Annotated in this window: 53 protein-coding genes (2 of these 53 running past the window's edge); 25 read left to right on the top strand and 28 right to left on the bottom strand. The window is 72.7% G+C overall.

What is annotated here, in order from left to right; all coding sequences use genetic code 11:
* From IE258_RS35120 to IE258_RS35100, 5 genes are all read right to left on the bottom strand, one after another.
* Window positions 1-52, bottom strand: partial view of a carbohydrate ABC transporter permease gene (locus tag IE258_RS35120; protein ID WP_109031984.1) — the 5' portion only. The gene continues 827 nt to the left of window position 1, outside the view; only the first 52 of its 879 coding nucleotides appear in the window; it begins with the start codon at window positions 50-52; its stop codon lies beyond the left edge, outside the window.
* Entirely contained in the window at window positions 49-993 is a 945-nt protein-coding gene (locus IE258_RS35115; RefSeq protein ID WP_189749893.1) for a carbohydrate ABC transporter permease, read from the bottom strand. The genes IE258_RS35120 and IE258_RS35115 overlap by 4 nt, the downstream gene beginning before the upstream one ends.
* On the bottom strand, window positions 990-2,360 hold the full coding sequence (locus IE258_RS35110; protein ID WP_189749891.1) for an ABC transporter substrate-binding protein: 1,371 nt from the start codon (window positions 2,358-2,360) through the stop codon (window positions 990-992). Before IE258_RS35110 ends, IE258_RS35115 begins: the two co-directional genes overlap by 4 nt.
* Window positions 2,361-2,455: 95 nt before the next feature.
* The gene (locus IE258_RS35105; protein ID WP_189749890.1) at window positions 2,456-3,232 is read right to left on the bottom strand and encodes a DeoR/GlpR family DNA-binding transcription regulator; all 777 of its coding nucleotides are present in this window, start codon (window positions 3,230-3,232) and stop codon (window positions 2,456-2,458) included.
* Window positions 3,233-3,515: 283 nt separating this feature from the next.
* Window positions 3,516-4,325 (bottom strand): NAD-dependent epimerase/dehydratase family protein, encoded by an 810-nt coding sequence (locus IE258_RS35100; protein WP_189749888.1) that lies wholly within the window; start codon window positions 4,323-4,325, stop codon window positions 3,516-3,518.
* Between the two features lie 256 nt (window positions 4,326-4,581).
* Between IE258_RS35100 and IE258_RS35095 the strand changes: the two genes are divergently transcribed.
* The 3 genes from IE258_RS35095 to IE258_RS35085 all read left to right on the top strand — a co-directional run bounded on the left by IE258_RS35095 (window position 4,582) and on the right by IE258_RS35085 (window position 7,173).
* Window positions 4,582-5,532 carry a 5-dehydro-4-deoxyglucarate dehydratase gene (locus tag IE258_RS35095; protein ID WP_189749887.1) on the top strand — a complete coding sequence of 317 codons (951 nt, stop codon included), beginning with the start codon at window positions 4,582-4,584 and terminating at the stop codon, window positions 5,530-5,532.
* Window positions 5,529-6,701 carry a hypothetical protein gene (locus tag IE258_RS35090; RefSeq protein ID WP_189749885.1) on the top strand — a complete coding sequence of 391 codons (1,173 nt, stop codon included), beginning with the start codon at window positions 5,529-5,531 and terminating at the stop codon, window positions 6,699-6,701. The genes IE258_RS35095 and IE258_RS35090 overlap by 4 nt, the downstream gene beginning before the upstream one ends.
* 79 nt (window positions 6,702-6,780) lie before the next feature.
* Window positions 6,781-7,173, top strand: coding sequence for a VOC family protein (locus tag IE258_RS35085; protein ID WP_189749884.1), 393 nt, complete (start codon window positions 6,781-6,783; stop codon window positions 7,171-7,173).
* Here the strand turns inward: IE258_RS35085 and IE258_RS35080 are convergent.
* Window positions 7,162-8,409: an MFS transporter gene (locus tag IE258_RS35080; protein ID WP_189749882.1), complete on the bottom strand. Its 1,248-nt coding sequence runs from the start codon at window positions 8,407-8,409 to the stop codon at window positions 7,162-7,164. The genes IE258_RS35085 and IE258_RS35080 overlap by 12 nt on opposite strands.
* Before the next feature lie 139 nt (window positions 8,410-8,548).
* On the opposite strand from IE258_RS35080, the gene IE258_RS35075 reads away from it, so the two are divergent.
* The 14 genes from IE258_RS35075 (at window position 8,549) to IE258_RS35010 (ending at window position 24,072) form a co-directional block, all read left to right on the top strand.
* Window positions 8,549-9,154 (top strand): TIGR03086 family metal-binding protein, encoded by a 606-nt coding sequence (locus IE258_RS35075; protein ID WP_189749881.1) that lies wholly within the window; start codon window positions 8,549-8,551, stop codon window positions 9,152-9,154.
* 211 nt (window positions 9,155-9,365) lie between these two features.
* On the top strand, window positions 9,366-10,034 hold the full coding sequence (locus IE258_RS35070; RefSeq protein ID WP_159326512.1) for a GntR family transcriptional regulator: 669 nt from the start codon (window positions 9,366-9,368) through the stop codon (window positions 10,032-10,034).
* Entirely contained in the window at window positions 10,031-10,939 is a 909-nt protein-coding gene (locus tag IE258_RS35065; protein ID WP_189749879.1) for a dihydrodipicolinate synthase family protein, read from the top strand. Before IE258_RS35070 ends, IE258_RS35065 begins: the two co-directional genes overlap by 4 nt.
* Window positions 10,936-12,666, top strand: coding sequence for an L-arabinonate dehydratase (gene araD, locus IE258_RS35060; RefSeq protein WP_189749877.1), 1,731 nt, complete (start codon window positions 10,936-10,938; stop codon window positions 12,664-12,666). The genes IE258_RS35065 and araD overlap by 4 nt, the downstream gene beginning before the upstream one ends.
* A gap of 102 nt (window positions 12,667-12,768) precedes the next feature.
* Window positions 12,769-13,704, top strand: coding sequence for a carbohydrate ABC transporter permease (locus IE258_RS35055; protein ID WP_159326509.1), 936 nt, complete (start codon window positions 12,769-12,771; stop codon window positions 13,702-13,704).
* Entirely contained in the window at window positions 13,701-14,597 is an 897-nt protein-coding gene (locus IE258_RS35050) for a carbohydrate ABC transporter permease (protein WP_159326508.1), read from the top strand. The genes IE258_RS35055 and IE258_RS35050 overlap by 4 nt, the downstream gene beginning before the upstream one ends.
* Entirely contained in the window at window positions 14,594-15,751 is a 1,158-nt protein-coding gene (locus tag IE258_RS35045; RefSeq protein ID WP_189749875.1) for a Gfo/Idh/MocA family protein, read from the top strand. The genes IE258_RS35050 and IE258_RS35045 overlap by 4 nt, the downstream gene beginning before the upstream one ends.
* Window positions 15,748-16,593: a DUF6807 domain-containing protein gene (locus IE258_RS35040; protein ID WP_189749874.1), complete on the top strand. Its 846-nt coding sequence runs from the start codon at window positions 15,748-15,750 to the stop codon at window positions 16,591-16,593. The genes IE258_RS35045 and IE258_RS35040 overlap by 4 nt, the downstream gene beginning before the upstream one ends.
* A complete protein-coding gene (locus tag IE258_RS35035) occupies window positions 16,590-18,152 on the top strand; it encodes a glycoside hydrolase family 43 protein (RefSeq protein ID WP_189749872.1) in 1,563 nt (520 codons plus the stop codon). Before IE258_RS35040 ends, IE258_RS35035 begins: the two co-directional genes overlap by 4 nt.
* Before the next feature lie 82 nt (window positions 18,153-18,234).
* On the top strand, window positions 18,235-19,605 hold the full coding sequence (locus IE258_RS35030; RefSeq protein WP_189749870.1) for an ABC transporter substrate-binding protein: 1,371 nt from the start codon (window positions 18,235-18,237) through the stop codon (window positions 19,603-19,605).
* A gap of 127 nt (window positions 19,606-19,732) precedes the next feature.
* A complete protein-coding gene (locus IE258_RS35025) occupies window positions 19,733-20,536 on the top strand; it encodes a rhamnogalacturonan acetylesterase (RefSeq protein WP_189749869.1) in 804 nt (267 codons plus the stop codon).
* Between the two features lie 46 nt (window positions 20,537-20,582).
* Window positions 20,583-21,917 (top strand): pectate lyase family protein, encoded by a 1,335-nt coding sequence (locus IE258_RS35020; RefSeq protein WP_189749868.1) that lies wholly within the window; start codon window positions 20,583-20,585, stop codon window positions 21,915-21,917.
* Between the two features lie 94 nt (window positions 21,918-22,011).
* Window positions 22,012-23,157 carry a pectinesterase family protein gene (locus IE258_RS35015; protein WP_189749867.1) on the top strand — a complete coding sequence of 382 codons (1,146 nt, stop codon included), beginning with the start codon at window positions 22,012-22,014 and terminating at the stop codon, window positions 23,155-23,157.
* A gap of 117 nt (window positions 23,158-23,274) precedes the next feature.
* Window positions 23,275-24,072 (top strand): HAD family acid phosphatase, encoded by a 798-nt coding sequence (locus tag IE258_RS35010; protein ID WP_189749866.1) that lies wholly within the window; start codon window positions 23,275-23,277, stop codon window positions 24,070-24,072.
* 12 nt (window positions 24,073-24,084) lie between these two features.
* On the opposite strand, the gene IE258_RS35005 is transcribed toward IE258_RS35010, so the two are convergent.
* The 5 genes from IE258_RS35005 to IE258_RS34985 form a co-directional block, all read right to left on the bottom strand.
* Window positions 24,085-24,777, bottom strand: a complete 693-nt coding sequence (locus tag IE258_RS35005) for a hypothetical protein (RefSeq protein ID WP_189749865.1) — start codon at window positions 24,775-24,777, stop codon at window positions 24,085-24,087.
* Window positions 24,774-25,349 (bottom strand): SigE family RNA polymerase sigma factor, encoded by a 576-nt coding sequence (locus IE258_RS35000; protein WP_189749863.1) that lies wholly within the window; start codon window positions 25,347-25,349, stop codon window positions 24,774-24,776. The genes IE258_RS35005 and IE258_RS35000 overlap by 4 nt, the downstream gene beginning before the upstream one ends.
* 83 nt (window positions 25,350-25,432) lie before the next feature.
* The gene (locus IE258_RS34995) at window positions 25,433-26,887 is read right to left on the bottom strand and encodes a peptidoglycan D,D-transpeptidase FtsI family protein (protein WP_189749862.1); all 1,455 of its coding nucleotides are present in this window, start codon (window positions 26,885-26,887) and stop codon (window positions 25,433-25,435) included.
* Between the two features lie 98 nt (window positions 26,888-26,985).
* Window positions 26,986-27,456 carry a GNAT family N-acetyltransferase gene (locus IE258_RS34990; protein WP_189749860.1) on the bottom strand — a complete coding sequence of 157 codons (471 nt, stop codon included), beginning with the start codon at window positions 27,454-27,456 and terminating at the stop codon, window positions 26,986-26,988.
* Window positions 27,457-27,459: 3 nt separating this feature from the next.
* On the bottom strand, window positions 27,460-28,233 hold the full coding sequence (locus IE258_RS34985) for an IclR family transcriptional regulator (RefSeq protein ID WP_087810039.1): 774 nt from the start codon (window positions 28,231-28,233) through the stop codon (window positions 27,460-27,462).
* Window positions 28,234-28,354: 121 nt separating this feature from the next.
* Between IE258_RS34985 and IE258_RS34980 the strand changes: the two genes are divergently transcribed.
* From IE258_RS34980 to IE258_RS34965, 4 genes are all read left to right on the top strand, one after another.
* Window positions 28,355-29,884, top strand: a complete 1,530-nt coding sequence (locus IE258_RS34980) for an aldehyde dehydrogenase (NADP(+)) (protein WP_189749859.1) — start codon at window positions 28,355-28,357, stop codon at window positions 29,882-29,884.
* Between the two features lie 130 nt (window positions 29,885-30,014).
* On the top strand, window positions 30,015-30,623 hold the full coding sequence (locus IE258_RS34975) for a DUF1349 domain-containing protein (protein ID WP_189749857.1): 609 nt from the start codon (window positions 30,015-30,017) through the stop codon (window positions 30,621-30,623).
* Between the two features lie 92 nt (window positions 30,624-30,715).
* Complete coding sequence (locus IE258_RS34970; RefSeq protein ID WP_189749856.1) at window positions 30,716-31,429, top strand: DsbA family oxidoreductase; 714 nt, start codon at window positions 30,716-30,718, stop codon at window positions 31,427-31,429.
* A gap of 59 nt (window positions 31,430-31,488) precedes the next feature.
* Window positions 31,489-32,583 (top strand): aminotransferase class V-fold PLP-dependent enzyme, encoded by a 1,095-nt coding sequence (locus tag IE258_RS34965; protein WP_189749854.1) that lies wholly within the window; start codon window positions 31,489-31,491, stop codon window positions 32,581-32,583.
* An 83-nt stretch (window positions 32,584-32,666) separates the two neighbouring features.
* On the opposite strand, the gene thpD is transcribed toward IE258_RS34965, so the two are convergent.
* The 5 genes from thpD to IE258_RS34940 all read right to left on the bottom strand — a co-directional run bounded on the left by thpD (window position 32,667) and on the right by IE258_RS34940 (window position 37,437).
* Entirely contained in the window at window positions 32,667-33,566 is a 900-nt protein-coding gene (thpD, locus tag IE258_RS34960; RefSeq protein WP_189749852.1) for an ectoine hydroxylase, read from the bottom strand.
* A gap of 6 nt (window positions 33,567-33,572) precedes the next feature.
* Complete coding sequence (locus IE258_RS34955) at window positions 33,573-33,971, bottom strand: ectoine synthase (RefSeq protein ID WP_003976954.1); 399 nt, start codon at window positions 33,969-33,971, stop codon at window positions 33,573-33,575.
* A 98-nt stretch (window positions 33,972-34,069) separates the two neighbouring features.
* A complete protein-coding gene (gene ectB, locus IE258_RS34950) occupies window positions 34,070-35,341 on the bottom strand; it encodes a diaminobutyrate--2-oxoglutarate transaminase (RefSeq protein WP_189749851.1) in 1,272 nt (423 codons plus the stop codon).
* 126 nt (window positions 35,342-35,467) lie between these two features.
* Window positions 35,468-35,980, bottom strand: coding sequence for a diaminobutyrate acetyltransferase (gene ectA, locus IE258_RS34945; protein WP_189749849.1), 513 nt, complete (start codon window positions 35,978-35,980; stop codon window positions 35,468-35,470).
* 329 nt (window positions 35,981-36,309) lie between these two features.
* Window positions 36,310-37,437 (bottom strand): pyridoxal-phosphate-dependent aminotransferase family protein, encoded by a 1,128-nt coding sequence (locus tag IE258_RS34940; protein ID WP_189749848.1) that lies wholly within the window; start codon window positions 37,435-37,437, stop codon window positions 36,310-36,312.
* 200 nt (window positions 37,438-37,637) lie between these two features.
* Here IE258_RS34940 and IE258_RS34935 point away from each other — a divergent pair, with 200 nt between their 5' ends.
* The 3 genes from IE258_RS34935 to IE258_RS34925 all read left to right on the top strand — a co-directional run bounded on the left by IE258_RS34935 (window position 37,638) and on the right by IE258_RS34925 (window position 40,409).
* Window positions 37,638-38,120 (top strand): hypothetical protein, encoded by a 483-nt coding sequence (locus tag IE258_RS34935; RefSeq protein WP_189749846.1) that lies wholly within the window; start codon window positions 37,638-37,640, stop codon window positions 38,118-38,120.
* Between the two features lie 43 nt (window positions 38,121-38,163).
* A complete protein-coding gene (locus tag IE258_RS34930) occupies window positions 38,164-39,255 on the top strand; it encodes an amidohydrolase family protein (protein WP_189749845.1) in 1,092 nt (363 codons plus the stop codon).
* A 197-nt stretch (window positions 39,256-39,452) separates the two neighbouring features.
* Window positions 39,453-40,409 (top strand): SCO1860 family LAETG-anchored protein, encoded by a 957-nt coding sequence (locus IE258_RS34925; protein WP_189749843.1) that lies wholly within the window; start codon window positions 39,453-39,455, stop codon window positions 40,407-40,409.
* 62 nt (window positions 40,410-40,471) lie between these two features.
* Here the strand turns inward: IE258_RS34925 and cobC are convergent, their stop codons facing one another.
* Genes cobC through cobM form a run of 5 tightly spaced genes read right to left on the bottom strand, consistent with a single transcriptional unit; the run spans window position 40,472 to window position 46,307 of the window.
* A complete protein-coding gene (cobC, locus tag IE258_RS34920) occupies window positions 40,472-41,611 on the bottom strand; it encodes an Rv2231c family histidinol phosphate aminotransferase CobC (protein ID WP_189749841.1) in 1,140 nt (379 codons plus the stop codon).
* Window positions 41,583-42,500, bottom strand: a complete 918-nt coding sequence (locus tag IE258_RS34915) for a sirohydrochlorin chelatase (RefSeq protein WP_189749840.1) — start codon at window positions 42,498-42,500, stop codon at window positions 41,583-41,585. The genes cobC and IE258_RS34915 overlap by 29 nt, the downstream gene beginning before the upstream one ends.
* The gene (cobJ, locus tag IE258_RS34910) at window positions 42,497-44,266 is read right to left on the bottom strand and encodes a precorrin-3B C(17)-methyltransferase (protein ID WP_229892619.1); all 1,770 of its coding nucleotides are present in this window, start codon (window positions 44,264-44,266) and stop codon (window positions 42,497-42,499) included. The genes IE258_RS34915 and cobJ overlap by 4 nt, the downstream gene beginning before the upstream one ends.
* On the bottom strand, window positions 44,263-45,498 hold the full coding sequence (gene cbiE, locus IE258_RS34905; protein WP_189749838.1) for a precorrin-6y C5,15-methyltransferase (decarboxylating) subunit CbiE: 1,236 nt from the start codon (window positions 45,496-45,498) through the stop codon (window positions 44,263-44,265). Before cbiE ends, cobJ begins: the two co-directional genes overlap by 4 nt.
* Window positions 45,495-46,307: a precorrin-4 C(11)-methyltransferase gene (cobM, locus tag IE258_RS34900; protein ID WP_189749837.1), complete on the bottom strand. Its 813-nt coding sequence runs from the start codon at window positions 46,305-46,307 to the stop codon at window positions 45,495-45,497. Before cobM ends, cbiE begins: the two co-directional genes overlap by 4 nt.
* Before the next feature lie 110 nt (window positions 46,308-46,417).
* On the opposite strand from cobM, the gene IE258_RS34895 reads away from it, so the two are divergent.
* Window positions 46,418-47,146, top strand: a complete 729-nt coding sequence (locus tag IE258_RS34895; RefSeq protein ID WP_189749835.1) for a ZIP family metal transporter — start codon at window positions 46,418-46,420, stop codon at window positions 47,144-47,146.
* A gap of 20 nt (window positions 47,147-47,166) precedes the next feature.
* On the opposite strand, the gene cobI is transcribed toward IE258_RS34895, so the two are convergent.
* The 7 genes in view from cobI to IE258_RS34860 are tightly spaced (each overlapping or abutting the next) and all read right to left on the bottom strand, a layout consistent with a single transcriptional unit that may run on beyond the window.
* A complete protein-coding gene (cobI, locus tag IE258_RS34890; RefSeq protein WP_189749834.1) occupies window positions 47,167-47,916 on the bottom strand; it encodes a precorrin-2 C(20)-methyltransferase in 750 nt (249 codons plus the stop codon).
* Entirely contained in the window at window positions 47,913-49,337 is a 1,425-nt protein-coding gene (locus IE258_RS34885; protein ID WP_189749833.1) for a cobyrinic acid a,c-diamide synthase CobB, read from the bottom strand. Before IE258_RS34885 ends, cobI begins: the two co-directional genes overlap by 4 nt.
* A complete protein-coding gene (cobO, locus tag IE258_RS34880) occupies window positions 49,334-49,933 on the bottom strand; it encodes a cob(I)yrinic acid a,c-diamide adenosyltransferase (protein WP_189749831.1) in 600 nt (199 codons plus the stop codon). Before cobO ends, IE258_RS34885 begins: the two co-directional genes overlap by 4 nt.
* Window positions 49,933-51,945, bottom strand: a complete 2,013-nt coding sequence (locus IE258_RS34875) for a putative cobaltochelatase (protein ID WP_189749830.1) — start codon at window positions 51,943-51,945, stop codon at window positions 49,933-49,935. The genes cobO and IE258_RS34875 overlap by 1 nt, the downstream gene beginning before the upstream one ends.
* On the bottom strand, window positions 51,942-55,595 hold the full coding sequence (cobN, locus tag IE258_RS34870) for a cobaltochelatase subunit CobN (RefSeq protein WP_189749829.1): 3,654 nt from the start codon (window positions 55,593-55,595) through the stop codon (window positions 51,942-51,944). The genes IE258_RS34875 and cobN overlap by 4 nt, the downstream gene beginning before the upstream one ends.
* A complete protein-coding gene (locus IE258_RS34865; protein WP_189749827.1) occupies window positions 55,592-57,100 on the bottom strand; it encodes a cobyric acid synthase in 1,509 nt (502 codons plus the stop codon). The genes cobN and IE258_RS34865 overlap by 4 nt, the downstream gene beginning before the upstream one ends.
* Window positions 57,097-57,116: the end of a cobalamin biosynthesis protein gene (locus tag IE258_RS34860; protein ID WP_189749825.1), read on the bottom strand. The gene runs 970 nt beyond the window's last position; 20 of the gene's 990 nt are visible here — the last part of the coding sequence; its start codon lies beyond the right edge, outside the window — the gene reads right to left on this strand; it ends in the stop codon at window positions 57,097-57,099. Before IE258_RS34860 ends, IE258_RS34865 begins: the two co-directional genes overlap by 4 nt.

Below are 57,116 nucleotides of genomic sequence, written 5' to 3'. Positions count from 1 at the left end.
GTACGGGCGGCTTGGCGTCGGTGACGACGGGGCGTACGGCGGTGGCGCTCATGCGCGGCCGACCTCCTCGCGGAACAGGGACGACACCACGCGCAGCGCGAAGGTGGCGATGATGATCGAGCCGATGACGACCAGGACGCCCGCGGCCGAGGCGAGGCCGTTCTCGTGGGCCTGGTAGAAGCTCTGGTAGACGGTGTAGGGCAGGTTGGCCGTGCCCAGGCCGCCGGACGTGATCGTGAAGACGGCGTCGAAGTTCTGGACGATGTAGATCGAGCCGAGCAGGGCGCCGAGTTCGAGGTAGCGGCGCAGGTGGGGCAGAGTGAGGTGGACGAAGATCTGCCAGTCGCCCGCGCCGTCCACCCGGGCGGCCTCGATCTGCTGCTGGTCCCGGCTCTGCAGTCCGGCCAGCAGGATGAGCATCATGAACGGCGTCCACTGCCACACCAGCGATGCCTCGACCGCGAGCAGCGGGGTGTTCGAGATCCAGTCCGGCTGGGGTCCGCCGACGTAGTGCAGCAGGCCGTTGAGCAGGCCGTACTCGGGGTTGTAGAGGACGTGCTTCCACAGCAGGGCGGCCGCCACCGGGACCACCAGGAACGGGGCGATCAGGAGGGTGCGGACCACGCCGCGGCCCTTGAACCTCCGGTCGAGGAGCAGGGCGAGGGCCAGGCCGAGGACCAGGCTGACCAGGACGACCGCCACGGTGAGCAGGATCGTCGTCCACACCGACTTGCGCAGGGCCGGGTCGCTGAGGACGTCGCCGTAGTTGGCGAAGCCGGCGAAGCTGCGGGCGTCCGGGTAGAGGGCGTTCCAGTCGAAGAAGGAGATCACCAGGGTCGCCACGAAGGGCAGCTGGGTGACCACGATCATGAAGATCAGGGCGGGCAGGAGCGGGGCGCGGGTGGCCCAGGCGCGCAGCCGGTTGGACGGCGGGCGGACGGTGGGGCGGGTGTTCTCGGGTGCGGCCGAGGGGGCCGTGGTCGTGGCGGTCATCGTCCCTCGTACTCCTCGGAGATCTGCTCGGCGAGCTGCTGGGACTTCTTCAGGGCCTCCTCGACGGACTGGCGTCCGGCGATGGCCGCGCTGATCTCCTGCGAGACCTTGGTACCGAGGTCGGTGAACTCGGGGATGCCGACGAACTGGATGCCGGGCGCGGGCCGCGGCTGCACGCCGGGGTCCTTGGGCTTGGCGCCCTCGATGGCCTTCCTGGTCATCTCCTGGAAGGCGGCGGCCTCCTTGACGTAGGCCGGGTTCTCGTACGTCGAGGCGCGCTTGCCGGCCGGGACGTTGGACCAGCCGATCTCGTCGCCGACCAGCTGCTCGTACTCCTTGCTGGACGCCCAGGAGACGAACTTCCAGGCCTTGTCGGCGTTGCGCGAGGCCTTCTGGATGCCCCAAGCCCAGGTGTAGAGCCAGCCGGAGGAGTCCGTCTTCTCCACCGGGGCGGGCGCGTAGCCGACCTTGCCCTTGACGGGGGACTTGGCGGCGTCCAGGGAGCCGGCCGCGGAGGTGGCGTCGTACCACATGGCGACCTTGCCCTGCGTCATGTTGTTCAGGCACTCGGCGAAGCCGGACTGGGCGGCGCCGGACTCGCCGTGCTCGCGGACCAGGTCGACATAGAACTTCGTCGCCTTCTCCCACTCGGGGGAGTCGAGCCGGGCCTGCCAGTCCTGGTCGAACCAGGTGCCGCCGAAGGTGTTCACGACCGTCGTCAGCGGTGCCATCAGCTCGCCCCAGCCGGGCAGTCCGCGCAGGCAGATGCCCTTCATGCCCGGCTCGGACCCGTCGAGCTTCTCGGCGAACTCGGCCACCTGGGTCCAGGTGGGGTGCTCGGGCATGGTCAGGCCCGCCTTGGCGAACAGGTCCTTGCGGTACATCAGGAAGGAGGACTCGCCGTAGAAGGGCTGGCCGTAGAGCTTGCCGTCCTCGGCGGTGAGGGACTCGCGCATCGGGCCGAGGATGTCCTGCTCGTCGTAGGCGGGGTCCTTGGCGACGTAGGAGTCCATCTCGTGCAGCCAGTCGTTGCGGGCGTAGATCGGTATCTCGTAGTTGGAGAGGGTGGCGGCGTCGTACTGGCCGGCCTGGTTGGCGAAGTCCTGGCTGATCTTGTCGCGGACGTCGTTCTCCGGCAGGACGGTGAAGTTCACCTTGATGCCGGTCTCTTTGGTGAAGTGGTCGGCGGTGAGCTTCTGCAGCTCGACCATCTGCGGGTTGTTGACCATGAGGACGTTGATGGCGTTGCCGCCGGATCCGGCGCCGCCCGCCCCGACCCAGCAGCCGGTGAGCAGCGGGGCGAGCAGCGTCCCTGCGGCGGCCATGGCGAGTGTGGCTCGCGGCCTCCGTCGGCTCTGGGTTCGCATGGATCGCTCCTGAACGTATGGGGAGGTATAGGGAGGTAAGGGACAGTGGAAGGTGTGGGTGTGCTGTGCGGGGACCGGGGTGAGGTGAGGGGTTTTCAGACGCGGATGACCTGGGGACCGAGCAGTGCGTAGCGGTGGGCCTCGGCCGAGGGCAGCAGCGTGCTGGTGACGATGGCCTCCAGGGCGCCGACCTCGGCGAACCGGCAGAAGCTCACCGCCCCGAACTTGGTGTGCGCGCCGGCGAACACCGTGCGGCGGGCGGCCCGGATGGCCTGCGCCTTGACCTCGCTGACCGCGGGGTCGGGGGTGGTGAGACCGTGCTCGCGGGAGATGCCGTTGGCGCCGATGTACGCCAGGTCGATGACGAAGCCGGCCAGCATCTTCGTGGTCCAGTGGTCGACGGTGGCCAGGGTGCCCGAGCGGACCCGGCCGCCGAGCAGCAGGACGGAGGTGTCGCCGGCCTCGGCCAGCGCGCCCGCCACCGGCAGGGAGGCGGTGACCACGGTCAGCGGCCGGTCCCGGGGGAGTGCCTCGGCGATGAGCTGCGGGGTGAAGCCCTCGTCGACGAAGACCGTCTCGGCGTCACCGAGCAGTTCGACGGCGGCGGAGGCGATCCGGCGCTTCTCGGGCACGTGGCTGGTGGCGCGGAAGGCGAGCGTGGTCTCGAACCCGGCGCTCTCCACCGGGTAGGCGCCGCCGTGGGTGCGGCGGACCAGGCCGTGGTCCTCCAGGGCGCGCAGGTCCCGTCGTACGGTCTCCTTGGCGACGCCCAGTTCGGCGGCGAGCGCGGTGACGTCGACCGAGCCGGTGGCGCGGGCGACCCGCACGATCTCGTGCCGGCGTTCTTCCGTCGTCCTTGTACCCGTGCTCATGCCGAACACCTGCCCTCACCGCCTCGTCGCCGTGTGGTTGCCCGTTCGGGCCCGTGTGGCCCTTGGGGGAAGTTCTACAGCGGTCGTGCGGCACTGACCAGGTCTGTTGCGGACCCGATACTGCCCGGGTGTGCCCGTTTGCGGTGTCGGGTGCCCGTCTCGGACCTGGGGCGCAGCGCGGGGCGGGGTGGGAACGGGCAGCGCGGATGCCCGCATGAGGAAGCGGACGGGCCCGTTCGGTGCCCGTCCGCTTCTCCGCGGGTGCTGTGGGGTCGTCTTCCGGTCAGTACGGCCAGATCGGGGGGTCGGTCACGAAGTGGCCCCCGAGACGCGCGTGTGCCGGGTCGCCCGGGTCGAGTTCACCCTGCTCGGCGACGAGCTTGGCGGCGTACGGCTCGGAGTCGTCCTGCGGTTCGTAACCCAGCGCCCGCGCGGAGGTGAGGTCCCACCACAGGCGGGTGTTGGCGGAGGAGCCGTGGACGACGGTGTGCCCGACGTCCTCGGCGGTGAGCGCGGCGTGGAAGAGGCGGGCGCCGTCCGCGGGGCTCATCCAGACCGAGAGCATGCGCACGCTGGTCGGCTCGGGGAAGCAGGAGCCGATACGGACGGAGACGGTCTCGATGCCGTGCCTGTCCCAGTAGAGCTGTGCGAGGTCCTCGCCGAAGCACTTGGACAGGCCGTAGAAGGTGTCCGGGCGGCGCGGCGTCTCGACGGGGATGAGGGGGTCGTCTCCCTGGGGGCGCGGGGTGTAGCCGACGGCGTGGTTGGAGGAGGCGAAGACGATGCGGCGGACGCCCTCCTCGCGGGCGGCCTCGTACAGGTTGTACGTGCCCTCGATGTTCGCCGCGAGGATCTTGTCGAAAGAGGCTTCCAGGGAGATGCCCGCGAGGTGGATGATCGCGTCGACGCCCCGGACCGCCTCGCGCAGGGCGTCCCGGTCGGCGAGGTCGGCGACGATCGCGTCCGGCTCGCCCTCGATCGGACGCAGGTCGAGCAGGCGCAGCCGGTAGCCGTGGCCGGGGAGCAGTTCCCGCATCAGGGTGCCGAGGCCGCCGGCGGCGCCGGTGAGCAGGACGGTGCGGGGAGCGGGCATCCTCGGGACTCCTAGGTCTCCTGAAGCGGCGGCACCCGTACGCCGGGCGGTGGACCGTGGCCGGTTGTACGAGTGCGTGCCTCGTGTTCATATGCGTGGACACGCTAAGGAACCGGTGGTCACGCGTCAAGAGGGTGCCTGCTTGACGGTGTTCGCCGGGCGGCTTAGCGTGGTGGCGTTCAGAAATATAGACGCAGATCATAAGTGTGACGACGACGGTCGTGATGCGACCACGCACACGGAATGGGGAGCGCCCGTGACCTCAGCCCCTCTCGCCGCCCGGCTCACCGTGCCCAGCGGACCGCTGTTCTTCCCCGTCACGGCGTACGGTCCCGACGGCGGACTCGACCTCGACGTCTACCGCGCCCATGTGCGCCGCGGGGTCGAGGCCGGTGCCGCCGCCGTGTTCGCCTGCTGCGGCACCGGCGAGTTCCACGCCCTCACCCCCGAGGAGTTCGCGGCCTGCGTCCGCGCGGCCGTCGAGGAGAGCGCGGGCCGGGTGCCCGTCCTCGCGGGCGCGGGCTACGGCACCGCCCTGGCCGTGCGCTACGCCCGCCTCGCCGAGGAGGCCGGGGCCGACGGGTTGCTCGCCATGCCGCCCTACCTGGTGGTCGCCGGTCAGGAGGGACTGGTGCGGCACTACCGGGAGGTGGCCGCCGCGACCGCGCTGCCCGTGATCGTCTACCAGCGCGACAACGCCGTGTTCACCCCGTCGAGCGTCGTCGAACTGGCTCGCACGGACGGCATCGTCGGCCTCAAGGACGGGCTCGGCGACCTCGACCTCATGCAGCGGACCGTCAGCGCGGTGCGCACGGAGCTGCCCGGCGAGGAGTTCCTGTACTTCAACGGGCTCCCGACCGCCGAACAGACCCAGCTCGCCTACGGCGCGCTCGGCGTCACCCTCTACTCGTCCGCCGTGTTCTGCTTCGCCCCCGAGATCGCCCTCGCCTTCCACCGGGCGCTGCGCGAGGGCGACGACACCACCGTTCACCGCCTGCTGGACGGCTTCTACCGGCCGTTCGTCGAACTGCGCGCCCAGGGCCGTGGATACGCCGTCGCCCTGGTCAAGGCGGGCGTACGGCTGCGCGGCCTGGACGTGGGGGAGGTACGCACGCCGTTGCAGGAGCCGGCCGAGGACCACGTGAAGCAGCTCGCGCAGATCATCGAGCGGGGCCAGGCGCTGCTCGCGGAAGGAGTCGGCCGGTGAAGGCGTCCGCGTTCGTCTATCCCTGGGACGTCAACGGCGACCCGCAAGCCCCGGCGCGCATCGCGGACCTCGGCGTGGCGCAGGTGACCCTCGCCGCCGCCTACCACTCCACCCGCGCCCTCACCCCCCGCCATCCGCGCCACCGCGTCGTCACCGCCGAGCACGCCGCCGTCCTCTACCCGCCGGACAGCGCCCGCTGGCAGGGCCGCACACTCCGCCCGTACGAGTCCGGCGACTGGGCCCCCGGCGACGCGTACGGCGAGGCCGCCGCCGCCCTCGCGGACGCGGGCCTCGACGTGCACACCTGGGTCGTCCTCGCCCACAACTCCCGCCTGGGCGCGGAGCACCCGCACACCTCCGTCCTCAACGCCTACGGCGACCGCTACCCCTGGGCGCCGTGCATCGCGCAGCCCGCCACGCGCGCGTACCTCACCGACCTGGCCGCCGAGGCGGCGGTGCGGCCCGGCGCGCGCGGCACGGAACTGGAGTCCCTCGGCTGGTACGGCCTCGCCCACCTGCACGCCCACGACAAGACCGGCGGGGTGCCCCTCGGCGACGCCGGGCAGTACCTCATGTCGCTGTGCTTCTGCCCCGACTGCCGCGCGGGCTACGGCACCCGGGGCCTCGACGCCGACGAACTGGCCGCCGGCGTACGCACCGCGCTGGAGCCGGTGTGGCGGGGGACGGAGCCGGCGGACGGGGGCTGGGCGGGCGTCGAGAAGCTCCTCGGCGAGGCGACGGCGAACGCCACGCGCGCGTGGCGGGACGACCGGGCCCGCACCCTCCAGGAGGCGGCGGTCGCGGCGGTCCGCGCCGCCGCACCCGACGGCTTCCGGATCCTGTTGCACGCCGACCCGGCCTCCTTCCACTGCGGCGCCAACGCGGGCGTCGACCCCGCGCACGTCCTGTCCGTCGCGGACGGCGTGATCGTGCCCTGCACGGGCGGGGCCGGCCTGCTGACGCCGTTCGCCGAACAGGCCGTCGACGGGGCCGTCCTCGCCGCCAACCTCACGGTGGTCACCGGCATGGGCGGCAGCCCCCGCACCCTCGCCGCGGACGCCGTCCGAGCGCGGGACCTGGGCGCGACGGAACTGCGGCTGTACCACGCGGGGTTGGCGTCGGACGGGGATCTGGAGGCGGTGCGGGCGGGGCTCGGGGCGGCCGCGTAAGGTGTGGACGAGGGCGTCCTGGCCGGTCCTCACCGACCGACCCCGCGGGCCCTCGTCGCGCTCTGCGAAGGGGATGCCCATGGAACTCGCGCAGGTCCGCCTGCTGGTCACGGACTTCGCCGGCTGCTACCGCTACTACCGGGACGTGCTGGGGCTGAAGCCGCAGTTCGAGGCGGAGGACGGCCCGTACGCGAAGTTCACCCCCGACGGCGGCACCGCGGGCATCGCCTTGCAGGACCGCGCGCAGCTGGCCCAGGTGCTGGGCGAACTCGCCGCCGAGCCGGCCGGCCACCGGTCGCTCGTCGTCCTGCGGGTCGACGACCTGGACCGCTACTGCGAGGAGGTCACCGCGCGGGGAGCCGGGCTCCTGCGTGCTCCGGCCCCCATGACGGACCGCATGCGGGTCGCCCACCTCGTGGATCCGGAGGGAAACATCGTCGAACTCCAGGAGTGGCTGGCCCTACGCGGGTGACGGCGTGCGCCGGTCGGTCGGCCTCCGTACGGGCGCCAGTGCCGCCGCCGTCCCCAGCAGCACCGCGCCCACGGCCGGCAGCAGCAGCCACAGGTCGACCGTCTCCACCAGGGCCGCGCCCGCGGCCAGGCCGAGTACGTTCGGGGCGAAGACCAGGGAGTTGGCCGTCGCCGAGACCCGCCCCAGCAGCGGCCCCGGCGTCTCGCGCTGCACGGCGGTCGACGCGGCGATCAGAACCGTCGGCAGGCCCATGCCGACCGCCGCGCCGGCCGCCCACACGACCGCGTCGGACGGGACCGCCCGCAGCGCCAACGCCACCGCGAACAGCGCGATCCCGGCCGCCCCGAACCGGCGTGGGCCCAGGCGGCGCAGGGCGGGGCCGGACAGGATCCCGACCGCCACCGAACCGGCACCCTGGACGGCGTACAGGACACCGGCGTAGGCGGGGGAGCGGCCCAGGTTGTCGACGACGGCGTACAGCGTGGCGCCGCCGACGCCCGCGCACAGCATCGTCACCCCGCCCGCGAGGACCAGCGGGCGCAGCCCCGGGTGCCCCCAGAGGTACCGGGCGCCCTCCGCCGTCCGGCGCCGCCAGTTCACCGTCGGTGGCTCCGGGGGCGCCTCCCGCACCCGCAGGGCCGCGTACAGCCCCGTGGCCAGCACGAACGTCGCCGCGTCCAGGGCCGCCACGCTCGGGCCGCCGTACGCCGCGTAGAGCCCCGCACCGGCGAGGGGCGCGACCAGCTTCATGCCCTCGCCCGCGGTCATGCGCAGTCCGTTGAAGTCGCCGAGCAGGCCGGGATCGACGGCGGCGGCCACGAGCGCCGACTCGGCCGCGTCCTGGACGACACCGGCCACGCCGTACAGGAACAGCACCGCGAACAGCAGCCACAGGGCGCCCCGCGAGTCGAGGGCCAAGAGGGTGAGCAGGAGGCAGGCCGGCAGCAGGTTCGCGGCGATCAGCAGCGGTTTGCGGCGGACCCGGTCGGCGACCGTGCCGAGCGCGGGTCCGGCCAGGGTCGGCGCCCAGAGCGCGAGCAGACACAGCGCCGCCAGGCCGTCCGAGCCGGTGAGGTCCTTCACCCACACGCCCGCCGCCAGGCCGAGCGCCGAGCTGCCGAAACCGGACACCACCACCCCGGCGAGATACAGGCCGGCGTTGCGGTCGCGCAGGACCCGGGCCAGGGGCCAGGTGCCGCGTCCCGTCTTCCCCGTGTCCGTCGTTCTTGTCGTCATGCCTGGTCATCGTGGGGCTAAGGCGCCGCCCCCGGCATCGGGCAGGTGCCCTAGGAAGCGAGCTCGCAGGCCGATGAGTTTCGCTGTCGTGATCGGTCTACCTCCCGACAGAGCGAGCACACGTTCCCGGGAGCCACCGATGACCCAAGAGCCCACCACCGCCACCCTCGACCTCGGACCGCAGACGCGGATCCTCGCCCGTCTCGCCGACGGTGTGCGCGACGACCGGCTCGCGGACCCGACGCCCTGCCCCGACCTCGCGGTGCGCAACCTGCTCGGGCACCTGACCGGTCTCGCCGTGGCCTTCCGCGACGCCGCGCGCAAGGACCTGGGGCCCACCACCGACACCAGCCCCGAGGCGTCCGTGCCGGACGTCGGACCCGGCTGGCGCGAGGAGCTGGCGAAGGTCCTCGGAGAACTCGCCGACGCCTGGCGCGAGCCTGACGCCTGGACCGGTATGACCCGGGCCGGCGGCATCGACCTGCCCGGCGCCGTCGCCGGTGCCGTCGTCGCCGACGAACTGGTCATCCACGGCTGGGACCTGGCCCGCGCGACCGGCCAGGAGTACGTCCCCGACCCGGCCGCGCTGCAGGCGGCGTACGGGCTGCTCGCCGCCGCCGCGGAGGAGTCCGACCGGGACGCGGGCATGTTCGGCACCGTCGTCCCCGTCCCTGCCGACGCGCCCCTGCTGGAGCGCGCGGTGGGCCTGAGCGGGCGGGACCCGGGCTGGACCCGCACCGCCTGAGCAAGGCGGCACCGAACGACTTCCTCCGAACGACTTCCTCCGAACAACTTCCTTTGTCAGAAGCATTGACGTCGCCGCGCGCCCCTCTTACCTTCAACGCGTCGTACTCCGTACGTCATATATGAGACGCGATACGCGAGATCTGATGCCCGGGATCTGTCCGTGCACGAGATCTGTCCGCGTATCCGACGCGAGATTCCGAGAGGCGCGCATGACCTCTGTGCCCACGCCGATCCCCTCCCGCACGCAGTACGTGCTGGAGGAGATCAAACGCCGCATCCTCACCGGCCGGCTGACGCCCGGCCAGGCCCTGGTCGAGACCGACCTCGCCGCACAGTTCGGGGTGTCCAAGACACCGGTGCGCGAGGCGCTCAAGACGCTGGCCGGGACCGGACTGGTCGTGATGAGCCAGTACAAGGGCGTCACCGTGCGCATGGTGGACGCGGACATGGCGCGCGAGGTCTACGACGTCCGCCTGCTCCTGGAGCCCGAGGCGCTCAAGCGCGCCGTGCGCCGCGGTGCCTCCCTGGACGCCGCCCGGGACGCGCTCACCCAGGCCGACCGGGCCACCGACACCGCCGAACGGTCGCTGGCCAACCGGGAGTTCCACCGCGCCCTGTACGTGCCGTGCGGCAACCCGCTGCTCGGCCGGATGCTCGACGAGGTCCGCGACCAGGCGGCCCTCGTCTCCGCGGTCGCCTGGGCCGCCGACCCCTCCTGGGAACGGGAGGCCGGCGAGCACCAGGAGATCCTGCGCCTCGCCCTCGCCGGTGACGCGGACGGCGCGGCCCGCGCCCTCCACGCGCACATCGCGTCCTTCGTCGAGCGGGCCTTCCCCGAAGCGGGGACCGCGGCCCAGGAAGAGGACGGTCAGGCATGACAGCGACGTTCGAGACCCAGCGGGCGGCCCTGGCCGACGTGGTGGCGATCCCGGTGACCCCGTTCGCCGAGGACGGCACCGTCGACCCCGCCACCTACCGGGCCCTGCTGCGTCGTCTCCTCGACGGTGGCATCACGACCCTCACCCCCAACGGCAACACCGGGGAGTTCTACGCCCTCGACCCGGCCGAGCGCCGCCTCGTCACCGAGCTGACGATCGAGGAGGCCGGCGAGCGCGCGGACATCCTGGTCGGTGTCGGCCACGACCTGCCGACCGCGGTCGCCTCCGCCCGGCACGCCCGCGAGCTGGGCGCCTCCATGGTGATGGTCCACCAGCCCGTCCACCCCTACGTCTCCCAGGGCGGCTGGGTCGACTACCACCGTGCCATCGCGGAGGCCGTGCCCGAGCTGGGTGTCGTGCCCTACATCCGCAACGCCCAGCTCACCGGCGCCCGCCTCGCCGACCTCGCCGACACCTGCCCCAACGTCATCGGTGTGAAGTACGCCGTCCCGGACGCCTCCAAGTTCGCCGCCTTCGCCCGCGACGCCGGCCTCGACCGGTTCGTCTGGGTCGCCGGGCTCGCCGAGCCGTACGCCCCCTCGTACTTCAGCGCGGGCGCCACCGGCTTCACCTCGGGCCTGGTGAACGTCGCCCCGGCCGTCTCGATGAACATGATCGAAGCGCTTCGATCGGGTGACTACCCGGCCGCCATGAAGGTCTGGGAGCAGATCCGCCGCTTCGAGGAACTGCGCGCCGCCAACGGCTCCGCCAACAACGTCACCGTGGTCAAGGAGGCCCTCGCCTCGCTGGGCCTGTGCCGCCGGGAGGTCCGCCCGCCGAGCAAGCCGCTGCCCGAGAGCGAACGCGCCGAGGTCGCCGCCATCGCCGCGGGGTGGTCCATATGACCCCCAGGAAGCCCCCGGAAGAGCTGCGCAGCCACCAGTGGTACGGCACGGACGGACTGCGCTCCTTCAGCCACCGAGCACGCACCCGCCAGCTCGGCTACCTGCCCGAGGAGCACCTCGGCAAGCCCGTCATCGCCATCCTCAACACCTGGTCCGACATCAACCCCTGCCACGTCCACCTGCGCGACCGCGCCCAGGCCGTCAAGCGGGGAGTCTGGCAGGCGGGCGGCTTCCCCCTCGAATTCCCGGTCTCCACGCTCAGCGAGACCTTCCAGAAGCCGACCCCGATGCTCTACCGCAACCTCCTCGCCATGGAGACCGAGGAACTGCTGCGCTCCTACCCGGTCGACGGCGCCGTGCTGATGGGCGGCTGCGACAAGTCCACACCCGCCCTGCTCATGGGCGCCGCCACGGTGGACCTGCCCGCGGTGTTCGTCCCCGCCGGGCCCATGCTCCCCGGGCACTGGCGCGGCGAGACCCTCGGTTCCGGCACCGACATGTGGAAGTACTGGGACGACAAGCGGGCCGGCCTCATCGGTGACTGCGAGATGCAGGAACTGGAGAGCGGTCTGGCCCGCTCGCCCGGCCACTGCATGACGATGGGCACCGCGTCCACGCTGACCGCCGCAGCCGAGGCCCTCGGCGTCACGATCCCGGGCGCCTCCAGCATCCCGGCCGTCGACTCCGGGCACGACCGGATGGCCGCCGCCGCCGGACTGCGCATCGTCGAACTCGTCCACCGGGACCGCAGGCTGAGCGACATCCTCACCGCCGACGCCTTCGAGGACGCCGTCACCACCGTGCTCGGGCTCGGCGGCTCCACCAACGCCGTGATCCACCTGATCGCCATGGCGGGCCGCGCGGGCGTCACCCTCACCCTCGACGACTTCGACCGCATCGCCCGCACCGTCCCGGTACTGGCCAACGTCCGGCCCGGCGGACAGACGTACCTGATGGAGGACTTCCACTTCGCCGGCGGACTGCCCGGCTTCCTCTCCCGCATCACCGACCTGCTCCACCTGGACCGGCCCACCGTCTCCCACGACACCCTGCGGGAGCAGCTGGACGGCGCCCTCGTCCACCACGACGACGTCATCAGGACCCGCGACAACCCGGTCGCGAGCGAGGGCGGGGTCGCCGTGCTGCGCGGCAACCTCTGCCCGGACGGCGCCGTCATCAAGCACATCGCCGCCGAGCCGCACCTGCTGAAGCACACCGGTCCCGCCGTCGTCTTCGACGACTACCGGACCATGCAGCGCACCATCAACGACCCGGAGCTCGGCATCACCGCCGACAGCGTGCTGGTGCTCCGCAACGCCGGACCCAAGGGCGGCCCCGGCATGCCCGAGTACGGGATGCTGCCCATCCCCGACCACCTGCTCAAGCAGGGCGTGCGGGACATGGTCCGGATCTCCGACGCCCGGATGAGCGGCACCAGTTACGGCGCGTGCGTGCTGCACGTGGCCCCCGAGTCGTACGTCGGCGGACCGCTCGCCCTGGTGCGCACCGGCGACTCCATCACCCTCGACGTCGAGGCCCGCTCGCTCCGGCTCAACGTGGACGACGAGGAGCTGGAGCGTCGCAGGGCCGCCTGGACACCACCGCCCGCCCGCTACGAGCGCGGTTACGGCGCGCTCTACAACGAACAGATCACCCAGGCCGACACCGGCTGCGACTTCGAGTTCCTGGCCCGCCCGGGCAAGGTGCGGGACCCGTACGCCGGCTGAACCCCGCACGGCACGAACCGCCTCCGCACACCCCTGCCTGCCGAGAAAGCGCTTCCTGTACGACACCCGCACGACGTAGACGTAACTGAACGGAGAACTGTCATGGCCCAAGCCGCAGCCGTGGCGAAACCGCCCGCGCCACCCCGGCGGCGCCGTGCCTCGGCCACGCCGCGCAGGCTCCCGTACCTGCTGATCGGACCGGCCGCCCTGCTGATGCTGGGCTTCATCGCCTACCCGGTCATCAGCGTCTTCTACTACAGCCTGCAGGAGTACAACCCCACCAAGCCGTGGCGGAACGGCTTCGCGGGCTTCGACAACTTCGTCAAGATCTTCACCGAGGACCCGGTGTTCTGGGACACCCTCGTCTTCAGTGCCAAGTGGGTCTTCGTCGAGGTCGGACTGCAGCTGCTCTTCGGCCTGGCACTGGCGCTCATCGTCAACCAGACCTTCGTGGGCCGGGGCATCGGGCGGGCCATGGTCTTCTCGCCGTGGGCCGTCTCCGGCGTCCTGACCTCCGCGATCTGGGTGCTGCTCTACAACTCCCAGACCGGCGTCACCCGCTACCTCGCGGACATGGGCATCGGCTCGTACGGCACCAGCTGGCTCTCCGACACCTCGACCGTGTTCTCCGCGGCGGTGGTCGCCGACCTCTGGCGCGGCGTGCCCTTCTTCGCGATCCTCATCCTCGCCGACCTCCAGTCCGTCTCCAAGGACCTGTACGAGGCCGCCGAGGTCGACGGCGCCAGCCGCATCAAGCAGTTCTGGCACATCACGCTGCCGCACCTGAAGGACGCCATCATCCTGTCCACGCTGCTGCGCGCGGTGTGGGAGTTCAACAACGTCGACCTGCTCTACACCCTGACCGGCGGCGGACCCGCCGGCGAGACCACGACGTTGCCCCTGTACATCGCCAACACCAGCGTCGACGCCCACGACTTCGGCTACGCGTCGGCCCTCACCACGGTCGCGTTCGTGATCCTGCTCTTCTGCTCGATCGTCTACCTGCGGCTGAGCAAGTTCGGAGGCGAGAACAAGTGATCACCAAGGAGGCCGTCGCGGCCGCCCCCGCCCCCGCCCCGGCCGCCCCCGCGCCGACGCGGCCCGGCAAGAAGCGCCCGGCCTGGGACGAGGTGCCCCGCTGGCAGATCTACCTGCCGCTCGGGATCTACCTGGTCTTCACGCTGATCCCGTTCTACTGGATCCTGCTCTTCGCGGTGCGTCCGGCCGGCTCGACCTCGCTCGTGCCCTGGCCGATGACCACCGAGCACTTCGAGAAGGTGTGGACCGACCGCGGCTTCGGCACCTACTTCACCAACAGCGTGTACGTCGGGCTCGCGACCCTGGTGATGACCACGCTCGTCGCGCTGGCCGGCGGCTACGCCCTCGCCCGGTTCGACTTCAAGATCAAGCGGGTCTTCATGCTCGCCCTGCTCTGCTCCCAGTTCGTGCCCGGCGCGCTGCTCCTGGTGCCGCTGTTCGAGATCTTCGCCGGGCTCCAGATGATCAACTCGCTGGGCAGCGTCATCATCGCCGAGACGGTCTTCCAGCTGCCGCTGTCGATCATCCTGATCAGCAACTTCATCAAGAACGTGCCGTACTCCCTGGAGGAGGCCGCCTGGGTCGACGGCTGCGGCCGGTTCCGGGCCTTCCGGATCGTCGTACTGCCGCTGCTGCGGCCGGGCCTGATCGCGGTGGGTTCCTTCGCCTTCGTGCACTCCTGGAACCACTTCCTGTTCGCCCTGATGTTCCTCAACAACCAGCACAAGCAGACCATCCCGGTCGGCCTCAACTCCCTGATGAGCGCGGACAGCGTCGACCTCGGCGCGCTCGCCGCCGGCGGCATCGTCGCCGCAGTCCCCGTCGTCATCGTCTTCGCCTTCATCCAGAAGTGGCTGATCACCGGCTTCAGCGCGGGGGCGGTGAAGGGATGACCCCGGTCCCCGTCGTCCTCGCCGGCGCCCGCGGCCACGGCCGCTGGCACGTCGCCAACATCCGCCGCCTGGAGCGGGCGGGACTGGTCCGGCTGGCCGGCATCTGCGAGCTGACCCCGCTGACCGAACAGGAGGCCGGGGGAGAACTCCCCGAGCAGTCCGCCGACTTCGGCGCCCTGCTCGACACCACCGGCGCCCGGATCGCCGTGATCTGCACGCCGATCCCCACCCACACCGACCTCGCCCTGACCGCCGCCCGGCGGGGTGTGCACCTGCTCCTCGAAAAGCCCCCGGCGCCGTCGTACGCCGAGTTCCGGCGGATGGCCGACGGGGTCGCTCAGGCCGGGGTCGCCTGCCAGATCGGGTTCCAGTCACTGGGCTCGCGCGCGGTCCCCGCCATCCGGGAACTGGTGGCCGAGGGCGCGATCGGCGAGGTCGTGGGCGTCGGCGGGGCCGGGGCATGGGTGCGCGACGAGGCATACTTCCGCCGGGCACCCTGGTCGGGCAAGCGGCGGCTGAACGGCGCCGACGTGATCGACGGCGCGCTGACCAACCCGCTGGCGCACGCCGTCGCCACCGCCCTCGCGGTCGGCGGCACCGCCCGCGCCGAGGACGTCACCGGCATCGAGACCGAGCTGAGCCACGCCAACGACATCGAGGCCGACGACACCTCCTGCGTGCGGATCGGCACCGCCCGAGGGCACCGCGTCACCGTCGCCGCGACCCTGTGCGCGGAGCGGGCCGACGAGCCGTACGTCCTGGTGCACGGCTCCAGCGGCCGCGTCACCTTCTGGTACAAGCAGGACCGCGTCCTGCTCCAGCGCGGCGGCCACGGCCCCGAGGAGTTCCACCACGACCGCACCGACCTGCTGGAGAACCTGGTCGCCCACCTCACCACCGGCGTCCCCCTGCTGGTACCCCCGGACGAGACCGGCGCCTTCATGCGGGTCGTCGAGGCGATCCGCCGGGCCCCCGACCCGGAGCCGCTGCCCGCCGCCGCCTGGCACCGGGTCCCCGGCGAGGAACGCCGCGTGGTCCCGGGCATCGACGGCCTCGTGGCCGCCGCGGCCGACACCCTCTCCCTCTACTCCGAACTGGGCGCGCCCTGGGCGCCGCGCACCGAGCACCCGCGTTACGAGGTGAGCACCCGATGACCGGCAACGACTCCCCGGTGCTGCGCGTGGCGGGCCGCCCCGTCGCCCGCTACGTCACCCGGCCCGAGCTGCCCCACCGGCTCTCGCCGCGCCCCTACCTGCACCCCGTCACCACCCTGGCCGGCACGGCCGTCACCGAGTTCAGCCCTGCCGACCACCTCCATCACCTCGGCGTCGGTGTCGCCGTTCCCGACGTCGAGGGGCACAACTTCTGGGGCGGGCGCACCTACGTCCGGGGACGGGGGCCGACCGAGCTGGACAACCACGGCACCCAGCGGCACACCGCCTTCCAACTCCGCGACCCCGACGGGTTCGTCGAGGAACTGCGCTGGGTCGCCGCCGGCACCGAGCTGCTGCGCGAGCGCCGCACGGTCGCGGCCACCGAACTCACCGCCACCGCCTGGGCGCTGGACTTCACCTTCTCCCTCACCAACGTCACCCCGGACCCGCTCGGCCTCGGCAGCCCCGCCACCAACGGGCGCCCCGGCGCGGCCTACGGCGGCTTCTTCTGGCGCGCCCGCAAGGAGAGCGCGGCGCCCAGCGTCTTCACCGCCGACCGGGAGGGCGAGCGGGAGGTGCACGGCCGCAGCGCCGACTGGCTCGCCCTGACCGGGGAGACCTGGTCGCTGGTGTTCGCCGGCGCCACCGCACGCACCAGGCGCGACCCGTGGTTCGTGCGCACCGAGGAGTACCCGGGGGTCGGTTCCTCGCTGGCCCACGACGACCGGGTGACCGTCGCCCCGCGCGACACCCTGGTCCGCCGGATCGTCACCGTCGTCGCCGACGGCCGCCTCGACACCGACGGCGCCGCCGCCCTCGTCCGCAAGGCGGTGAGCCCGTGACCGCCGCCGAGACCGCCCCCGGGACCCCGGGGACGTACACCAACCCCGTCCTCAACGCCGACTGGTCCGACCCGGACGTCGTCCGCGTCGGCGACGACTTCTACCTCACCGCCTCCAGCTTCGGCCGCGTCCCCGGCCTGCCCCTGCTGCACTCCCGGAACCTGGTCGACTGGACCCTGGTCGGGCACGCCCTGGAGCGCCTGGAGCCCGAGCGGGAGTTCGCGAGGCCCCGCCACGACTGCGGCGTCTGGGCACCGTCCCTGCGCCACCACGCGGGCCGCTTCTGGATCTTCTGGGGCGACCCGGACCACGGCGTCTTCCAGGTCAACGCCCCCGACATCCGGGGCCCGTGGACCGTGCCCCACCTGGTCAAGGCGGGCAAGGGCCTGATCGACCCCTGCCCCCTGTGGGACGAGGAGACCGGCGAGGCGTACCTCGTGCACGCCTGGGCCCGCTCCCGCTCCGGCATCAAGAACCGCCTCACCGGCCACCGCATGCGCCCCGACGGCACCGGACTCCTCGACGACGGCACGGTGATCGTCGACGCCGACCGGCTCCCCGGCTGGTTCACCCTGGAGGGCCCCAAGCTCTACCGGCACGACGGCTGGTACTGGATCCTCGCCCCCGCCGGCTCGGTGGAGACCGGCTGGCAGGGCGCCTTCCGCTCCCGCGAGTTCTTCGGACCGTACGAGGAGAAGGTCGTCCTGGAGCAGAAGGACACCGACGTCAACGGCCCCCACCAGGGCGGCTGGGTGCGCACTGAGTCAGGCGAGGACTGGTTCCTGCACTTCCAGCAGCGCGGCGCGTACGGCAGGGTCGTCCACCTCCAGCCGATGACGTGGTCGCCGGACGGCTGGCCGGTCCTCGGGGACGACGGCGCCCCGGTCGCCGAGCACCCGCGTCCCGCGCTGCCCCCGCAGCCGCCCGCCGCACCCGCGACCGACGACGACTTCCCCGGCGGACGGTTCGGCCGCCAGTGGTCGTGGACGGCCAACCCCCGGGCCGGCTGGGCCACCCAGCACGCCGGGGACGGGCTGCGCCTCGCCTGCGTCCGCTCGGCCGACGCGCACGACCTGCGCCTGCTGCCGAGCGTCCTCACCCAGCGCTTCCCCGGCGAGCCCTCGGTGATCGAGGTCGAGCTGCGCCTGGACAGCGAGGAACCCGGGGCGCGGGCCGGGCTCGCGGTGCTCGGCGACGCCTACCGCTGGATCGGGCTCCAGCGGGACACCGACGGGACCGTGCACCTGGTGCACCGGTTCGCCGAGTCGGTGGCCGAGGCCGAGCGCGACGCCGACCGGCCCCGCCCCGCGCCCGGGGGACGGGCCCGGCTGCGGATCGAGACGGTGCCGGGGGCGCGCTGCCGCTTCTCCTACGACCTCGGCGACGGCGACCCGGGCGACGGTTCGTCGGCCATCCCCGTCGGCCAGGAGTTCGCCGCCACCCCCTGGCGCTGGGTCGGCGCACTGATCGGGCTGTTCGCCCTCGCCCCCGTCGGCAGGGGACAGGCCGGTACCGCGACCTTCACGCGGTTGCGCGTCGGGCCCCACCGAACCCACTGAACCCCCACGTTGTCGTTCCACCGCTCTGTTGGACCCGGAAGACCCGGAACACCCAGAAGACCCAGAAGAAGAGAGCCGACCAATGAGGATCAGCATGCTCAGCAGCAGAGACAAAGGCACAGTCAGGCGCCGCACGTCCGCCGCCGTCGCCCTGGGGGCCGTACTCGCGCTGACCGCCACCGCCTGCGGTGACGACGGCAGCGGGGCGGGCGGCGACAAGGGCGCCGAGGGCAGCGGCAAGGGGAAGATCGTCTTCTGGGACAACAACGGCGGCATCCGCACGGCCGTCTGGAAGGAGATCATCGCCGACTTCGAGAAGGCGAACCCGGACATCGACGTGGAGTACGTCGGGATCGCCGCCACCGAGTACCAGTCCAAGGTCGACACCGCCATCCAGGGCGGCGGCCTGCCCGACGTCGGCGGCGTGACGGCGTCGATGCTCGCGGGCTTCTCCGCCCAGGGCGCCCTGGAGCCGCTGGACGACCGCCTCACCAAGTCCTCCCTGAGCGGCAAGCTCAACAAGGACATGGTCGAGTCCCTGAAGGCCGCCGGCGGCGGCGACGGCACCCTCTACTCGATGCCGACCTCCGCCAACAACGGCGTCCTCTACTACCGCACCGACCTGTTCGAGAAGGCCGGTCTGGACGCTCCGACGACGTGGGACAAGTTCTACGAGGCCGCCGAGAAGCTGACCGACGCCGGCAAGAACGAGTTCGGCTACACCATCCGCGGCGGCTCCGGATCCATCGCCCAGGCGTTCGACGCGATGTACGGGCAGTCCGGCATCACCTCGTTCTGGGACGCCGACAAGAAGAAGACGACCGTCAACGACCCGAAGAACGTCGAGGCGCTGGAGAAGTACGCGGCCCTCTACAAGAAGGTCACGCCGGCCGCCGACGTCAACAACGACTTCGCCAAGATGGTCGCCCAGTGGGACACCGGCACCATCGGCATGGTCAACCACAACCTGGGCTCCTACCAGGACCACGTGAAGGCGCTCGGCGTCGAGAAGTTCCGCGGCATCCCGCAGCCGGTCGGCGCCTCCGGCAAGCGGGTCCAGGTCTCCAACCCGGTCGACGGGCTCGGCATGTTCAAGAGCTCGAAGAACAAGGAGGCCGCCTGGAAGTTCATCGAGTTCGCCACGTCGAAGGAGCAGAACTCGAAGTTCAACGAGTCGGCCGGCCAGGTGCCGTCCAACACGGAGGCCGCGAACGACACGTGGATCCAGAAGGCCGAGCCGACGAAGCTGGCGGCCGAGGCGCTGAACGACGGGTCCACGACCATCGTCCAGCTGCCGTACTACCTGCCGGACTGGAACACCGTGTCCAAGTCGGAGAGCGAGCCGGGATTCCAGAAGGTGCTGCTGGGTGACATGAGTGCGAAGGATTTCCTGGACGGGTTGGCCGACAAGCTGAATGAGGCGCAGGCCGAGTGGACGGAACAGATGGGTTAGCCGGCGGTCTCGGTTTCGCCGTGGGCGGTCCGTCGTTCGTTGCGGGCTGCGGGCCGTCCGTGGCTTGTCGCGCAGTTCCCCGCGCCCCTGGGGGCTGTCCCATCCCCTTCTTGAAAGGCAGACCCGCGTGTCGCTCAGCCGAAGACAGGTCGCCGCTGCCGTCGTCTCCTCCATTCCCCTGGCGTTCGCCGCCACCGGTACCGCCCAAGCCGGCGGACGCCACCGCCCCCGCACCCTCTACATCGCCGGGGACTCCACCGCCGCGCAGAAGTACTCCGATGCCGCGCCCGAGACCGGGTGGGGCATGGCCCTGCCCTTCTTCCTCCGCAAGGAGCTGGAGGTCGCCAACCACGCCGTGAACGGGCGGAGTTCCAAGAGCTTCGTCGACGAGGGGCGACTCGACGTCGTCCTCGGTGCGATCCGGCCCGGCGACCTCCTGCTGATCCAGTTCGCGCACAACGACGAGAAGGACGAGGACCCCACCCGGTACACCGAGCCCTGGACGACGTACCAGGAATATCTGCGGATGTACGTCGACGGGGCGCGGGCCCGCGGGGCGCGGCCGGTGCTGGCCACGCCCGTCGAGCGGCGGCGGTTCGACGCGGCGGGGAACGCCGTGCCGAGCCACGGCGAGTACCCGGCGGCGATGCGGGCCCTCGCGCGGCGGGAGGGTGTGACGCTGCTCGACGTACAGGCGCTGTCGCTCGCGCTGTGGCAGCGGCTCGGGGCCGAGGGGACCAAGGCGTACTTCAACTGGACCGCCACCGAGCAGGACAACACCCACTTCAATCCGCCGGGCGCGATCGCGATCGCCCGGATCGTCGCCCGGGAACTGCTGCGCGGGCGCGTACTGGCGCACCGGGACGTGCGCCGGCTGGACGAGGAGATCCCCGAGTCCTGGATCAGCTGGCCCGCACCGGCCACCGCGTAACACCCACGACCGTCGACCGACCCCCAGAGCAAGGGAGAGCCGCAGCATGAGCACCCGTAGATGGCATGGGCATGCCACGAAGAGAACCGCCGCACTCGTCGGCTGCACCGCCCTCGTACTGAGCCTGACGGCCGCCGCCGCCGAGGCCCGCCCCGGTCACCACCACCCCCGGGACACCGCCCGGCAGACGCTCCCCGCGAACGACGGCTGGGCGTCCCACGGCACCGGCACCACCGGCGGGGCCGCCGCCGACGCGGAGCGCGTGTACACCGTCTCCACCTGGGCCGAGTTCAGGGCCGCCCTCGCCGCCGAAGGCACCGCGCCCAGGATCATCAAGGTCAGGGGTACCGTCGACGCCGTCTCCGAGGGCTGCGAGGCATTCGCCGCGCCCGGGTACGACTTCGACGCCTACCTGGACAAGTACTCCCCGGAGAACTGGGGCATGGAGACCGACCTGAGCGCCGAGCCCGACGACAGCCCCGAGGGCCTGCGCCGCGCCTCCGCCGCACAGCAGGACCGGTCCATCAAGGCGAACGTCCCCTCCAACACCACCATCATCGGTGTCGGCCGGGGCGCCGCGCTCAAGGGCGCCAGCCTCCAGATCAAGGACGTGGACAACGTCATCGTCCGCAACCTGACCTTCGAGAGCCCCGTCGACTGCTTCCCGCAGTGGGACCCGACGGACGGGGACCAGGGCAACTGGAACTCCGAGTACGACAGCGCAGTCGTGTACGGGTCGACGCACGTGTGGCTGGACCACAACACCTTCACCGACGGCGAGCACCCCGACAGCGCGGCGCCCACCTACTTCGGCATGCTCTACCAGCAGCACGACGGCCAGTTGGACATCGTCAAGGGCGCCGACTACGTCACCGCGTCCTGGAACGTCTTCACCGAGCACGACAAGACCATCCTGATCGGCAACAGCGACAGCGAGTCCACCGCCGCCGTCGACCGCGGCCACCTGAAGGCGACCTTCCACCACAACCTGTTCAAGAACCTCGTCGAGCGCGCGCCCCGCGTCCGCTTCGGCCAGGTCGACGTCTACAACAACCACTTCGTGGCCTCCGACGACTACGCCTACAGCTTCGGCGTCGGCAAGGAGTCCGCCATCGTCGCCGAGCACAACGCCTTCACCCTGCCGGCCGGCGTCGCCCCCGCGCAGGTGCTCAAGCGCTGGAACGACTCCCCGCTCAGCGCCGCGCACAACAGCGTCAACGGCCGCACCGTCGACCTGATCGCCGCCCACAACGCGGCGAACCCGGACGCCGCCCTCCGCTCCGGCGCGGGCTGGACGCCCACGCTGCGCACCAAGGTCCTGCCGTCCCGGGCGGTCCCCTCCGTCGTCGACCGCGGCGCGGGCGCCGGCCGGCTGCGCTGACGGGCGCCGACACCCGTCCCACGAACCGGGCCGGGGCGCCCGCACCGCCCCGGCCCACCCCGGCCGTCTTCGTCCCTCCCGAAGGAGCACCCGTATGCACCGACCCGCCGCCCCGTCCCGCAGAGGCTTCCTCCTGGCGACCGCCGGCGCGGGCGCCGCACTCGGCCTCGCGGCCGCCGGCCCGGCCGCCGCCGGCACCCGACCGCGCCCGCACCCGCGTCCGCGGCCTTTCGGCCGGTACGGTTCACCGGCCGCCCGCCGCACACCGAAGACCCTGTACGTCGACCCGCACGGCCGCGGCGACTTCACCTCCGTCCAGGCCGCCGTCGACGCCACCGAGGGCGACGGCTGGACGCTCGTCCTCGCCCCCGGCACCTACCGCGAGACGGTCTCCGTCGACGCCGACCGTACCGGGGCCACCTGGATCGGCGCCTCCGGCGACCCGCGCGACGCCGTCATCGTGTACGACAACGCGGCCGGCACCCCCAAGCCGGACGGCTCGGGCACCCTCGGCACCAGCGGGTCGGCCACCACCACCGTGCGCGCCGACGGCTTCACCGCCCGCAGGATCACCTTCGCCAACGACTGGCTCCGTGCCGACCAGCCCGACTGGACCGGCACCCAGGCGGTCGCGATCAAGGTCATGGGCGACCGGTCCGCCTTCCACGACTGCCACTTCCTCGGCCACCAGGACACCCTCTACGCCGACACCCGCGACCTCGGCCTCTTCGCGCGCCAGTACTACGCGCGCTGCTACGTCGAGGGCGACGTCGACTTCGTCTTCGGCCGGGCGAGCGCGGTGTACGAGGACTGCCACTTCCGCACCCTGGTCCGTCCCGACCTCGACGCCGCCCCCTACGGCTTCGTGTTCGCGCCGTCCACGGCGGGCGCCAACCCGCGCGGCTACCTGGTGGTCCGCGGCCGCGTCAGCAGCGAGGCCCCCGACGGCTACTACAAGCTGGCCCGCCCCTGGGTGCCCAGCTCCGACACCACCGCCCGCCCCATGCTCACCGTGCGCGAGACCCACCTGGGCGCGGGCATCGACGCGGTGGCGCCGTACGCGAACATGCGGGACGCGTACCCCTGGCAGGAGCAGCGGTTCCGCGAGTACCGCAACACCGGCCCCGGCGCCGCGACCACCGTCCCCGAGAACCGGCCGCAGCTCACCCGCGCCGAGGCCGCCGCGCACACCCGCCAGGCGTACCTCGGCGACTGGCGGCCGTACGAGCGGCGGCGCTGACCGGCCCGCCGTCCCTGCGCACTTGACCTGCTTGACGCGATTTTTGCCAGGTAAAGGGGCGCGGATCCGGCCACGGGTCTCGCGCCCACCGGGGTGACGCGCGTAGAAACCTGTGTCATGCATAAACCACTGCGCATCGCGACCGTCACCGCTGCCTGTGCCGTCGCCGGTGCCGTCCTCTACGGAACGGGCGCCGCCACCGCCGGCCAGTCGACGGCCAACTCCACCCACGAGCCGTACAACATCGGGGTGCTGGCCAAGGACATCGACGCCTACTACGGCACCACGCTCGACGCCGACGGCGTCTACCAGGCCGCCCCGGACAGCCCGTACGCCGCCGACCTGGCCCGCGTCGACGCCGCCGCGAAGAAGCAGATCGACCGGGCGGCCCGCGCGGCGCACCGCGAGCACACCAGGCCGGCGGTCGTCTTCGACATCGACGACACGCTGCTCCTCAGCCTCGACTACGAGAAGAAGAACAACTACGGCTACGACGGCGCCACCTGGGCCGCCTACGTCGACCGCGCCGACCGTCCCGCCGTCCCCGGCAGCCCCGAACTGGCCCGGTACGCCGAGAAGAAGGGCGTCGAGGTCTTCTACAACTCGGGGCTGGGCGAGGCGCAGCGCACCGCCGCCGTCGAGAACCTGAAGAAGGTCGGCGCCGACGTGAACCTCGACACCGGCCACGTCTTCCTGAAGGACAAGGCGAACCCGCCGTCCTACCTGGCCCACTGCGCCACTCCGGGCACCTGGAAGTGCACCACCGTGCAGTACAAGGCGGGCACCCGCCGGCACATCGAGCGGGACCTCGGGTACGACATCGTGGCCAACTTCGGCGACCAGTACTCCGACCTCCAGGGCGGTTACGCGGACCGCACGTACAAGCTGCCCAACCCGACGTACTTCGTCGAGTAGCGGGTCGCCCGCTCAGCCGCCCGGGGTGAAGCCGCCCCGGACCGCGAGGGAGCCGGACGCCGCGGTGGCCGCCGCCGAGTAGCGGTCGCCGCCCGCGTCCCGGCCACCCCGCTCGTGGTTGTACTGCCCGGCGAACATCCACTCGCCGGCCGGGACGGTCCGGCCCGCCTTGAGTGTCCACCGGTAGACGAGGAAGCCGTCCCGCTCGTCGCGCCTGAACGTGAAGTCGTCCTCCGGCAGCGACCGCCAGGCCCCGGTGGAGGTCACCGAGCCGGTCTGCGCCACCCGCAGCTCGACGGTGAGCGAGGTCAGGGGAGTGCTGGTGCCCAGGGTGACGTTGCTCTGCGCCCAGAACTCGTTGCTGTGCGGGTCGACCGCGCCGCTCGACCAGACCGGGCCGGACTCCCGCGACCCGGTCTCCCGCGACCCGGGCGGTGCGGCGACCGGGCGCCGCGCGGGCGCGTCGTCCCGCACCGCCGAGGCGACGGTGTAGCCGCCGGCCACCAGGACACCCGCCACCGCCGCCGTCGCACCGGCCACCCGCACCCAGCCCGGCAGCCGCACACGGGTCGGCCCGCGGTTCCCGGCCGCCGTGCCGCGCTCCACCCGGGCCAGGATCCGGGCCCGGTCGGGCCGGTGCTCCCCGGCCGCCGCGCGCAGCCGGGCGCGCAGCTCCTCGTCCACGTCCCGCCGCGGCCCGCTCATCGGGTCCCTCCCGCGGCCCCACCACTGCGTGCGATCGCCGCGCGCACCAGCCGCGGGGCACGGGGAGCGGCCCGGGTGCCGAGCAACCGCTGGAGTTCGGCCACTCCCTTCGACGTCTGGCTCTTGACCGTGCCCACCGACACGCCCAGGGACAGCGCCGTCTCCTTCTCGGAGAGGTCGAAGGCGTGCCGCAGCACCACGCACGCCCGCTTGCGGAACGGCAGTCGGCGCAGCGCCTCCTGTACGTCCACCACGCCCGCGACATCGGGGTTCTCCGTGCGCTCCTCGCGCTGCGACCAGAACAGGGCGACGCGTCTGCGCTCGCGCACGGCCGTACGGACCCGGGTGCGGGCGAGGTTGGCGACGACACCGCGCGCGTACGCCACCGGGTGGTCGGCCGCGCGGACCCGGTCCCAGCGGTGCCACAGGGCCAGCAGGGCGTCCGCCGCGAGGTCGTCGGCGGCGTCCGGCTCGCCCGTCAGCAGGTGGGCGAGCCGGGCCAGTTCGGCGTAGTGGCGTTCGAAGAAGGCGTGGAACTCCGCGGAGGCGACGGCGTCGACGGCTGACCTCACGGCGGACTCTCCTCGCAGCGGCTTCCCGGGTGCGGTCTGCCGGACACCGTACGGCAGACCGCACCCTGACGGCCCCCAAGAAGTCAGCCCTTGAGCGCCGCCTCCATCATCGCCTTGGCCACCGGGGCCGCCAGGCCGTTGCCGCTGACCTCGCTGCGGGCCGCGTCGGACTGCTCGATGATGACCGCCACCGCGACCTCCTTGTCCGACGAGTCGGACTTCGCGTACGAGGTGAACCAGGCGTACGGCGTCTTGCTGTTGTTCTCGCCGTGCTGGGCCGTGCCCGTCTTGCCGCCCACCGTCGCGCCGGCGATCTGTGCGTTCGAACCCGTACCGTCCTTGACGACGGTCTGCATGGCCGACTGCAGCTGCTCGGCGGTGGAGGAGCTGACGATCCGCTTCGAGTCGGCGTCGGTGTGGTCCTCCAGGACGTCGCCGCCACTGTCGGTGACCTGCGACACCATGTGCGGGGAGACCAGCTCGCCGCCGTTGGCGAGGGCCGCGGAGACCATCGCCATCTGCAGCGGGGTCGCCGTCACGTCGAACTGGCCGATGCCCGTCAGCGCCGTCGAGGACCGGTTCATGTCCTTCGGGTAGACGCTGGTGTAGGCGCGGACCGGCACGTCCTGCGTCTCGTCGTTGAAGCCGAACTTCTCGGCCATGGCGCGCAACTCGTCCTGGCCGAGGCCGACGGCCATCTTCGCGAAGACGTTGTTGCACGAGTACTGCAGCGCGGTGCGGATCGTGGCGTTCTCGCAGGGCGCGTTCGGGTTCTCGTTGGTCAGGTCCGTCGCGGTGTCCGGCAGCGTGTACGGGTCGGGGCTGTCGGTCTTCTCGTCCACCGAGCCGTACAGCCCGTTCTCCAGCGCGGCGGCCGCCACGACCAGCTTGAACGTCGAGCCCGGCGGCAGCGGCTGGCGCAGCGCGCGGTTGGTCAGCGGCTTGTCCGGGTCGGCGGTGAGCTTCTCCCATGCCTCACCCGCGGTGTTGGCGTCGGTGAGCGACGTCGGGTCGTACGACGGGGTCGACACGACCGAGAGGATCCTGCCCGTCTTCGGGTCGATCGCCACCGCGGCGCCCTTGGTGTCGCCCAGCGCGTCGAACCCGGCCTGCTGCACGTCCGGGTCGATCGTCGTGACCACGTTGCCCGGCTCGGCGCGGGTGCCGGTGACCGTGTCCATCACGGTCTTCAGCCGCGGATCGGTGCCGTTGAGCACGTCCTGGTAGATGCCCTCCAGCTGGGTCGGCGCGTACGCCTGCGAGGCGTAGCCCGTCACCGCCGCGTACAGCTTCCCGTTCTCGTACGTGCGTTTGTACGCGAGGTCGCCGCCTTCCGTCGGAGCCGAGCCGGTGACCGACCGGCCGCCCACGATGATGTTCCCGAGCGGCTCCGCATAGGTCTCTATCGCGCCCCGCCGGTTGTCCTTGCTGTCCGCGAGCGCCTGTCCCTCGTAGAACTGCACCCAGGTCGCCCTGACCAGCAGAGCGAACACCAGGAGCAGCGTGAAGACCGAGGCCCGCCTGATCGTCTTGTTCATCCCGTTCATCCCGCTGGCAGGACGAACGGGCGGGTGGCGATCGTTCCCGTGTGCCCCGTTTTCTCATCTTTCTCATCGACCGTTCATCGGCGACGACCTCACGGTGCGAGGTGCAGGACGACCTCGTCGATCTCCTCGCCGCGGGCCGCCGCGAACCCCCGCGCCCGCGCGCTGGTCACGAAGCCGCACTTCTCCAGCACGCGCCGCGATCCCGTGTTGTCGGCCGCCGCGCGCGCGTACAGCGGGCGGTCCGGGACCTCGGCGAGCAGCGCCCGCAGGGCGGCCGTCGCCACGCCCTGCCCCCAGTACGCCCGGTCCACCCAGTACGTGACCTCGCGTTCGCCCGGCTCCCCGTACACCGCCGTGCTGCCGAGGACGTCACCGTCGCCGAGGATGGTCCGCACGACGTCGCGGGAGGCCCGGATCTTCGCCCAGTGGACCGCGAACGCCTCCCAGTCGGCCGGGTCCCTCGCCGTGAAGGCCGCCATCCGCAGGGCCTCCGGATCGTTCATCTGCCGGAAGAAGACGGGCAGATCGCTGTCGTGAACCTCGCGCAGTGCGATGTGCATGGATCAGAGCCTACGCGTGGCCAGTGTCAGCCGGTCCCGCGCGTCGAACAACGCGTCCTTCACCATCTGCTCGTGCGCGGGAGTCAGCCGCGCCACCGGCACCGAGCAGCTGATCGCGTCCCGCGCGGGGGTGCGGTAGGGGACGGCCACGCCGAAGCAGCGCAGTCCCAGCGTGTTCTCCTCGCGGTCCACGGCGAAGCCCTGCTCCCGCACCAGGTGCAGCTCCTCGATGAGCTTCTCCCGGTCGGTGATGGTGTGCTCGGTCAGCGCCGGCAGCGTCTCCGGGAGCAGCTTGCGGACCTGCTCGTCGCTGTACGTGCTCAGCAGCGCCTTGCCCAGCGAGGTCGAGTGCGCGGGCAGCCTGCGGCCGACCCGGGTGAACGGCCGCAGGTAGTGCTGGGACTGGCGGGTGGCCAGGTAGACCACGTTGGTGCCGTCCAGGCGGGCGAGGTGGATGGTCTCCGTCGTGTCGTCGGAGAGCCGGTCCAGCGTCGGCCGCGCCGCCGCGACCACCTCGTCGCCGTCGATGTACGAGGTGCCGACCAGCAGCGCGCGCACTCCGATGCCGTACCGCGTGCCCGTGGCGTCCGTCTCCACCCAGCCCAGCTCCACCAGTGTGCGCAGCAGCATGTACAGACTGGACTTGGGGTAGCCGACGGCCTCCTGGACCGACGCGAGGGAGTGCATTCCGGGGCGTCCGGCGAAGTACTCGAGCAGCTCAACCGTCCGCACCGCGGACTTGACCTGCGCTCCGCCCCCCGTCTCGACAGCCGACATCGCCCTGACCCCTTCGTTCGACGAGAAGCTGAAGATATAGTCTCGAACAGCATATTCATCAGTAGAGACAGCGTTCAGTATATCGAACGACATCTGGGTAGAGCACGTGGAGGGACCCGCGGTGGCAGCAGCACCAGTCTGGAGTGTCGACCCCCGTACCGGGAAGCAGCGTGAACAGGTCGCGGTGGAAGCCACGGCCCAGGAAGTGGACGGCGCCGTCCGTGCCGCGCACGCCGCCCGGGAGGCCCTCGCCGACCGCACCGTGCGCGCGGCCTTCCTGCGCAGCGCCGCCGACGAGCTGAAGGCGGCCGAGAGCACCCTCGTCGAGGTGGCCGACGCGGAGACCGCGCTCGGCCCGGTCCGGCTCACCGGCGAGCTCGCCCGCACCTGCTACCAGCTGCGGGCCTTCGCCGACATCGTCGACGAGGGCGAGTACCTCGGCGTGGTCGTCAACCACCCCGACGACACCGCCACCCCGCCCATCCCCGACCTGCGCCGCTACAAGGTGCCGCTCGGTGTCGTCGCCGTCTACTCGGCCTCCAACTTCCCCTTCGCCTTCTCCGTCCCCGGCGGCGACACCGCGAGCGCGCTCGCGGCCGGCTGCCCGGTCGTCGTCAAGGCGCACCCCGACCACCCGGCCCTGTCCGAGCTGGTCGCCAAGGTGCTGCGCCGGGCCGCGGCCCGCCACGACATCCCGGACGGGGTCCTCGGGCTGGTGCACGGCTTCGAGGCCGGCGTCGAGCTGATCAAGCACCCGCTGGTCGCGGCTGCGGGCTTCACCGGCTCCGTCCGCGGCGGCCGCGCGCTGTTCGACGCGGCGGCGGCGCGGCCGGTGCCGATCCCGTTCCACGGCGAGCTGGGCTCGCTGAACCCGGTCGTCGTCACGGAGGCGGCGGCCGTGGAGCGGGCGGAGGCGATCGGCGCGGGTCTGGCCGGTTCGATGACGCTGGGCGTCGGCCAGTTCTGCGTCAAGCCGGGCCTGGTGCTCGTGCCGGCGGGCGACGCCGGTGACGGCCTGGTCAAGTCGCTCACCGACAAGGTCAGCGCCACCGACGCCGGGGTGCTCCTCGACCACCGCATGCGGGACAACTTCGTCGCGGGCGTCGCCGAGCGCGCCGCGCTGCCCGACGTCGACTCCCCGGTGACGCCGGGCTCGGGCGGCGAGCACACCGTCAGCGCCGGGTTCCTCACGGTGCCGGCGGCGCGGCTGGCGGCGGAGGGCGAGCACGACCTGCTCCTGGAGGAGTGCTTCGGGCCGGTCACCGTGGTGGCCCGCTACGAGGACGAGGGGGAGGTGCGGGGGGTGCTTTCGCGTCTGCCGGGGAACCTGACGGCGACGGTGCAGTTCTCTGCCGAGGAAGTGGCGGGAGAGGGTGCCGGGGCGGCTCTCCTCGCGGAGGTGACGCCGTTGGCGGGGCGGGTGCTGGTCAACGGCTGGCCCACGGGTGTTGCCGTGGCGGCGGCTCAGCAGCACGGGGGGCCCTACCCGGCGACCACTTCGACGTCCACGTCGGTGGGGGGTACGGCCATCGAGCGGTGGCTGCGGCCGGTGGCTTATCAGGGGGTGCCGGAGGCGTTGCTGCCGGTGGAGTTGCGGGACGACAATCCGCTGGGGCTGCCTCGGCGGTTCAACGGGGTTCTCGAGCGGTAGCGCCGTAGGGCGCGGGGTTGTGTGCGGTCTGACGCGCCGTCGTGGCTTGTCGCGCCCGCGCGGCGGAGCCGCAAATCGACACAGCCCCGCGCCCCTTAGGCGACTACTCTCCGCCTGCGATGATCAGTGCATGACTCTTGAACTTCCCGAACTGCCGTTCCCCCTCCGTCCCTACGGGCCCGACGGGCACTGGTCCTACGCCGACGGTGTGCTCACCGGGGTCGCCGGGGACCGGCAGGATCGGTTCGTGCCGCCTACCGGGGAGTCGCTGGAGTCCGTGTCCGACGCGCCGCGGTTGCTGGGCGCGCCCGACGGGGACTTTCAGCTGATCGCCCGCGTCTGTGTCGGGTTCCGGGGCGCCTTCGACGCCGGGGTGCTCTACGTGCACGTGGGGGAGCAGGCGTGGGCCAAGCTCTGTCTGGAGTACTCGCCCGACGCGCCCACCGTCTGCACGGTCGTCACCCGGGGGCACTCCGACGACTGCAACTCCTTCACCGTGGAGGGGGACTCCGTCTGGTTCCGGGTCAGCCGGAGCGGACGGGCCTTCGCCTTCCACGCCTCGCTCGACGGGAAGCGCTGGACCTTCGTACGGCTCTTCACGCTGGGTGACGAGCGGGAGACCGGCGCGGCCCTCGTCGGATTCCTGGCGCAGGCGCCGACGGGGGAGGGCTGCACGGTGACGTACGACCACCTGGAGTTCCGGCCGGCCTGGCCGGCGGACCTGCGGGACGGCAGCTGAGCGCCGGGCGGGAATGAGACCCGCTGCTTGAACGTTCACGTACGAGGCGGGGAGGGCCTCCGCCGCCGTACGACCTGGAGAAGAGCCGAGACATGCGCGTCGAGATCTGGAGCGACATCGCCTGCCCCTGGTGCTACGTGGGCAAGGCCCGCTTCGAGAAGGCGCTCGCGGCCTTCCCGCACCGGGACGGGGTCGAGGTGGTCCACCGTTCCTTCGAGCTGGACCCCGGGCGGGCCAAGGACGACGTGCAGCCGGTGCTGACGATGCTCACCGCCAAGTACGGCATGAGCCAGGCGCAGGCGCAGGCCGGTGAGGACAACCTCGGCGCGCAGGCCGCCGCCGAGGGCCTGGACTACCGCACCCGGGACCGCGACCACGGCAGCACCTTCGACATGCACCGCCTGCTGCACCTGGCCAAGGAGCGGGGGCGGCACGAAGCCCTGCTGGACGCGTTCTACCGGGGCAACTTCGCCGACGAGCGCTCCGTGTTCAACGACGACGCGCGGCTCGTGGAGCTGGCCGTCGGTGCCGGGCTCGACGCCGAGGAGGTCCGGGCGGTGCTCGCCGACCCGGACGCCTACGCCGACGCGGTGCGCGCCGACGAGCGGGAGGCCGCCCAGCTCGGGGCCACCGGAGTGCCGTTCTTCGTGCTCGACCGCGCCTACGGCGTCTCGGGCGCCCAGCCCGCCGAGGTCTTCACCCGGGCGCTGACCCAGGCATGGGGCGAGCGCACACCGCTGAAGCTGGTGGAGGACGGGGACGCACAGGTCTGCGGTCCGGACGGATGCGCGGTCCCCGGAAACTGAAGCGGCAGGTGGGGACGGACGCATAAGCGTCCCTTGGGGGTACCGGGTAGAAATACGCAATGGACGAGGAGGTCACGGGGCCGCACAGTGGTGCCATGGAGAGCTTCGAGAATCTCGTCCGTACCGAGTTCGCCCCGAAGACCACGTACCTGAACACCGCCAGCACCGGCCTGCTGCCCGCCCGGACCCTCGTGGCCATGCACGACGCGGCGGCCGCCGCCGCCGAAGGGCAGCCGCTCGACATGTTCGCCGACGTCGAGGCGTCCCGGGCCGCGTATGCCCGCCTCGTGGGGGTGCCCGCCACCAGGGTCGCGACCGGCGCGTCCGTCGCCACGTTCAGCGGGCTCGTCGCCGCGTCGCTGCCCCCGGGCGCCGAAGTCCTCACCGCTGAGGCCGACTTCAGCTCCCTGGTGAACCCGCTGTACACGCGCGGCGACCTGAAGGTGCGCAGCGTGCCGCTGGAACGGCTGGCCGAGTCGGTGGGTCCTGACACCGCGCTCGTCGCGGTCAGTTCCGTGCAGTCCGCCGACGGGCGGCTCGCCGAGCTCGCCGCGCTGCGGGACGCCGCCCGGGCGCACGGGGCGCGGACGCTGATCGACGCCTCGCAGTCGAACGGGTGGCTGCCACTGGCCGCCGGCGACTTCGACTTCGTGGCCGCCGTCGCCTACAAGTGGGTGCTGTGCCCGCGCGGCGTCGCCTTCCTCGTCGTACCGGAGGACCTCGGGGCGGCGGCCGGGCTGACACCGCTGTTCGCCGGGTGGGCGTCCGGTGAGCACCCCTGGGACAGCTGCTACGGCCCCGTCGAGGAACTCGCGCACTCCGCCCGGCGGTTCGACGAGAGCCCCGCCCTGTTCTCCTACACCGGCGCCCGGCACTCCCTGGCCCTGATCGAGGAACTGGGCGTCGAGGCGGTGCACGCCCACGACACCGGGCTCGCCGACCGGTTCCGCGCCGGGGTGCGCTCGCTGGGCCACGAGCCGGTGGCCGCTCCGGGCTCCGCGATCGTGTCCGTGCCGGGACTCGGACACCGGCAGGGCGAGCTGGGCGAGGCGGGCGTCCAGGTCTCGGACCGGGCGGGCAATCTGCGGGCCGCCTTCCACGTGTACAACACCGCGGCCGACGTGGACCGGCTGCTCGACGTGCTGGCGGGCTGACCGCGGCAGGGCCGGCAAGAGAATATCGGGCAGGGGCCTCCCGTCCCACACGAAGACGCCCCTGCCCGAGTCTCAGACGCGGGTCACTTCACCGGGGTGAAGTCCCGCGCACCGATGAAGTCCGGCCGCCGGATCGGCGCCGCGAACGGCTCCACGGCCGTGTTCTCCACGCTGTTGAACACGATGAACACGTTGCTGCGCGGGAACGGCGTGATGTTGTCGCCCGACCCGTGCATGCAGTTGCAGTCGAACCAGGTCGCCGAGCCGGCCTTGCCGGTGAACAGCTTGATGCCGTACTCGGAGGCCATCTTGGTCAGCGCCTCGTCGGACGGCGTCCCCGCGTCCTGCATCTGCAGGGACTTCTTGTAGTTGTCCTTCGGCGTGGCCCCCGCGCACCCGAGGAACGTCTTGTGCGACCCCGGCATGATCATCAGACCGCCGTTGGTGTCGTAGTTCTCGGTGAGCGCGATCGAGACCGAGATCGTGCGCATGTTGGGCAGGCCGTCCTCGGCGTGCCAGGTCTCGAAGTCCGAGTGCCAGTAGAAGCCGCTGGCCCCGAAACCCGGCTTGACGTTGATCCTGGACTGGTGGACGTAGACGTCCGAGCCGAGGATCTGCCGCGCCCGCCCGACCACGCGCTCGTCGCGCACCAGCTTGGCGAAGACCTCACTGATCTTGTGCACCTCGAAGACCGACCGGATCTCCTGGGACTGCGGCTCGACGATCGAGCGCTCGTCCGCACGGATGACCGGGTCGGTGGTGAGGCGCTCCAGCTCGCGCTGGTACTCGCCGACCTCGTCCGGCCCGATCAGCTGATCGATGGCGAGGAAGCCGTCGCGCTCCAGGGACTGGAGGTCACCCGCCGGGACCGGGCCGGGCGTGTCCGGGGAGCCCCAGACGACCGGGTCCTGCCGAGGGGTGGCCACCTCGGTGGCGCCGCGGGTGGGATAGAGATCAGTGACGTTCGTGGTCGTGGTGGTCACGGTGACTCACACCTCCTCGGTGAGCAGCGGGTAGACGCCGTTCTCGTCGTGATCCTCCCGTCCGGTGACGGGCGGGTTGAAGACACAGATGCAGTGGAAGTCCTCCTTGACCTTGAGCGTGTGCCGCTCGTGGCCGTCGAGGAGATACATCGTGCCCGGCGTGATGTGGTACGTCTTCCCCGTCTCGCGGTCGGTCAACTCGGCGTCGCCCTTGGTGCAGACGACGGCCTCGATGTGGTTGGCGTACCACATCGACGTCTCCGTACCCGCGTACAGGATCGTCTCGTGGACGGAGAAGCCGACCTTCTCCTTGGCGAGGACGATCCGGGTGCTTTCCCAGGTGCCGGACGCGCTCTTCACGTGCCGGTCGGTGCCTTCGAACTCCTTGAACGAACGGACGATCACGGTGTTGCGATGCCTCCTAGGTGAGGGTGTGCAATGGTCCCCGGCGCCTTCGGTCGCGCGGGCCGAAGGCGCCGGAAGTACGGGTGGTGCCGTGCGGGTCAGGCCGTTTCGCGCACGGCCCGGGCCAGGGTCTTCATGCCCTCGTCCAGCTCGTCGGGCGTGATGGTGAGCGCCGGCAGCAGCTTGACGACCTCGCTCTCGGGGCCGGAGGTCTCGATGAGCAGCCCCAGCTCGAAGGCGCGCTTGGCGACGCGTCCCGCGCGGTCCTTGTCGTGGAACTCCAGACCCCAGACCAGGCCGCGGCCGCGGTACTCCTTGACGTCGGCGAGGTTCTCCTCGGTGATGGCGATCATGTGCTGCTCGACCTGCTCGCCGCGCTTGCGGGTCTGCTTCTCCATCGCCGACCCGTCGGCCCAGTACGCCTCCAGCGTGGCGGTCGCCGTGACGAAGGCGGGGTTGTTGCCGCGGAAGGTGCCGTTGTGCTCGCCCGGCTCCCACACGTCCAGCTCCGGCTTGAACAGGGTCAGCGCCATCGGCAGGCCGTAGCCGCTGATGGACTTGGAGACGGTGACGATGTCCGGCGTGATGCCCGCCTCCTCGAAGGAGAAGAAGGCGCCGGTACGGCCGCAGCCCATCTGGATGTCGTCGACGATGAGCAGCATGTCCTGGCGTTCGCACAGCTCGGCCAGGGCGCGCAGCCACTCGGCGCGGGCGACGTTGATGCCGCCCTCGCCCTGCACCGTCTCGACGATCACGGCGGCCGGCTTGTTCAGGCCGGAGCCCTGGTCCTCGAGGAGCCGCTCGAACCAGATGAAGTCCTCGACCGTGCCGTCGAAGTAGTTGTCGAACGGCATGGGCGTGCCGTGCACCAGCGGGATGCCGGCCCCGGCCCGCTTGAAGGCGTTGCCGGTCACCGCGAGGGAGCCGAGCGACATGCCGTGGAAGGCGTTGGTGAACGACACGATCGACTCGCGCCCCTTCACCTTGCGCGCCAGCTTCAGCGCGGACTCGACGGCGTTGGTGCCCGTCGGGCCCGGGAACATGACCTTGTACGGCAGGTCGCGCGGGCGCAGGATCGTGTTCTGGAACGTCTCCAGGAAGCGGCGCTTGGCGGTGGTCGACATGTCGAGCCCGTGCGTGACGCCGTCCCGCTCCAGGTAGTCGATCAGCGCGCGTTTCAGCACGGCGTTGTTGTGCCCGTAGTTGAGCGAACCCGCTCCGGCGAAGAAGTCGAGGTACTCGTGGCCGTCCTCGTCGTACATGCGGCTGCCGACCGCACGGTCGAAGACGGTGGGCCAGCCGCGGCAGTAGCTGCGCACCTCGGACTCGACGGTCTCGAAGACGCTGAGGTCGGGCTGGGTGATGGTCACGACGAATCGCTCCTCGTGGGGTGAGGGTGGGAGAGGAAGGTCGTACGGATCCGGGGACCGGTGCGGTCCGCCGGGAAGTCTGGGGGCCGGACTGGCGCGGGATGCCGGGCCGTCCGGACGGCCGGGTCAGCCGGTGGCGGACAGGGGGCCTATGCGGTACAGCACCTCGGGCTCGTGCGGTCCGTCGGGGAACACCGCCGTGTCGAACAGGACTTCGCGCTCAAGCCGGGCGCCGCGGCGCTCGGCGAACGAGGTGAACAGTCGTTGGGACGCCGTGTTGTCGGGGGAGATCGTCGTCTCCAAGACGGTGACCCCGCGCTCGTGGACCACCCGGGCTGCCAGTCCGTCGAGGAGCGCGGCCGCGAGCCCACGACCACGGTACGTCCGGTCCACCGCCACCTGCCACACGAGCAGGGTGCCGGGGCTGTCGGGCCGTGTGTAGCCGGTGATGAAGCCGACCGGCACGCCGTGCCCGTCGCGCACGACGGCCGACGTGGCGGCGAAGTCCCGGCACCAGAGCAGATAGCTGTAGGACGAGTTGAGGTCGAGGACCTCGGAATCCTTCGCTATCCGCCACAGGGCGGCACCGTCGGCCACTCTCGGACGATCGATTTGCAGGTCTGCTTGCGCGGCAGTCATGCAAATTGAATTTACCCAGCGAAATTCGAAATTGCATCGCCGGATGGGGTTACGAATGGGCGCCTCGTGTGCTATCACGCGGGCGCGTGCTTCCGCGCGAGGCGGCGGCGTTATGAGGGGGTTTGACGGGGATGTAAGCCGCGAAACGGGCAGCATGTGGATCGGGTCACAATCGCGTAACCCGTGCGAGACGTGTCCGAAATGTGAAGATCGGCAGTCGTGAAATCTTTGTGTTTAGGTCCGGGGAAAGCGGGCAGAAGAATACGGGAAGCTGCGCTGAGTGAAATTCATGAATTCTGCTTGTGCGAGCATCCGGAATTCTCTCCGATTCATCCTTCCGAAAGGCCGGGTCCGGCCGGCCGCCCCCACGTCTCCTCGACGGCCCGCCGCGCGGCGTCTGGGTCGGCCTTCACGCCACGCTCGGCCAGCGCGGCACCCAGTGCCGCCAGGCAGGACAGTACGACCCCGCGCGTCGCGTCCGGGCCGTAGTGGTTGACCCGGATCATCTCGCCCGCCAGCGCGCCGCCGCCCGCGGCCAGCGGCAGCGCGGGGTCGGCCTCCAGGGCGCGGGCCACCAGCGCGGAGGCGTCGACGTCCGACGGCGTGCGCAGCGTCGTCGCGACCGGCGCCGCGTCCCCGGCCTCGTACACGTACGGCTCGACGCCGCCCAGCGCGAGCGCGCCGGCCCGGGTGGCCGCCGCGGCGGACGCGTGCCGCGCCATCACCGTCTCGGGACCCTCCGCCTCGATGCGCTCGACACATGCCTCCAGCGCGAGCATCTCCAACTGCGCCGGCGCGTGCAGCAGCGCCTTGCGCCCGCCGTCGATCCAGCGCTCCTTCCAGTCCAGGAGCGACAGGTACGACCGTCGCGGGGCGTTCGGGTTCGCCGCCATCCGCGCCCAGGCCCGCTCGCTCACCGACACGGCCGAGACCCCGGCCGGGCCGCCCATCGCCTTCTGCGCGCCGATCACGCACAGGTCCACGCCCCACGCGTCCGGCAGCACCGGCTCGGCGCCCACGGAGGCCACCGCGTCCAGGTAGAAGAGCGCCCCGTGCGCCCGCACCACCTCGCCGACCTCCGCGACCGGGTTGGTGTTGCCGGTCGCCGCCTCGGCGTGCACGAGGGACACGAAGTCGATCTCCGGGTGCTCGGCGAGCGCCCGGCGGACCTGCTCGGCGGAGACGGCCGTGTGGAACGGCACGGCGAGGTCGTGCACGGTCGCGCCGCAGTCCCGCAGCCAGTTGCCGAAGGTCTGCCCGTACGGGCCCGTGACGACGTTCAGCGCGACGGTGCCGGGACCCGCGGCCGCGCGGATCGCGCCCTCCAGCGGCAGCAGCGCCTCGCCCTGCATGACGACCACGTCCTGCCGGGTGCCGAGCAGGCGCGCGACCCGGTCCTCGATCGCGGCGAAACGTGCGGCGCCCAGCGGGGGGAGGTCCAGGAAGGGGTGGGTCACGGCGGTGCTCTCTTCGGTGACGGCGGGTGTGCGCGGCGCGGGTACGCCGCGTACGGACGCGCGTACGTCGCGTACGGAGTCGAGAGTAACCGTGGCGCCCGCCGGCACTCGCGCCGGAGGGCTTCCGTTGCGACACCCCCACGCCCGGAATCGTGGCTTCCGTCACAGCAGAAGCGGTTGCCGCCTGATGGACTGGCCCCGTGTTCCTGGTACTCCTGCTGGTCGTCCTGGTCGCCGTGGTGACGGCCGTCGGTCTGACCGGCCACGGCGCGAGCGTCCTGGCCGCCCGCCGTGCCCGGGGCCCGGGAGCCGGGTACGCGCTGCGTGCCCTGGCCGCCTTCGCCGGTGCCGCCGCCGTCGCCGTGTACGCCTGGGGGCTGCTGCACGTGACCGGTGCCGTCATGGAGTCGAACGGCGGCGCGGGCTCCGCACCGGCGCCGCCCTGCCGCACCCCCGGGCACGAGGAGCGCGCCCTCCACGTCATCGACCAGTCGGTCTCCTTCCTGCCCCTGGGATTCGTCTGCGAGACCGGCGACGGCGGCGAGTACACCAGCGACGACGTCCCCGGCTACGTCAACCCCGTCACCGCCGCCCTGGCCCTGACCGCCGTCGCGAGCGCCGTCGGGGCGGGGTACGCGACCGAGCTGCGCGCCCGTGCGGCAGCGCGCGGCGACCGCCGGTGACCGGCCCCGGACGGGTGTGCGGGCACCGTTTAGGGTGCGGGGCATGAGCGATCGCGCGGTGCTGCACGTGAAGGGTCGGGTGCTCGTCGGACCGGAGGAGGTCCGGGACGAGGTGTGGGTGATCGACGGCCGGATCTCGTACGACCGGCCCACCGGCGCCGCCGACGTCCGCACCGCCGAGGGCTGGGCGCTGCCCGGCCTGGTCGACGCGCACTGCCACGTCGGCCTGGACCAGCACGGCGCGGTCCCCGAGGACGTCGCCGAGAAGCAGGCGCTGACCGACCGCGAGGCGGGCACCCTGCTCGTCCGCGACGCCGGCTCGCCCTCCGACACCCGCTGGATCGACGACCGCGAGGACCTCCCGAAGATCATCCGGGCCGGGCGGCACATCGCCCGCACCCGCCGCTACATCCGCAACTACGCCTGGGAGGTCGAACCCGAGGACCTCGTCGCGTACGTCGCCCAGGAGGCCCGGCGCGGCGACGGCTGGGTGAAGCTGGTCGGCGACTGGATCGACCGCGACCTCGGCGACCTGTCGGCCTGCTGGCCGCGCGGCGCCGTCGAGGCGGCCATCGCGGAGGCCCACCGCCTGGGCGCCCGCGTCACCGCGCACTGCTTCGCCGAGGACTCCCTGCGCGACCTGGTCGAGGCCGGGATCGACTGCGTCGAGCACGCCACCGGGCTCACGGACGACACGATCCCCCTGTTCGCCGAGCGCGGCGTCGCCATCGTCCCCACGCTCGTCAACATCGCCACCTTCCCCGCGCTGGCCGACGGCGGAGAGCAGCGGTTCCCGCGCTGGTCGGCCCATATGCGCCGGCTGCACGAACGCCGCTACGACACCGTGCGCAACGCCTACGACGCCGGAATCCCGGTCTTCGTCGGCACCGACGCGGGCGGTGCCCTCGCCCACGGACTGGCCGGGGCCGAGGTCGCGGAGCTGGTCACCGCGGGCATCCCGCCCGTCGAGGCCCTCGCCGCGACGACCTGGGCCGCCCGGCGCTGGCTCGGCCGTCCGGGTCTCGAGGAGGGCGCACCGGCGGACCTGGTGGTGTACGAACAGGACCCGCGCGCGGACGTGCGCGTGCTCACCGCTCCGCGCCGGGTGGTGCTGAACGGGCGGGTCGTCGGTTAGCCGACAGGAGTGACGCCGGGGAACACCCGTGCCGGGCGGTGCGACGAAGGTTCGAATAGCTCCGCCGAAACCCCACGAAGGGGTGAAGTGCCCCCGGTTCGCTGACGGTTCGGCGGACGCGGGGACATTCTGTCCGGGTCCCAAGCACGTCGCTCATGCGTGCCCCGCACGCATGTCTCACTGGGGGTCCCACCACCTTGAACGGCAACACCTTCCGCATGCCCGCACGCCGACTCGCCACCGTGGCGGCGGCCACGGCCCTGGCGGCCGGCCCCGCGACCCTGGCCGGCGCGGGATCCGCCCACGCGACCGGCGACCACGGCCGTGCGAGCGCCACCGTGCTGCGCACCGGGCTCGACGTCTCCCTGCTCAACAAGACCGTGAACGTCCCGCTCTCGGTCACCCTCAACGAGGTGCAGGCCCCCGGGGACGCCGAGAAGACCGCGCTCACCGCCCGACTGGACGGCGTCGACGGCGGCAAGCCCTTCAGCGTCCTGCGCGCCGACGTCGCCGAGGCGAAGGCGACGGCCACCGCCGAGAAGAGCGAGGGCACCACCACGCTGGCCCGCGCCGGGCTCCACGTCCCCGGCCTGCCGCTGCTCTCGGTGGTCGAGGTCCAGGAGGTCACCTCCACGGCGACCTGTGAGGCCGGGAAGAAGCCGGTCGCCGAGGCCAACCTGCTGGGTCCGGTGACCGTCCTCGGCAAGAAGGTCACGCTCACCACCGGCGGCACGACGGACGTGAAGGTGCCCGACGTCGGCGAGGTACGGCTCGACCTCTCGAAGGAGGAGACCACCTCCCGCACGGCCGCCGCCACCGCGCTCGAACTCAGGGTCTCCGTCAACCCCGGCGACCTGAACGTCGCCGAGGTCGACGGCACCGTCACCCTGGCGAAGGCGACCTGCGAATCACCGGCCGCCCCGGCGGACGAGGCCGAACAGCCCCCCGCCAAGGCCGACGAGCCCCCGGCCGAGCAGGACGCCGACCCGGCCGCCGAACCCGCGGCCGACGTGCAGGCGCAGGGCGCCCGCACCGAGCCGGACCTGGCCGAGACCGGCGGCAGCTCCGCGACCCCGTACGTCGCCGCCGGCGCCGCGGCCCTGGTCCTGGCGGGCGGCGGCGCCCTGGTCCTGGCCCGGCGCAAGCGCGGCTGACACGGACGGGGAGGCGGAGCCGGCCGAGGCCGTACGTGCGCGCACGCACGTAGCCGTACACCTCAGGCCGGTTCCGCCTGTGGCGGTGCCGCTTCCGTCGTCGCCGTCGCCGTCGCAGCCAGCGCCCGCTCCAGCGCGCGCAGGAAGCCGTTCGTCGTCGTCCGGTCCCGTACCGCCAGGCGCAGCCACCCCTCGCCCAGCCCCGGGAACGTGTCCCCGCGCCGGACGGCGTATCCCAGGTCGCGCAGCCGGCGCCGTACGGCGGACGCGTGCGGGACGGCGACCAGGACGAAGGGACCCTCGGCCGGTCCGGCGACCCGCACCCCGGCACCGGCGAACTCCGCCAGCCCGGCGACGAGTCGGTCCCGGTCGGCGGCGATGCGGTGGGCGGCGTGGGCGGCCTCCGCCAGCGCCCGCGGTGCCACGCACGCCTCGGCTGCCGCCAGCGCGGGCGTGGACACCGGCCACAGGGGCTGCGCACGCTCCAGTTCGGTGATCGTCTCCGGGTCGGCCAGGACGTACCCGATGCGCAGCCCCGCGAGGCCCCACGTCTTGGTGAGGCTGCGCAGGACGACGAGCCCGGGTAGGTCCGTCCGCCCGGACAGCGCCTCCCGCTCGCCCGGCACCGCGTCCATGAACGCCTCGTCCACCACCAGTGTCCGGCCCGGCCGGGCCAGCGACGCGAGCACGTCGGCCGGGTGCAGCACCGAGGTCGGGTTCGTCGGATTGCCGACCACCACCAGGTCGGCGTCCTCGGGGACGGCGGCGGCGTCGAGGCGGAAGCCGTCCGCCGCCCGCAGCAGCACCCGGCCGACGGTGTGCCCCGCGTCCCGCAGCGCCGCCTCGGGCTCGGTGAACTGCGGGTGCACCACGACCGGCCGGCGCACCTTCAGCGCCCGCGCCAGCAGTACGAACGCCTCCGCCGCGCCCGCCGTCAGCAGCACCCGCTCCACCGGCAGCCCGTGCCGCGCCGCCACCGCCGCCCGCGCGGCCCGCCCGTCCGGGTAGGCGGCGAGCGAGCCCAGCGAGGCGGCGACGTGCTCCCGCAGCCAGGCCGGGGGAGTGTCCGCGCGGACGTTCACCGCGAGGTCCACCAGCGCCGCACCGTCGTCGCGCACCTCGGCGTCCCCGTGGTGCCGCAGGTCGGGGCCGCCGGGCCCGCTCGTCCCGGACTCAGTGCGCGTGGGAGTGTGCGTGTCCATGCCCGTGATGGTGCCCGTGGGGGTGGTCGCCGTCGTCGTCAGGGTGGAAGTGCGGCTGCTGCGGCAGCCCCACCTTGTCCTCGAACCCCGGCAGCGCGATCCGGTACACGCAGCTGTCGCAGTTCATCCGCAGGTCGCCCCGCACCGCCTCCTCGTACCGCTCCCACACCAGGTCGAGCAGCTCCGGCTCCGGACCGATGACGTCGGCCGACCGCACCTCCGTCTCCGGGTGCGCGGCGGCCCACTCCTCGGTCTGCTGCCGGACCCGGTCCGGGAGGATGCCGGTGAACAGGAAGTACGGCAGCACCACGACCCGCCGGGCCCCCAGCCGCGCACACCGCTCCAGGCCGCCCGGCACGTCCGGCTTCGCCAGCGACACGAACGCCGTCTCCACGGCCGCGTAACCGCGCCCCTCCCACAGCAGCCGGGCCGCCTTGAACACCTCGGCGTTGGCGTCCGGGTCGGTCGACCCGCGCCCGACCAGCAGCACGGTCACCTCGGCCGGGTCCCAGGCCGGATCGACCGCCTCCGCGAGGCGCCGCTCCAGCACCCGCAGCAGCGCGGGGTGCGGACCCAGCGGACGTCCGTAGGTGTAGGAGACGCCGGGGTGGCGCTCCTTCTCGCGGGACAGGGCCGCCGGGATGTCGCCCTTGGCATGCCCGGCGGACACCAGCATCAGCGGCACCGCCGCGAACCGGCGCACACCGCGCTCCACCAGTTCGGCGACCGCCTCGCCCAGCGGCGGCGGGGACAGCTCGATGAAGCCGCCCGCGACGGGCAGTTCGGGATGGCGTCGGCCCAGCTCGCGCACGAAGGCGCGGAACGCCTCGGCTCCGGCCTCGTCCCGGGTGCCGTGTCCGGCGATGAGCAGGGCGGGCGGGGTCGTCACAGGGTCTCCTCGGATGTCTCGAATGTCTCTGATGCGGACGCCCCGGACCCGGAGGTCCGGGAAGCGGCGACAGGGGAGCGGCGGGTCGCCGGGTCCTCCTGCCAGCGGTAGCCGCGCGGTGTCACCATGCGCCCGGAGATCTCCCGGGTCGCGGTGTTGCCCACCGTCACGACGGTCATCATGTCGACGGTCGCCGGGTCGAGGGCGGCCAGCGTCGACAGGCGGCTCGACTCGTCGGCGCGCGACGCGTTGCGCACCACGCCCACCGGAGTCGACGGCTCCCGGTGCTCCGCGAGGATCGCCAGCGCCTTGGGCAGCTGCCAGTCGCGGCCCCGGCTGCGCGGGTTGTAGAACGTCACGACGAGGTCCGCCTCCGCCGCCGCCCGCACCCGGCGCTCGATGACCTCCCACGGCGTGTGCAGGTCGGACAGGCTGATCGACACGTGGTCGTGGCCGAGCGGCGCGCCCAGGATCGCCCCGGCCGCCAGCGCCGCCGTCACGCCCGGCACCCCGACCACGTCGATGTCGTCGGACGCCTCCGCCAGCGCCGGCGAGGCCATGGCGTACACCCCTGCGTCCCCGCTGCCGATCAGCGCCACGGCGTGCCCGCGCCGCGCCTGTTCGACCGCGGTCCGGGCCCGCTCCTCCTCGGCGCCGAGCCCCGACTCCAGCACCCGGGTGCCGGGCCGCAGCAGGTCGCGGATCTGGTCGACGTACTGGTCGAGCCCGACCAGTACCGACGCCCGCCGCAGCTCCGCCCGCGCCCGCGGCGTCACCAGGTCCCGGGCGCCGGGACCGAGCCCGACCACCGCGAGCCGCCCGCGCCCGGGGCGCCGTACCACCGCGCAGGTCGCCATCGCGGGCACCGCCGCCGACTTCCGCTTGGGCACGAGCAGTTCACCCCCGCGCACCAGCGCCGCCGCCTCCGCGACCGACGGGGTGCCCACGGCGGCGAGCGGCGCGTCCGAGGGGTTGGGGACCTCGACACCGGCCAACTCGTCGGCGGGATACGTCACCAGGGGCACGCCCAGCCGCGCGGCGGCCCCGACGATCCCGGGCTCCTCCGCCTTGGCGTCCACGGTGGCCAGCTCGGCGACCGACGCGGCCGACAGCCCCGCCTCGCGCAGGGCGGCCTCCACCAGGCCGAGCACCTCGTCCACCGGAGCGCCCCGGGACGCACCGACCCCGACGACCAGGGACGGCGGCCGCAGGACGACCTCGCCCTCGGCCGGGTCCACCGCACGGTCCGTCACCCGGATCCCGTAGGCCCCTGTGGCGGTCACCGGCAGCGGCGGCAGCGGCCACGCCACCTCCGCCCGCAGCGCCACCGGCTCGCCGTCCAGCAGGGCCCGCGACACCCCGGCGACGTCGCCCTCGACGGGCAGCCCCAGCGTGTCCAGACCGGCCAGCCCGACCGCGTCGGTCGCCGTCGTCACCACCGGCTCCGCACCCAGCACCTCGCCGACCGCGCGGGCCAGTTCGTTGGCGCCGCCGCCGTGCCCGCCGACCAGGGACACGGCGAACCGCCCGCCCTCGTCGACGCACACCACACCCGGGTCGGTCCGCTTGTCGCCGAGCAGCGGCGCCACCAGCCGGACCACGGCCCCCGTGGCCAGGAAGCACACCAGCCGCTCGCACTCGGCGAACGCCGACCGCACGGCGTCCCCGACGGGACCCTCGTACACCCGCGTGCGGTCCGGCCACGCCGCGGCCAGCCGGTCCCGCGCCGCCGCTCCCGCCGCCGTGGCGGAAATGAGCCCGATCAAGGGGCAACTCCTTCGGTACGGCCGTGCGGCCTGACGCCCCACAGCAGGAAGACGGGATTGGAGGCCGCGAGCCGGGTCACGTCCCCCGGCAGCGGCGCGAGCCGCGAGGACTGCAACAGCACCCCGTCGCAGTCGAGACCGGCGTCGAGCAGCGCCCGACGGGCCGCGGGCACCCGGTCCAGCGCGGCCATCGCGACGACCACGGCACGCCGGGCCCGCCCCGCGCACGCGGCGACGATCGCGGGCAGTTCGCGCCCCCCACCGCCCACGAACACCGCGTCCGGCTCCTCGTCCAGGCCGGACAGGACGGCGGGCGCCGACCCGTGCACCACCCGCACGTCCACACCGTGCGCGGCGGCGTTGGCACGGATCCGCCCGACCCCGTCCGGCGTCTTCTCGACGGCGGTGACGGCGGCACCCAGCCGCGCGCACTCCACGCCCACCGAACCGGAGCCCGCGCCGACGTCCCACACCAGGTCGCCGGGGCGGGGACCGAGCCGGGCCAGCGCCAGCGCCCGCACCTCGAACTTGGTGATCATGGAGTCGCGGTGGGTGAACTCCGCCTCGTCCAGCGCCCACCCCGCTGGCCCCGGCCGCGGCCCGGCCACCGAGCGCACCGGTCCCAGCGCCCGCGCCTCGTCCAGGCACAGCACCACGCTCACCGCCGACCCCCAGTCCCGTACGGCCGCCTCGGCGGGCGTCACCCGCTCCACCCGCTCCTCGGCCGAGCCCAGCGCGGACGCGACGACGAACACCCGCCCGTCGGACCCGAGCGCGGCCCCCAGCTCCGCGGGACCGGCCCCGGGCCCGGTCAGCACGGCGACCTTGGGATGCGCCCGGCACAGGTGCACCGCCGTCCCGAGGTCCCGCCCGTGCGCGCTCGCCACCACGGCGTCGTCCCACGGCAGCCCCACCCGAGCGAAGGCCGCGGCGACGGAGGAGACCCCCGGCCGCACGTCCAGCCGCTCCGGGCCGAACCGCTCGGCCAGCGCCCGCACGATCCCGAAGAACCCCGGGTCACCGGAGGCCAGCACGGTCACCGGCCGCTCCTCGGCGACGTACTCCGCGACCGTGTCCAGGGCGGGCGCCAACGCCCCGAGGACCACCGTGCGGGCCCCCCGGGGCAGCCGTACGGCGTCCAGGTGCCGCCGCCCGCCGACGACCAGCTCCGCGTCGGCGGCCACGTCCTCGGGCAGCGGGCCACCGGTCCCCGCCCCGACCACGGTGATCACGTGCTCGCACCCCGCGAGCGCAGCTCCCGGCGCGACTGTGGGTCGGCCTTGCGATAGCCGTGGAAGTGCCCCGGGTGGTAGAGGTGCGAGCGGGTGCCGTGCGCGTCGAGGGCCGGGCCGACCAGGAACAGGGTGTGCTTCCAGAGCTTGTGCTCCTTGACCGTCTCCTCCAGCGTCCCGATCGTGCACCGCACGACCAGCTCCTCCGGCCAGGTCGCCTGGTAGGCGACGACGACCGGCGTCTCGGTCGGGTAGCCGCCCTCCAGCAGCTCCCGCACCAGCTGACCGCTGCGGGCCGCCGACAGGAAGACCGCCATGGTCGTGCCGTGCTTCGCGAACTCGCGGACCTCCTCCCCGGGCGGCATCGGCGTCTTGCCCCCGCCGAGCCGGGTGAGGACCACCGACTGCGCGACCTCCGGGATGGTCAGCTCCCGCTGCGCGAGCGCGGCCACGGCCGAGAACGCGGAGACCCCGGGCACCACCTCGGTCGCGACACCGAGCTCCGCGCACCGGTCGAGCTGCTCCTGCGTACCGCCCCACAAGGCCGGGTCGCCGGAGTGGATACGGGCCACCCGCAGCCCCTGCTCCCGGGCCCGCCGGTACACGGCGACGACGTCCTCCAGCGACATCGTCGCCGAGTCCAGCACCTCGGCGCCCTCGCGCGCGTGCTGGAGCACCTCCGCCTGGACGAGGCTCGCCGCCCAGATCACCACGTCCGCCTCGGCGATGGCACGCGCCGCACGGAACGTCAGCAGGTCGGCGGCGCCGGGACCGGCACCGACGAAGGTCACCCTGGCCTCGGAATCCATCGTTTTCGGTCCTCTCCTGTGCATCCTGGTCCTGTGCGCGCTGCGCATATTTACTGCGGTTGCTGCTGTCGTACGCGCGTGAACGCGGTGTGATCGGATACCAAGGGCGCATGGCGGTCTTCGTCGCGCTCGGCGCGTTCCTGATGACGCTGGCCGGCGGCTGGACGGCACAGCGCGTGACCGACCGGCGCCACCTGGTCCTGGGTCTGGCCGGCGGCCTCATGCTCGGCGTGGTCGGTCTCGACCTGCTGCCGGAAGCGCTGGAGGCGGCGGGCGACGAGGTGTTCGGCGTGCCCGCGGCCCTGCTGCTCTTCGTCGCCGGATTCCTGCTCGCGCACCTGGTGGAACGCCTGCTGGCGGCCCGCCGCGCCGCGCACGGGGCCGACGAGCACGGCCACCGCTCGCCCGAGGTGGGCCTGACGGCCGCGGCCGCGATGGTCGGTCACAGCGCCATGGACGGCGTGGCGATCGGCGCGGCCTTCCAGGTCGGCGGCGGCATGGGCGCGGCGGTCGCGCTGGCCGTGATCGCCCACGACTTCGCGGACGGCTTCAACACCTACACACTGACCAGCCTGTACGGCAACGCCCGCCGCCGCGCCGTCGCGATGCTGGTCGCCGACGCGATCGCCCCCGTCCTCGGCGCGTCCTCCACTCTCCTCTTCACCATCCCGGAGGGCGCGCTCGGCGCCTATCTCGGCCTCTTCGGCGGCGTACTCCTCTACCTCGCCGCGGCCGAGATCCTCCCCGAGGCCCACCACGAGCACCCCGCCCGCTCGACCCTGCTGTGCACGGTCGCGGGCGCGGCGTTCATCTGGCTGGTGGTGGGCATCGCGGAGTGAGCGTCGGGAACGGGAGGCGGTCACAGCTTCCCGCCCCGCCCGCCCTCGCGCCGCGCGGGCGCGATGAGCGTCGACAGATACGGCAGCGGCGCCCCGTCCAGCTCACCGGCCGGCCGTACGGACTCCTCCGGCAGCCCGAGCGCCGACCCCCACACGGCGTCGTCCAGGCGCCCGCTCTCCCGCAGTGCCTCGGCCACCTCGACAGCCTGCCGGCCGAACTTGTAGGCGACGACCGTGCCGGGCCCGTGCAGCGCCTCCTTGAGCACGGCGGCCCCCGCCGTGACCGGCACCAGCGTCAACGGCTCGGTGCCCTCGGTCAGCACCGCCCCCGACCGCGCCGCGAGGTCCTGCATGGCGGTGATCCCGGGCACCGTCTCCACGACCGTCCCCGGCACGAGCGCGCCCACGGTCTGCGCGAGATAGGTGAAGGTGGAATACACGTTGGGATCGCCGATGGTCGCGAAGGCTACGGCGGCATGCTCCCGCAGCAGCCCGGCCACCCGCTCCCCGGCCGCGTCCCAGGCAGCCTCGCGCCGCGCCCGGTCGGCGCGCTCGTTCAGCGCGAACACCACCCGTACGACGTTCTCCGCGCCCACGTAGTGCAGCACGGTCGCCTCGGCGCGCCCGGGCTCACCGCCGTCCCTCCCGTCGGGGGCGGCCATCACGGGCACCACGACGACATCGGCGTCCCGCAAGGCGTTGACGCCCTTCACGGTCACCAGCTCGGGGTCCCCGGGCCCGACCCCCACCCCGATCAGCCTGCTGCTCATGACGTCCGGCACCTCTCCACGAACCGACGGGCCACACCGGGCTCGGCCGCCCAGTGCGTGTGCAGATAACTCGCGTGCACACCGCGCTCCACGAATCCCTCGACGCGCCGCTCCGGCGCCCGCATCCCCCACGCCGGCGCGGCCCCGGCCCCCGGCTCCACCACGGTCCGGTGGAACTCGTGCCCCCGCATCCGCGTCCCCGCGCCGGCCAGCGCACTGTCGGACACGGCCACGGCGTCCCGGTACCCCAGGGTCAACCGCTCCGACATCCGCGCGGAGGCGTCCAGCACCCCGCACATCGGCAGTCCGTCCAGCTCACGGCACAGATACAGCAGCCCCGCACACTCGGCGGCGACGGGAGCACCGCTCAGCGCCAGCTCGGCGACGGACTTCCGCAGCCCTTCGTTGGCGGACAGCTCGGAGGCGTACACCTCGGGGAACCCGCCCCCGATGACGAGCCCCGCGGTCCCCTCGGGCAACTCCTCGTCCCGCAACGGGTCGAACGTGACGACCTCGGCCCCGGCGGCGGCGAGCAGTTCGGTGTGCTCGGCGTAGGAGAACGTGAAGGCCGCTCCTCCGGCGACGGCAACGCGTGGCGTCGACTTCTTGACCGACCGAGATGGGATGGGGGTCCCCCCGCGCGAGCGCATTCGAGCGTGGGGGAGGGTGGGCATAGGCCCGGGGGCCCAGGGGGCGGAGCCCCCTGGCAACGGCCCGGCAGCCCGCGCCAACCCGACCAACGCGTCCAGGTCACACCCGGCGGCAACCTGCGCACCCATCGCCGTAACGGCATCCACCGCCTCCGAGCCCCGCTCGGCAACGGGAACCAACCCCAGGTGCCGGGCGGGCACGTCCACCTGCGGAGCCCTCCGCAAAACCCCCAGCACCGGCACCCCGACGGAGTCCACCGCCTCCCGCAACAACCCCTCGTGCCGATCGGACGCGACCTTGTTCAGGATCACGCCCCCGATCCGCACCTCCGGGTCCCAGGACACGAACCCGTGCACCAGCGCCGCCACCGACCGCGACTGCGACGACGCGTCCACGACCAGCACCACCGGCGCCCGCAGCAGCTTCGCGACCTGCGCGGTGGACGCCAGCTCGCCCTCCCCGGCGGCACCGTCGTACAGCCCCATCACCCCCTCGACCACGGCGATGTCGCACCCGCGCGCCCCGTGCAGGAACAGCGGCCCGACCAGCTCGGGCCCGCACAGGTACGCGTCGAGGTTGCGCCCCACCCGCCCGGTCGCGAGCGCGTGGTACCCGGGGTCGATGTAGTCGGGCCCGACCTTGTGCGGCGACACGGCGAGCCCGCGCCCGGTGAGCGCGGCCATCAGCCCGGTGGCAACGGTGGTCTTGCCGCTCCCGGACGAGGGCGCGGCGATGACCAGCCGGGGAACACCGGAGTCCGGAGAGGTCACCACTCGATGCCCCTCTGCCCCTTCTGCCCCGCGTCCATCGGATGCTTGACCTTGGACATGTCGGTGACGAGATCGGCGAAGTCCACGAGGGCGTCGGGCGCGTTCCGCCCGGTGATCACGACGTGCTGGGTCCCGGGCCGCGCCCGCAGCACGGACACCACCTCGTCGGTGTCGACCCACCCCCAGTGCATCGGGTAGGCGAACTCGTCCAGCACGTACAGCTGGTACGTCTCGGCGGCCAGGTCCCGCTTGACCTGCTCCCAGCCCTCCCGGGCCTTCTCCTCGTTGTCCATCTGGGCATCGCGCTGGACCCATGACCAGCCCTCGCCCATCTTGTGCCAGTCGACGGACCCGCCCTCGCCGCTGGCGCCCAGCACCCGCAGCGCGTTCTCCTCGCCGACCCTCCACTTGGCCGACTTGACGAACTGGAACACCCCGATCGGCCACCCCTGGTTCCAGGCGCGCAGCGCCAGCCCGAAGGCGGCGGTGGACTTGCCCTTCCCGATGCCGGTGTGCACGACGACCAACGGACGATTGCGCCGCTGACGGGTCGTCAGCCCGTCGTCCGGTACGACGCTCGGCTTCCCCTGCGGCATTACGCGGCCCTCCTGCTGCCCTGAACGTCCTTCACGAGGGAGGCGATCGAGTCCGCCCGCAACTCGTCCAGCGTCACCGCCGTACCGCCCAGCTCACCCGCGAGCTGCCCGGCCAGCCCCAGCCGCACGGGCCCCGACTCGCAGTCCACGACGACGGAGGCGGTGCCCTCGGCGGCGAACAGCCGCGCGGCACGCCCCGCCAGCGCGACGGGCTCGGGGCCACCCGTGGCCCGCCCGTCCGTCACGACGACCACCAGCGCCCGCCGCGCCGGATCCCGCAACCGCTCCACCCGCAGCACCTCGTGCGCCTTGAGCAGCCCGGCGGCCAACGGCGTACGCCCGCCCGTCGGCAGCGACTCCAGCCGCACCGCCGCCGCGTCCACCGACGAGGTCGGCGGCAGCGCCACATCGGCCGCCGAACCCCGGAAGGTCACCAGCCCCACCTTGTCCCGCCGCTGGTACGCGTCCAGCAGCAGCGACAGCACGGCACCCTTGACGGCACTCATCCGCTGCCGCGCCGCCATCGAACCGGAGGCGTCCACGACGAACAGCACGAGGTTGCCCTCACGCCCCTCACGGCTCGCCTGCCGCAGATCGTCGCGGCGCACCACGAGCCCCGGCCCGCTGCGGCCCCGCGCCCGCTGGTGCGGTGCGGCGGCCTGCACGGTGGCGGCCAGGTGCAGCTTGGTCAGCGCCCCCCGGGGACGCCGGGCCCCGATGGTCCGCCCGTGCTCGGTCCGCGCCCGCGAACGGCGCCCCGCGGCGCCCTCCCCGAGCCCCGGCACGCTGAGCACCTTGGTCCGGAACGGCTCGGCGGCACGCGCGGGGGACTGCTCACCGGCACCACCGGACGGCTGCGGCTCCCCGCCCTCCCCGGCCTCGGGGCGCGCGGCGGCGTCCCCGTCGCCCTGCGGCGCGTCGTCGGGCTCGGGCTGCCCACCGGGACCGCCGCCGGGCCCCGGATCGGGATCGTCGTCCCCGTCTCCGTCCGGCCCGTCCGACCCGCCGAACTCCTCCAGCGTCTCGTCCAGCTTGTCCTCGTCGAGCCCCGGCGCGTCGAACGGGTTGCGCCGCCGCCGGTGCGGCAGCGCGAGCAGTGCCGCCTGCCGTACGTCCTCCGCGAGCACCTCCGTCCGCCCGGCCCAGGCCGCCAGCGCGGTCGCTGTGCGCGCCATCACGATGTCGGCCCGCATGCCGTCCACCTCGAAGGCGGCACAGGTCGCCGCGATCTGCCGCAGCGCCCCGTCACCGAGCCGCACCGACGGCAGCAGTTCCCGCGCCGCCACGATCCGCGCCCGTACGGCGGCCTCCTCGTCGGCCCAGCGCGCGGCGAACCCGGCCGGATCGTCGTCGTACGCCAGCCGACGCCGAACGACCTCCACGCGCTGGTCGGGTTCGCGCGAGGCGGCGACCTCGACGGTGAGCCCGAAGCGGTCGAGCAACTGCGGGCGCAGCTCGCCCTCTTCGGGGTTCATGGTCCCGACGAGCAGGAACCGCGCCGCGTGCCGCACCGACACGCCCTCGCGCTCGACGTAGGAGGCGCCCATCGCGGCGGCGTCCAGCAGCAGGTCCACGAGATGGTCGTGGAGCAGGTTGACCTCGTCGACGTACAGGATCCCGCGGTGTGCGTCGGCCAGCAGCCCCGGCTCGAACGCCTTCACACCCTCCGCCAGCGCCCGCTCGATGTCCAGCGCGCCCACCAGCCGGTCCTCGGAGGCGCCGACGGGCAGCTCGACCATGCGGGCCGGGCGCGAGGCGAACGCACCCGGCTCGTGCGGGCCGTCCGGACAGCCCGGGTCGGGGGAGTCGGGGTCACAGGAGAAACGGCACCCGGAGACGACGTCCACCTCCGGCAGCAGCGCCGACAGCGCGCGCACGGCCGTGGACTTCGCGGTGCCCTTCTCACCGCGCACCAGCACACCGCCGACGGCCGGGGAAACGGCGTTCAGCAGCAGGGCCAGCCGCAGGTCGTCCTGGCCCACCACGGCCGTGAACGGGAACGGGGTACTCACTTCTCGTCACCTTCCAGATCGCCCTCGAGCTCCAGATACGTGGCGCGCAGCCGCTCCAGCGTCTCCGCGTCCGGCTCGGCCCACAGCCCCCGGTCCGCGGCCTCCAGCAGCCGTTCCGTGATGCCGCGCAGTGCCCAGGGGTTGGACTTCTTCATGAAGTCCCGGTTCTCCGGGGCGAAGACGTACTCGGCGCTGAGCCGCTCGTACATCCAGTCGTCCACCACCCCGGCCGTGGCGTCGTAGCCGAAGAGGTAGTCCACGGTGGCCGCCATCTCGAAGGCGCCCTTGTAGCCGTGCCGCCGCATCGCCGCCATCCACCGCGGGTTGACCACGCGGGCCCGGAAGACGCGGTGCGTCTCCTCGCCCAGCGTCCGCGTCTTCACCTGGTCCGGGGTCGCGGAGTCGCCGACGTACGCTTCCGGGCTCTCACCCGTCAGATGGCGCACCATGGCGACCATGCCGCCGTGGTACTGGAAGTAGTCGTCGGCGTCCACGAGGTCGTGCTCACGTGTGTCCACGTTCTTCGCCGCCACCGCGATCCGCCGGAACGCCGTCTCCATGTCCCCGCGCGCCGCCCGCCCGTCGAGCCCGCGTCCGTAGGCGTAGCCGCCCCACACCGCGTACACCTCGGCCAGGTCCGCGTCGCTGCGCCAGTTGCGGGCGTCGATCAGCGGCAGCAGACCCGCGCCGTACGCGCCCGGCTTGGAGCCGAAGATGCGGGAGGTCGCCCGGCGCCGGTCGCCGTGCTCGGCGGTGTCCTCGTCGGCGTGCGCGCGGACGAAGTTCTGCGAGGCCGGCTCGTCCAGCTCCGCCACCGCCCGCACCGCGTCGTCGATCAGCCCCACCACGTGCGGGAACGCGTCCCGGAAGAAGCCCGAGATGCGCACCGTGACGTCCACGCGCGGCCGGCCCAGTTCCGCGAGCGGCACCACCTCGAAGCCCGTAACCCGGCGCGACGCGTCGTCCCAGACGGGACGGCAGCCCAGCAGCGCCAGGATCTCCGCGATGTCGTCGCCCTGGGTGCGCATCGCGGACGTGCCCCACACCGTGAGGCCGACCGACTTCGGGTACTCACCGGTGTCGGTCAGGTAGCGCTGGATCAGTGAGTCCGCGAGTGACTGGCCCACCTCCCAGCTCAGCCGGGAGGGGATCGCCTTCGGGTCGACGGAGTAGAAGTTCCGGCCGGTCGGCAGGACGTTGACCAGGCCGCGGGTCGGCGATCCCGACGGTCCCGCCGGGACGTAACCGCCGTCCAGGGCCCGCAGGATGTGCCCGATCTCGTCCGTGGTCCGGGCGAGGCGCGGCACGACCTCCGCGCAGGCGAACTCCAGTACCGCGACCGCGTCGGGGAGTTCGGTGCCCAGCACGTCGCGCACCAGACCCGGTACGGCCGCCGGGTCCCACGCCCGCAGCTCCATGCCCTCCGCGACCCGCCGGCACAACTGCTCAAGCAGGTCGATCGCGTCCGCCGCCGACCGTGCCGGGCCGTCCACCAGGTCCGTCAGCTCCACCGGCACCTTCACCGGGGCGCCCGGCTCGGCCAGCAGCTCCTTCTCCACCAGGCCGAAGTGCTCGGCCAGGGACGCCCTGAGGCCCGGCAGCGCGTTCGCCTGCCCGCCCCAGACCTGCGAGGCACGCAGCACCGCGAGCACCAGGTTGACGCGCGGCTCGCCGACCGGGCCGCCGCCCAGGATGTGCAGGCCGTCGCGGATCTGCACGTCCTTGATCTCGCACAGGTAGCCGTCGATGTGCATGACGAACTCGTCGAAGTCGGCGTCGTCCGGCTGGTCGTCCACATGCAGGTCGTGATGGAGCTCGGCGGCCTTGACCAGCGTCCAGATCTGCGCCCGGACCGCCGGTGCCTTGGTCGGGTCCAGGTCGGAGACGAGCGCGTACTCGTCGAGCAGCTGCTCCAGCTTGGCCAGGTCGCCGTAGGTGTCGGCGCGCGCCATCGGCGGGACGAGGTGGTCGACGACCGTGGCGTGCCCGCGCCGCTTGGCCTGGGTGCCCTCGCCGGGGTCGTTGACGATGAAGGGGTAGATCAGCGGCAGGTCGCCGAGCACCGCGTCCGGCGCGCAGCCGGCGCTCAGGCCGAGGCCCTTGCCCGGCAGCCACTCCATCGTGCCGTGCTTGCCCATGTGCACGATCGCGTCGGCTCCGAAGCTGTGCTCCAGCCAGCGGTAGGCGGCCATGTAGTGGTGCGACGGCGGCATGTCCGGGTCGTGGTAGATCGCGATCGGGTTCTCGCCGAAGCCGCGCGGCGGCTGGATCATCACCACGACGTTCCCGAACTGGAGGGAGGCCAGCACGATGTCGTCGCCGTCCACGTACAGCGAACCCGGCGGCTCGCCCCACGCCTCCCGCATGCCGTCCCGCAGCTCCGGGTCGAGCTTCCCGAACCAGGCCCGGTAGTCGGCCAGCGGCACCCGCGCGGGCGCCGCGGCCAGCTGGTCCTCCGTCAGCCACTCCACGTCGTGACCGCCGGCCTCGATCAGCCGGTGGATCAGCTCGTCGCCCTCGGCCGGGTACTCGGTGACCCCGTACCCCGCGTCCCGGAGCGCGTCCAGGACCCGCACGGCCGACGCCGGGGTGTCGAGACCGACCGCGTTGCCGACCCGGGAGTGCTTGGTCGGGTACGCCGTGAAGACCAGCGCGAGCTTCTTCTCGGCGTTCGGCTTGTGCCCGAGCGCCGCGTGCCGCACGGCGATCCCGGCGACGCGCGCGGCACGCTCGGGGTCGGCGACGTACACCGGCACCTCGTCCGGCCCCTGCTCCTTGAAGGAGAAGGGCACCGTGACGAGCCGCCCGTCGAACTCCGGGATCGCCACCTGCATCGCCGCGTCCATGGGGGACAGGGCGGCGTCCGAGGCATCCCAGGAGGCCCGGGAGGAGGTGAGGCAGAGCCCTTGCAACACCGGGATGTTCAGGTCGGCGAGCGCCCCGATGTCCCACGCCTCCTCGTCGCCGCCCGCCGACGCCTGCGAGGCGTGCGTGCCGCCCGCCGCGAGGACGGTGGCGACCAGGGCGTCGGCCCGGCCCAGCAGCTCGTACAGCCCGGGGTCCGCGCCGCGCAGCGAACCGCAGTACACGGGCAGCGCGTTGGCTCCGCGCGCCTCGATCGCGTCGCACAGCGTGTCGACGAACGCGGTGTTGCCGCTCAGCTGGTGGGCGCGGTAGAAGAGCACGCCGACCGTCGGACGGCCCTCGGTGAATGCCCGCTCGCCGTGGAGGCCGTACTCCGGCATCTTCCGCGGTTCGTCGAAGCCCTCGCCGGTCAGCAGCACCGTGTCGGACAGGAAGCGGGCGAGCTGGGTGAGGTTGTCCGGGCCGCCCTCGACCAGGTAGCGCAGCGCCTGCGCCACCACTCCGGCCGGGGCCGACGACTCCGCCATCAGCTCCGCGTCCGGCACGCTCTCGCCGCCCAGCAGGACGGTCGGGACACCGGCGGCCCTCAGCGCGGCCAGCCCGTCCTCCCAGGCGCGCTTGCCGCCGAGCAGGCGTACGACGGCGAGGTCCGCGTTCTCGACCAGGCCCGGCAACTCCTCCCGTACGTCGACGCGGGTCGGGTTGCCGATCAGGTAGGCGGCGTCCGACGCGCGGGCCGCCAGCAGGTCCGTGTCGGCGGTCGACAACAACAACACTGTGCTCATGCGGGCGCTCCCGGTGGGATGAAGGGCAGTCCTTGCGGCGCGCCGGACTCGATGAGCCGCCACAGCGCGTCGGTGTCCGCGTGGTGTTCGATCAGGTCGCCGAGCCGGTCGAGCTGCTCCTCGCGCAGCGCGGCGAACGAGGTGTCGGGGGCGGGCACGAAGCGGCGGCCCGCGGCGGCGGCCACCTCGCGCAGGAACGCCCGCCGGAAGCCGTCCGACTCCAGCGAGCCGTGCCAGTGCGTCCCCCAGGTCTGGCCGACCCGGCAGCCGTCCAGGAAGGGTTCACCTGCTACGACTTCGGCGACCCCGTGGTGGATCTCGTACCCCTCGACGCGCTCGCCGAGGGCCTCGCCCACCGGCCGGGTGAGGGTCTTCTCGCGGGCGAACCGCACCCGCACGGGCAGCAGTCCGAGCCCGTCCACCTGCCCGGCGCGCGACTCGACCTCGTCCTCGATGTGCTCGCCGAGGAGCTGGAAGCCGCCGCAGATCCCGAGCACCGGCCGCTCCTCGGCGGCCCTGCGGACGATCGCGTCCGCGAGCCCCCGCTCCCGCAGCCACTCCAGGGCCCGGACCGTGCCCCGGGTCCCCGGCACGATGACGAGATCCGCGTCGGACAGCTCCTCCGGCCGGTCCACGAACCGCACGACCACGCCCGGTTCGGCGGCCAGCGCGTCCACGTCCGTGAAGTTGGACATCAGCGGGACCGCGCAGACGGCGATCCGCAGCACGTCCTCGCCGACCGGCGGCGCGACGGCCGACTCCCGCACCGTGCCGCGCAGCGAGACGCGCAGACCGTCCTCCTCGTCGATGCCGAGCCCGTGCCGGAACGGCAGCACCCCGTACGTCCGCCGCCCGGTGAGGCCGTGCAGCATGTCGAGCCCCGGCTCCAGCAGCGACACGTCGCCCCGGAACTTGTTCACGAGGAATCCGGCGACCAGCGCCTGGTCCTCCGGCGCCAGCAGCGCCACCGTGCCGAAGAAGGAGGCGAAGACGCCGCCGCGGTCGATGTCGCCGACGACCAGGACCGGGAGTCCGGCGCCCCGGGCGATCCCCATGTTGACGATGTCGGTGCGGCGCAGGTTGATCTCGGCCGGGCTGCCCGCGCCCTCGCAGATCACCGCGTCGTACGTGGCGCGCAGTTCGGCGAGCGAGTCCAGCACCGTGCCGAGCAGCCGCTCCTGACGCCCGCCGTGGTAGCCGCGGGCACTCATCTCGCCGACGGGCCTGCCGAGCAGTACGACCTGGCTGCTGCGCTCCCCGCCGGGCTTGAGCAGCACCGGGTTCATGTGCGCCGTCGGCTCCACGCGGCAGGCCTGGGCCTGCATGGCCTGGGCCCGCCCGATCTCCGCGCCCTCGCGGGTGACGAAGGAGTTCAGCGACATGTTCTGCGCCTTGAACGGCGCGACCTTGACGCCCTGACGCGCCAGCCAGCGGCAGATCCCGGCGGTGACGACGCTCTTGCCGGCGTCGGAGGTGGTACCGGCGACGAGCAGGCCACCGTTCATGACGTACGTCCCTTCG

The organism is Streptomyces tendae, from assembly GCF_014650435.1.
Taxonomy (GTDB): Bacteria; Actinomycetota; Actinomycetes; order Streptomycetales; family Streptomycetaceae; genus Streptomyces; species Streptomyces tendae.
The sequence above is the reverse complement of the archived record's forward strand: the minus strand, read 5'-3'. Positions and strand labels throughout refer to the sequence as shown.

Excerpts from the sequence above, each read along its gene's own strand:
- IE258_RS35065 (WP_189749879.1), top strand. The coding sequence starts at position 10,031 with ATGACAGCGACGTTCGAGACCCAGCGGGCGGCCCTGGCCGACGTGGTG.
- cobN (WP_189749829.1), bottom strand. The coding sequence starts at position 55,595 with ATGAGCACAGTGTTGTTGTTGTCGACCGCCGACACGGACCTGCTGGCG.
- IE258_RS35110 (WP_189749891.1), bottom strand. The coding sequence starts at position 2,360 with ATGCGAACCCAGAGCCGACGGAGGCCGCGAGCCACACTCGCCATGGCC.
- IE258_RS34895 (WP_189749835.1), top strand. The coding sequence starts at position 46,418 with ATGGCGGTCTTCGTCGCGCTCGGCGCGTTCCTGATGACGCTGGCCGGC.
- IE258_RS34975 (WP_189749857.1), top strand. The coding sequence starts at position 30,015 with ATGACTCTTGAACTTCCCGAACTGCCGTTCCCCCTCCGTCCCTACGGG.
- IE258_RS35055 (WP_159326509.1), top strand. The coding sequence starts at position 12,769 with ATGGCCCAAGCCGCAGCCGTGGCGAAACCGCCCGCGCCACCCCGGCGG.
- IE258_RS35020 (WP_189749868.1), top strand. The coding sequence starts at position 20,583 with ATGAGCACCCGTAGATGGCATGGGCATGCCACGAAGAGAACCGCCGCA.
- IE258_RS34930 (WP_189749845.1), top strand. The coding sequence starts at position 38,164 with ATGAGCGATCGCGCGGTGCTGCACGTGAAGGGTCGGGTGCTCGTCGGA.
- IE258_RS34995 (WP_189749862.1), bottom strand. The coding sequence starts at position 26,887 with ATGAACAAGACGATCAGGCGGGCCTCGGTCTTCACGCTGCTCCTGGTG.
- cobO (WP_189749831.1), bottom strand. The coding sequence starts at position 49,933 with ATGCCGCAGGGGAAGCCGAGCGTCGTACCGGACGACGGGCTGACGACC.
- IE258_RS35040 (WP_189749874.1), top strand. The coding sequence starts at position 15,748 with ATGACCGGCAACGACTCCCCGGTGCTGCGCGTGGCGGGCCGCCCCGTC.
- IE258_RS35075 (WP_189749881.1), top strand. The coding sequence starts at position 8,549 with ATGACCCAAGAGCCCACCACCGCCACCCTCGACCTCGGACCGCAGACG.
- araD (WP_189749877.1), top strand. The coding sequence starts at position 10,936 with ATGACCCCCAGGAAGCCCCCGGAAGAGCTGCGCAGCCACCAGTGGTAC.
- IE258_RS35100 (WP_189749888.1), bottom strand. The coding sequence starts at position 4,325 with ATGCCCGCTCCCCGCACCGTCCTGCTCACCGGCGCCGCCGGCGGCCTC.
- cobI (WP_189749834.1), bottom strand. The coding sequence starts at position 47,916 with ATGAGCAGCAGGCTGATCGGGGTGGGGGTCGGGCCCGGGGACCCCGAG.
- IE258_RS35085 (WP_189749884.1), top strand. The coding sequence starts at position 6,781 with ATGGAACTCGCGCAGGTCCGCCTGCTGGTCACGGACTTCGCCGGCTGC.
- cobM (WP_189749837.1), bottom strand. The coding sequence starts at position 46,307 with ATGGATTCCGAGGCCAGGGTGACCTTCGTCGGTGCCGGTCCCGGCGCC.
- IE258_RS35115 (WP_189749893.1), bottom strand. The coding sequence starts at position 993 with ATGACCGCCACGACCACGGCCCCCTCGGCCGCACCCGAGAACACCCGC.
- IE258_RS35005 (WP_189749865.1), bottom strand. The coding sequence starts at position 24,777 with ATGAGCGGGCCGCGGCGGGACGTGGACGAGGAGCTGCGCGCCCGGCTG.
- IE258_RS34970 (WP_189749856.1), top strand. The coding sequence starts at position 30,716 with ATGCGCGTCGAGATCTGGAGCGACATCGCCTGCCCCTGGTGCTACGTG.
- IE258_RS35030 (WP_189749870.1), top strand. The coding sequence starts at position 18,235 with ATGAGGATCAGCATGCTCAGCAGCAGAGACAAAGGCACAGTCAGGCGC.
- IE258_RS35045 (WP_189749875.1), top strand. The coding sequence starts at position 14,594 with ATGACCCCGGTCCCCGTCGTCCTCGCCGGCGCCCGCGGCCACGGCCGC.
- cobC (WP_189749841.1), bottom strand. The coding sequence starts at position 41,611 with ATGGACACGCACACTCCCACGCGCACTGAGTCCGGGACGAGCGGGCCC.
- IE258_RS35015 (WP_189749867.1), top strand. The coding sequence starts at position 22,012 with ATGCACCGACCCGCCGCCCCGTCCCGCAGAGGCTTCCTCCTGGCGACC.
- ectA (WP_189749849.1), bottom strand. The coding sequence starts at position 35,980 with ATGACTGCCGCGCAAGCAGACCTGCAAATCGATCGTCCGAGAGTGGCC.
- IE258_RS34990 (WP_189749860.1), bottom strand. The coding sequence starts at position 27,456 with ATGCACATCGCACTGCGCGAGGTTCACGACAGCGATCTGCCCGTCTTC.
- IE258_RS35105 (WP_189749890.1), bottom strand. The coding sequence starts at position 3,232 with ATGAGCACGGGTACAAGGACGACGGAAGAACGCCGGCACGAGATCGTG.
- IE258_RS34985 (WP_087810039.1), bottom strand. The coding sequence starts at position 28,233 with ATGTCGGCTGTCGAGACGGGGGGCGGAGCGCAGGTCAAGTCCGCGGTG.
- IE258_RS35080 (WP_189749882.1), bottom strand. The coding sequence starts at position 8,409 with ATGACGACAAGAACGACGGACACGGGGAAGACGGGACGCGGCACCTGG.
- IE258_RS34865 (WP_189749827.1), bottom strand. The coding sequence starts at position 57,100 with ATGAACGGTGGCCTGCTCGTCGCCGGTACCACCTCCGACGCCGGCAAG.
- IE258_RS35010 (WP_189749866.1), top strand. The coding sequence starts at position 23,275 with ATGCATAAACCACTGCGCATCGCGACCGTCACCGCTGCCTGTGCCGTC.
- IE258_RS34965 (WP_189749854.1), top strand. The coding sequence starts at position 31,489 with ATGGACGAGGAGGTCACGGGGCCGCACAGTGGTGCCATGGAGAGCTTC.
- IE258_RS35070 (WP_159326512.1), top strand. The coding sequence starts at position 9,366 with ATGACCTCTGTGCCCACGCCGATCCCCTCCCGCACGCAGTACGTGCTG.